Here is a 57671-nt window from a genome sequence, read left to right as displayed (position 1 = left end):
TCTGCTGTTCGTGTCTTTCATGATCTGGCAAGCCTGGCAAGTGGACAACAGTCCACAACCAGCCGCTCAGACCACGCAACAGACTGCGAATACTGCTACCGGTGATAAAGCAAGCCAGGCTGTGCCCGGCAGTGGTCAGGGTCAACTGATTACTGTAAAAACTGATGTGCTGTCTCTGACCATTAATACCCGTGGTGGTGACATCGAGCAGGCTAACCTGCTGGCTTACCCGGATGCTCTGGGTTCAGATAAAACTTTCGAATTACTGGAAACCACTCCAGCTTTCATCTATCAGGCGCAAAGCGGTCTGACAGGCAAAAGCGGCCCGGATAATCCAGCTAACGGTGAGCGCCCACTGTTTGAAGCGCCTCAAACCAGCTTTGTATTGGCTGACGGTCAGGATGAACTGCGTATTCCATTGACCTTTACCGGCAAAGATGGCTCCGTTTTCACCAAGACTTTTGTGCTAAAACGTAACGATTACGCCATTGGCGTGGATTATCACGTTAAAAACGCCTCTGCTGCCCCGCTGGAGCTGACGCTGTTTGGTCAGTTGAAGCAAAGCATCAATTTGCCTAAACACCGTGATACCGGCAGCAATAACTTTGCGCTGCACACCTATCGTGGCGCGGCTTACTCTTCTGATGACACTAAATATAAAAAATACAGCTTTAGTGATATCGAAGACAAAAATATGGACATCACCACCAAAGGTGGCTGGGTAGCCATGTTGCAACAGTATTTTGCAACCGCCTGGATCCCGGCAGCTAATGAAACCAACACCTTCTACTCTTCTGATTTGGGTAATGGTCTGGCGGCTATCGGCTTTAAAGGTGCGCCAGTTATTATTCAACCGGGTGAGCAGAAACAGCTGGGTGCTACCTTATGGGTTGGCCCAGAAATTCAGGACAAAATGGCGGCCATTGCGCCACATCTGGACCTGACTGTTGATTATGGTTGGTTATGGTTTATTTCTCAGCCACTGTTCAAACTGTTGAAATTCATTCACAGCTTTGTCGGTAACTGGGGCTTCTCCATCATCGTGATTACCTTTATCGTGCGCGGTATCATGTACCCGCTGACAAAAGCGCAATACACCTCGATGGCGAAAATGCGTTTGCTACAGCCTAAACTGGCTGCCATGCGTGAGCGTATCGGTGACGATAAGCAGCGTATGAGTCAGGAGATGATGGCGCTGTACAAAGCTGAGAAGGTTAACCCGCTGGGTGGCTGCTTACCGCTGGTCATTCAGATGCCAATCTTCCTAGCGTTGTACTACATGTTGATGAGTTCCGTTGAGTTGCGTCATGCGCCGTTCATCCTGTGGATTCATGACCTGTCAGCACAAGACCCGTACTACATTCTGCCGATTCTGATGGGTATCACCATGTACTTCATTCAGAAGATGTCACCAACTACCGTGACGGACCCAATGCAGCAGAAGATAATGACCTTTATGCCAGTTATCTTCACTGTGTTCTTCCTGTGGTTCCCGGCTGGTCTGGTACTGTACTATATCGTCAGTAACCTGGTGACCATCCTGCAACAGCAGTTGATTTATCGTGGTCTGGAAAAACGTGGTTTGCATAGCCGCGATAAGAAGAAACAGTCTTAACATGATAGATACCCCAGTCACTGGCATACGTCAGTAACTGGGGGAGAGCAGCTAACAAACGCTGCGACTGCAATTAAGAAGGGTATATGAGGCGGTCATAGCTATATGACCGCCTTATTCTTTTAAAGAGAGAAATAACCATGAGCACCACTGATACTATCGTGGCACAAGCAACCCCGCCAGGCCGTGGTGGTGTTGGTATTTTACGTGTTTCAGGTCGTGCTGCCGCAGACGTGGCGCAGGCGGTTTTGGGCAAATTGCCCAAGCCTCGCTATGCCGATTATCTGCCGTTTAAAGATACTGATGGCAGTACATTAGACCAAGGTATCGCTCTCTACTTCCCCGGCCCCAATTCCTTTACTGGCGAGGACGTGCTGGAACTGCAAGGTCACGGTGGTCCGGTTATACTGGATTTACTGTTAAAACGCATTCTGGCGCTGCCAGGGCTGCGCATTGCTCGTCCGGGTGAGTTTTCTGAACGCGCGTTTTTAAACGACAAGCTGGATTTGGCTCAAGCAGAAGCGATTGCCGACCTGATTGATGCCAGCTCGGAGCAAGCCGCCCGCTCAGCAGTAAATTCATTGCAGGGTGCATTTTCAGTTAAAATCCATCAATTGGTGGAAGCACTTACTCACTTGCGAATCTACGTCGAAGCTGCCATTGACTTCCCAGATGAGGAAATTGACTTCCTTTCTGATGGCAAGATTGAAGGCCAGTTGAACGGTGTGATGGCCGATCTTGAGCAGGTGCGCACTGAAGCACGGCAAGGCAGCTTGTTGCGTGAAGGGATGAAAGTGGTCATTGCCGGCCGCCCAAATGCCGGTAAATCAAGCCTGCTCAATGCGTTAGCGGGCCGTGAAGCTGCAATCGTAACCGATATCGCAGGCACAACTCGTGATGTTTTACGGGAACATATTCATATCGATGGGATGCCATTGCATATCATCGATACTGCTGGCTTACGTGAAGCCAGTGACGAAGTTGAGCGCATTGGCATCGAACGGGCGTGGAATGAGATAGAACAAGCAGATCGCGTACTGTTTATGGTTGATGGTACGACGACTGATGCCACCGAACCGGCCGCTATCTGGCCTGAGTTTATGGCCCGCCTACCATCGACTCTGCCCATCACCGTGGTGCGCAATAAAGCGGATGTCACAGGTGAATCGCTGGGGTTAACCGAAGTGAATGGTCACTCACTTATTCGCTTATCGGCCCGTACCGGCGAAGGTATTGACCTGCTGCGTAGCCATCTTAAGCAGAGTATGGGCTTTACCAGTAACACCGAAGGTGGCTTCCTGGCTCGCCGACGCCATTTGCAAGCATTGGAAACCGCTGCCCAGCATTTGGTGCAAGGCCACGAACAGTTAGTAAGCGCTTACGCCGGTGAGTTATTGGCGGAAGAGCTACGTTTAGCACAACAGTCATTGAGTGAAATTACCGGCGAATTCAGCTCAGATGACTTACTGGGGCGCATTTTCTCCAGTTTTTGTATCGGAAAATGAGTGTGATGTTATAGAGCTGGAGCAGATTATCGCTAATTTTGATAATCTGACTCTATGAGTCCGAACTGTTAGAGTCTCGACCGACGGTAGCTCGAACACTTAACTTTATTCATAAACTGAGGTATCCATGATTATAAAACCACGTGTACGCGGCTTTATCTGTGTGACTGCTCACCCGGCGGGCTGTGAAGCTAACGTCAAAAAGCAAATCGACTATGTCACAGCAGAAGGCCCAATTGCTAACGGCCCAAAACGAGTATTAGTGATTGGTGCGTCAACTGGATACGGGCTGGCAGCTCGAATCACAGCAGCATTTGGTTGTGGTGCCGATACGCTGGGTATTTTCTTTGAACGCCCAGGAGAAGAAGGTAAACCGGCGACCTCCGGCTGGTACAACAGCGCAGCTTTCCACAAGTTTGCTGAGCAGAAAGGCCTATATGCGAAAAGCATCAATGGCGATGCTTTCTCCGATGAGATCAAACGACTGACCATCGAGGCTATTAAGCAAGATCTGGGTCAGGTTGATCAGGTTATCTATAGCCTGGCCTCGCCGCGCCGCACTCATCCAAAAACCGGCGAAGTGTTTAACTCCACACTGAAGCCAATCGGCCATGAAGTTAAATTCCGTGGCCTAGATACCGATAAAGAAGTTATCAAAGAAGTTGTGCTACAACCCGCAACTCAAACCGAGATAGACAACACGGTAGCAGTGATGGGTGGCGAAGACTGGCAGATGTGGATTGATGCACTACTGGAAGCTGGCGTGCTGGCTGAAGGGGCACAAACTACCGCCTTTACTTATCTGGGTGAAAAAATCACTCATGATATCTATTGGAACGGTTCTATTGGCGCAGCCAAAAAGGATCTGGACCAAAAAGTTCTGACTATCCGCGATAGCTTAGCTGCCCATGGCGGCGGTGATGCCCGGGTATCCGTGTTGAAAGCGGTAGTGACTCAGGCAAGTTCCGCTATCCCAATGATGCCACTGTATTTGTCATTACTATTCAAGGTGATGAAAGAAAAAGGCACTCATGAAGGCTGCATCGAGCAAGTTTATTCGCTGTATAAAGACAGCTTGTGTGGTGAGGCACCGCATCTGGACGCCGATGGCCGTTTGCGTGCTGACTACAAAGAACTGGCACCAGAAATTCAAAACCAGGTACAAGCGTTGTGGGATCAAGTCACCAATGACAATATCTACCAATTGACCGACTTTACCGGTTATAAGACTGAGTTCTTAAACCTGTTTGGGTTTGCCGTCGACGGTGTGGATTATGACGCTGACGTAAATCCTGATGTAAAAATCCCTAATCTGATTCAGGGCTAAACCCCGGTTATAGCGATAGAACCCGCTGCGCAATTTGTACGCAGCGGGTTGATAATCCGCTGCGCAATTTGTACGCAGCGGGTTGATAATCCGCCTTTCGTCCCAATCGCCTAATAAAAAACACTAAATCCATTATCTCTATTATAGATAAGCTAAGATCATTTTCTTCGTTTACGCTTCATCCCCGCAATGTTTGAATGATTTCATTCTTAGTTATCCCGCTTTTAGCTAAAAGAATAACCGGCAACATAATAAATAAAGCCTCTGGTAGAGACTAAATTAACACTATTCCACAGGGAAATTATGATGAGAATACCTTCACTGACGATACCTTTATTTAGTTTAATTATTGTTACTTCACTAAATGCCCATAGTGAAGAAAATAAAGTTATCAAATTGGGATTTAATCCTGGCCCTTATAAAGAACAATTTGAAAAAGGTGTAGCCCCTTATCTGATCAACAAAGGCTATCGCATCGAATATAAAGATTTTAATGATGGCATCCAGGTTAATAATGCCGTTAGCACTGGCGAGATTGATGGCAATATCATGCAACACCCTATTTATCTGCAAGCGATAAATGAGCGTCTGCGGATTGATAATACCGGTATTGTTCAGGTCCCAACGCCACCGATGGGACTGTATTCTGATAAATATCAGCAAAGCCAAAAAGACCAAAAACCCAAAGAAGGTACTTTGATTTCAGTCCCTAACCAGCCCTCAAATGAGTACCGCGCAGCACTGTTGTTGCAATCTATCGGCTGGATAAAGCTAAAGGAAAAAATTGATCCAGCGACCTTCTCGCAAAAAGACATAGCAGAAAATCCGTACCATCTGGTGATCAAAGAAATGGATAATGCCCAGCAAGTCAGAGCATTACCCGATGTCGACTTTGGTGCTATTCAGGGTAATTTTGCTGTATCTAACGGTATAAAACTCAGCTCAGCACTGCAACTTGAAAAACCAACCACACAGTTTGTGAATGTGGTAACTGTCGCCGGTAAAAATAAAGATGCAGAATTTGCCAAGGATATTATTGCGGGATACCACTCGGCGGAGTTCAAAAAATACATTCTAGGAAATGAGAAATACACCGGTTATATGCTGCCTGATTATCTTAAGTAATGGAATAATCTGATGATTGAACTTCAGCATATTTCTAAAACCTTTGAACGTAAAGGTGTAAAGCTACAAGCGCTTAATAATGTTAGTTTAACCATCGAAGATGGCGATATATTTGGCATTATCGGTTATAGCGGTGCAGGGAAAAGCACCTTATTACGAATGGTAAACTCATTGGAAAGTCCAACATCCGGTGATGTGATTATTGATGGTAATAATCTACATGATTTTAGTCATGAGCAACTCAGGCTACTTAAAAAAAACATCGGAATGATATTCCAGAATTTTAACTTACTGGAGTCAAAAACTGTTTTTAAGAATGTAGCTATGCCGCTCATCTTATTAGGTAAAAATAAAAAATTCATTCAGGAGCGCGTCGCTGAATTGCTGGATTTTGTTGGGTTAGGTGATAAGAGCCATAGTTTTCCTAATGAATTATCGGGGGGGCAGAAGCAGCGGGTAGGTATTGCTCGTGCTCTGGCAACCAATCCATCAATTCTGCTGTGTGATGAGGCCACATCGTCACTGGATCCACAAACTACCGCCCAGATTTTATTATTACTGAAGAAAATTAATCAGCAATACAATATTACAGTGTTGCTGATTACCCATGAAATGTCCGTCATTCAAAAAATCTGTAATAAGGTCGCGGTTATGGAAAACGGCCAAATAATTGAGCAGGGTTCGGTATTAACGGTTTTTGGCCACCCCACTCACCCCACAACCCTTAATTTCGTCCGCACCGTGATCAAGGACAGCCTGCCCGATAGTGTGAGAAAACTGTTAGATAGCAGTCATGCTGGCCGCCAATTTCGTTTAGCATTTATGGGGGCGATTGCGACGCAACCGGTGATAAATCAACTTATCAGGCAATATGATGTGGGCGTGAATATTCTATTTGCCAACATGTCGGAGATACAAGACACCACATTGGGTCATATGGTGCTGCTGTTAAGCGGTGACAACAACCTCATTGATAGTGCCGTCACGCACCTGGCTGGAACAGGAATTGATATACAGGAAATACATTAATGATCGAAACCGCAATTACGTTGGACCAATTTGTCCAGGCGCTACACGACACACTGGTTATGGTCAGTATTTCATTGGTGATCGGTTCTCTTATTGGTATCCCACTGGGAATCTTATTGGTGGTAACCCGGCCCGGAGGGCTAATTAACAATCGCACTTTTTATAATATTCTTAACCCAGTGATTAATATCATCCGATCACTGCCCTTTATTATTTTGATGGTAGCGATTATCCCACTTACCCGCTTGATCGTGAATACCACTATCGGAACACCAGGAGCCATCGTGCCATTGATTATTTTTATCGCACCTTATATTGGCCGATTAGTAGAAAATTCATTATTGGATGTTAACCCCGGAATTCTCGAGGCAGCAAAATCGATGGGTGCCACGCCCCTTCAGGCGATTTGGTATTTTCTATTACCCGAAGCACTGTCATCTTTGATATTGGCACTGACCACAGCCACCATTGGCTTGATTGGTGCTACCGCCATGGCAGGTACTGTCGGCGGCGGTGGGATTGGTGATCTGGCTATAACCTATGGCTATCAGCGCTTTGATACGTTCGTAACTGTCACTACCGCGATTGTATTGATTATTACGGTACAGCTCATCCAATCGCTGGGTAATTTATTTGCCAGTAAAATTCGCCGAGAGTCATAAAAAACCCCTTTTCGGCGAGCAAAAGGGGTCAGATTTTTGGCATAACTGCAATATATACCCTAAATAATTCGAGTTGCAGGAAGGCGGCAAGTGAATAACAACTTGGTTGTAAACCATGTTGAACAGCGCTTGCGCTGGCCCGCAGAGTGAGCCTCATTAGAGGCCCATAATCCCGATGAGCTTACATAAGTAAGTGATTCGGATGATTAAACGTAGCCAACACACCTGCAGCTTGAAGTATGACAGGTATAAAATTAAACTTTAAAGCCGCTAATCACACTCTCCAACTGTAAAGTTTGATCCTGCATCGCCTGAGCCGCAGCAGCAACTTGTTGCACTAGCGCCGCATTTTGCTGTGTTGAATTATCCAACTGATTGATTGCCAGATTAACCTGTTCGATACCCAAACTTTGTTCCTGACTGGATGACATGATTTCATTCATTAATGCCGCCACATTGGACACCCCGCTCATTAAATCATCCATAGTGGTTCCCGCGTCAGCCACCAAGCCAGTACCAATGGCAATATCAGCCACCGAGTCCTCGATCAGTTTTTTAATCTCACGAGCAGATGTCGCTGAACGCTGCGCCAGATTACGCACTTCTGATGCCACCACCGCAAAACCACGGCCTTGTTCACCCGCTCTTGCTGCTTCTACCGCCGCATTAAGTGCCAATATATTGGTTTGGAAGGCGATACTGTCAATCACACTAATGATATCGACTATTTTCTTCGATGAATGATTGATTGAACCCATGGTATCCACCACCTGTTTCACCACCTTGCCACCTTTCACCGCAACAGTAGAAGCATCTCTCGCCAATTGGTTGGCGTGACTGGCGTTATCCGCATTTTGTTTCACCGTGCTGGTAAGTTCATCCATTGAGGCTGCGGTTTGTTCAATTGAACTGGCCTGATCTTCAGTACGGGCGGATAAGTCCAGATTACCGCTAGCTATCTGGCGCGATGCTGAGGCAATAGCCAGGCTACTTTCACCGACTTGCCGCATCATTTGCTGTAAATAGTCGATAAAATTGTTGAAACTTTGGTTAATTGCATTGAATTCTGGGCTATTGCTTTCCGGTAAGCGCTGAGTCAAATCAGCCCCTCCCGCCGATAATGCAGTGATATTCTCTTTCAAAGCCGCTAAGCGTTTCATAAAGACGCGGATAGAAAACACCAGGAACAAGAGCAATAACAGCATAATTGGAATCTGTACTAACCCCAGATGCAACAGGATGGCGTGGCTCTGTTTCACCAATAAACTGGTTGGTAAGTCAGTAACCAAATACCACGGGCTATTGGCGATCGGGCGAATAAACAGGGTGTGAGAGGTACCGTCGACATCAAATTCACTCTCCAGTGCTTTTTGATCTTTTAACTGCGGCAATAACCGCTGGGTTTCAGCCGCCATCGGCGAGTTGGCCGCAAAGTCAGACAGATTTTTTAATTCGGCTTTGCCATCCGCCAGAGCACTGCTGCCGACAATCTTGCCATCAGCTTCGACAATCAGAATAGTGCCATTCACTTTCTGTTCCATTTCTTTAACCAAACGGTTAAAGAAACCTAAGGTAACGTCAATGGTTGAAACACCGTAGGCCTCGTCACCTTTATAAATTGCCATCGCGCAGTTGGTTCTTGGCTGTGGGCTGGCATCATCCTGGTAGGCCTTAGCCCACGCGCAGAAGCCTTTAGGCGCATTTAAGCCATCTTTGTACCATGGTTGCTCAAAATAATTTTGTGATTCTGGTGAATTCCAATGGGTGTTGACCGTTAACTTATTTTCTCCATTACGGGCAAAGAAAGTGCTGAACTTAGTCACCCCTTGCTCACGTTTATTAGGTAATGGCCAAATGCCACCACCAAACACATTACTGTCGCCGTACTGATCCACCAGCCCCGGTAATAGTTGATCAATGGTATTGCTGTCCATAATGGCAACAGCCTGTGTAATGCTGCGGGCTTGCGCTTCCACTTTGTTCATTTGCGCCGTGATTGCCGTCGCAATTTGGTCAACGCTATTACCGACAATGGTACTTTCAGATTGTTTGAGTTGTGGTGTCACAAAAAGCTGAATAACCACCACGGTGATTATCAGTAATAAAATAAAAAACGCACTGACGAGTAAGGTAAAGCGGGCTTGAGTGGTTTTTAGCATTATCGTGTCGCTCAATTAAGAGAGCTGGATAGCTCCAGATCTATTAACGGCATTTTGCGCACAGACTTGATGACTGATAAAAACGATTTTTCCGTTCCTCTCCTGCGGTCACAGTTTCAGCGTAATAATTCCCCCCTAACACCAATTTAAGTAATGTTTAAATGTCGTCATACGCGAGATAGTCATTGTTTTGTCGCATAAGTTTGGCCTACTCTGGTAACAAATAACCAATAGATTTCAAAATGCAGGTGAGAGGCCAACACACCTGCAATGAGAAAGATGACGGGTATAAAGCCTCATCCATTTACTGAACGGGAGTATGTCATGCCACAGCAATCCCTTAAAATTGTTACCCTACTGGGTAGCCTGCGTAATGGTTCTTACAATGCGATGGTAGCCCGCGCACTGCCTAAATTAGCGCCTTCAGGCGTCACCATTGAAGCACTGCCTTCTATTCGTGATATTCCGCTTTATGATGCTGATGTTCAGCAGGAAGACGGCTTCCCGGCTACAGTTCAAGCTATTGCTGAGCAGATTCGTCAAGCTGATGGGGTTATCATCGTCACACCGGAATATAACTATTCGGTGCCAGGTGGATTGAAGAATGCGATCGACTGGTTGTCTCGCTTGCCAAACCAACCACTGGCAGGCAAGCCAGTTGCTATTCAAACCAGCTCAATGGGGCCGGTGGGTGGAGCACGTTGCCAGTATCACTTACGTCAGATCCTGGTTTTCCTTGATGCGATGGTGATGAATAAGCCTGAATTTATGGGTGGCGTGATTCAAAGCAAAGTGGATGAGCATGCCAAGGCGTTGATTGATCAAGGAACGCTGGATTTCCTTACCAGCCAACTAGCAGCCTTTGCGACCTATATTGATCGTGTCCGCGTGAAGTAACCCATGATTCAAAACCCCCACTGGCCGCTGGTGATTGGGGGTTACTCTCTTGACCCACACATGTTGGATGCTGCTAAATGGCCGTTAAAATCACTGTCTGGCTTATCCTGACCCTGATATCCACTCTCTGGCTGGGTTGGTATGGTTTAAATGAGCAGCAAGCTGAGCGTGAGGCCGAATTTCGTATTACCCACCGTGAATTGAGCCAGCAATTAGCCCAGCAACAGGCTATTTTGTTTCTGACTCTTGAACCAAACCAACTGTCGCAACTACAGCGCCATTTCCCGCAATTAGTCGCAATTAGCCAAACTAAAGCCGACAAATCAAAAGCAGGCCAGTTAACGCTGCAAGTTCACGGCGGTGATTATCAGCTATCGAACTCATACAATGGCAGTGGCTTGCAGATTAATGGGTTAAAACTGTTACAGGTAGTGGGTTTACCAGAAAATTTCGACAGCGTGACATTGCGCTATCAGCAACATCTGTTAGCTGTGCTGGGCAAGCCAAATCCAGACAGCTTTTGGCAATGGCAAAAACCATTGGGAGAGGGCGCTCAATCCTTTGCGTTAACTGGCTATGCAACTCCTCTTTGGCGTGACCTGCCTTGGTTAACTGCCCTCCTGCTTTCACTCATATGGGGAGCTACCCTCTATGGTTGGCACCGTTGGCAGCAGTTGGCGCAATACCGCAATCGCGCCGAACAACGGGCTAAATTTGCTGATCAAGCCAGACTCAATGCCATGGGGGAAATTGCCACAGGTATCGCCCATGAGTTGAACCAGCCGCTCACTGCCACTCTGACGTATAACCAAACCGCTCTGCGGTTATTACCCGCGCAGGACGACAAAATTACCCCACTGCTACGGGCGTCAGTTGAGCAAATCAAACGGATTTCGGCGCTACTGGAGCGGCTACGCACATTACTCAGCCGTGGGCAGGTGAATTTACAACCGGTGGTGGTAGCGGATATCTGGTTACGCGTGAATGCTTTATTAAGTAATGAGATAGCCGCCAGCAAAGTAACGGTTGTGAATAGTATTCCAGCGAATTTACCGCCACTCTCGGCCGATCCTTTATGGCTGGAGCAAATTCTGCATAATTTACTCAGTAATGCTATCCATGCCGTACAACATACTGCGACCCCGTTAATTTATTTCACTGCCCGCCTGCAACCACAGCAATGGCTAATTCAGATAGAAGATAATGGGCCGGGGCTAAGCCATCAGCAGTTAGACCACCTGTTCACACCTTTTTATACCACTCGCGAGAGTGGCCTGGGATTAGGGCTAACCCTGTGTGAGACATTGGTACAGCGAATGGGAGGTGACATAAAAGCCGCAAACAGTGAATATGGCGGGGCTTGTTTTACCCTAACCTTTCCCCTGATTGGCGAGAATACGCATGACAAAACACATTTATCTGATTGATGACGATGACGGTGTTCGCGCCGCGCTAACCGCATTACTCGCCACCCTGGGCTGGGAAGTAAAAGCATTCAGTGACGGCCAGCATTTCCTCGATACATTGGCAATAACCCAGCCAAGTTGCGTACTCCTGGATATCAGAATGCCGGGTAAGAGTGGGATGGCAGTATTAGAAGCCATTCAATGCCGTGATAGCACTCTTCCGGTCATCATAATGACTGGACACGGTAATATTGAATTGTGCCGCCGGGCATTTAAAGGTGGAGCGCTGGAGTTTTTGACCAAACCTATCGACGCCGATGTGCTGATCGAGGCGGTCGGCATGGCACTGGAGCAACATGAGCAAGCGCTGGCAGTGAAAAAGCAGCAAGTGAGCTATCAACAGTTACTTAGCCAGCTCTCACCCCGCGAGCGGGAAGTCGCCGCGCTGATTATCCAAGGGGAAACCAGCAAGCAAATCGCCCATATGTTGTCACTTTCACCGCGAACCGTTGAAGCGCACCGCGCGAATATATTCTCCAAGCTGGAGGTCAACTCGCTGGCATCACTTATTCATAATTACTCCTATATCCTACCAATAATATACTCAAAGTAATTGGTGTTGCAGGTAGGCAGCAAGTGAACAACAAATTGGTTGTAAACCATTTTGAACAGCGCCTGCGTGGCCCGTAGGGTGAGCCTCTGATGAGGCTCATAATCCCGATGAGCTTACGCAGTCAAGTGATGTGGATGCGTGAGCGCAGATAACAACCCTGCGGCGCCAAGTCCGAAGGGAATAGGTAGAAGTACGGAGTAAAACGGGTAGTTAGCCGAATGTTTTTTCACCACTTATCGCCGTAACATAGCGGCACAGTGATGAAATCACTTCGCTAACAATAAGGATTTTATATGATCAAGCCTATTGCCCTGACCTCCGCCTTATTCATTGGCCTGATAGCTCAAGCCTCTGCTGCGGGTCTGAACACTGAACGTAATATCTCTCAGGCGCTGGCCACCGATTTGGCCAGCCGTACCCTCGCTGTTTGCCAGGCGGATGGCTACAACGTGGCGGTAACTGTGGTTGACCGTGCTGGGATCATCAAAACTGTATTACGTGCTGATAATGCCGGTCCGCACACCGTTAAAGCCAGCGAGCAAAAAGCCTTTACGGCACTATCGACTAAAACCCCAAGCGGGCAAGTGATGGAAAACAGCCAAAAGACACCTGCGGCCAACAACCTGAAAGACATTCCAGGGTTCTTGCTGTTAGGGGGTGGAGTGCCAGTGAAAGCAGGGGATGAGGTGGTCGGTGCAGTGGGTGTTGCCGGTGCACCGGGCGGGCATTTGGACGCACAATGTGCGACAAAGGCACTGGAGCAAATCAGCGCTCAGTTAAAAGCATAAGATTATAACGACAACGCCCCCACCCTCGGTGTCGAAAGGGGGGCGTTTTTATGATCGGCTATCAGTGATCAACAAAGGCAATTTTCAGCACAAACAGTAGCGCAACAACCACTACGCATGGGCTGATTTCACGCCAACGGCCAGTGCCCAGCTTCATCAGGCAATAAGAGATAAAGCCCAGCGCGATCCCTTCAGTGATAGAGAAACTAAACGGCATCATCACCGCGGTAACAAACGCAGGAACGGCTTCAGTCAAATCATCCCACTTCACCCGTGACAGGCTAGATGTCATCAGCACGCCAACATAAATCAACGCACCGGCAGCGGCATAAGCAGGCACCATACCGGCCAGGGGTGACACAAACATCACCAGCAGGAACAAGATACCAACCACAACGGCCGTTAAACCAGTACGACCCCCGACAGACACCCCTGAGGAGCTTTCAATATACGCGGTCACCGATGAGGTACCGATAAAAGCACCGGCTACCGAGCTGATGCTATCTACGTACAGCGCTTGCTTCATGCGCGGGAACTTGCCTTTGTGGTCGGTTAAGCCCGCTTTATCCGTGACGCCGATTAATGTGCCGGATGAATCGAACAGGTTAACCAGCATGAAGGAGAAAATGATCCCCGCCATACTTATATTCAGCGCTCCGGCTAAATCCACCTGCCCGACCACCGAAGTCACACTTGGCGGCATGGAGAAAATGCCAGAGTAATGCACATCACCCAGCGCCCAGCCAATCAGCGTGGTGACCACAATCGACACCAGCACCGCAGCGTGGATATTGCGAGAGGCCAGAACCGCAATAATAAAGAAGCCCAGCGCACCTAACAGCACACTGTGAGAAGTCAAATTACCTACCGCGACTAAGGTATCCGGGTTTGCCACCACGATACCGGCATTTTTCAGCCCCATCATGGCAATAAACAGGCCAATACCACTGGTAATCCCCACCCGTAGGCTCAGTGGGATGTTAGCAATCATCCAATACCGGATGCGGAAAATGGTCAGTAAAAGGAAACCGATTGCGCCCCAGAAAATAGCACCCATGCCGACTTGCCATGAAATACCCATCGCGCCAACCACCACAAAAGCGAAGAAAGCGTTAAGCCCCATCGCCGGAGCCAGTGCTACCGGTAAGTTAGCCAATAAGCCCATAAAGATGCTACCAAAGGCGGCAATCAGGCAGGTTGTCACGAAAACAGCCCGCACATCCATACCCGCAACCCCTAAAATCTGGGGGTTTACGAACACGATATAGACCATAGTCAAAAAGGTAGTGATACCGGCAATCAACTCAGTACGTGCCGTGGTACCGTGCTGTTTCAGTTTAAATACACGTTCGAGCAGCCCCTGCTCAGTATCAAGGTTTGGTTTACTCATTCGAAGAGTTCCACAGAAGGGAGTGATAGTCGGGGGATATCCTATAACAAAAAACTATTGTTTAGAGCGGGATCACACTCTTTTTTGGCTATTTTTTATCTTCACTGTTGCGCAACAACGCCTTCATTATGACTGCATATTATTCAACCCGTTGTATTTTATTAACTTGTCATTAGTTTTTCTGCTAGTAGGGTCAATAAACATCGCATTCTTACTCAGGATGATTAAAGTGAAGTGAACGTAGATCTGCACAATTTAAGGATAAGTAGAGTGAATAACATTGAATGCGTCATGTTCGATTGCGATGGCACCTTGGTTGACAGTGAAGTTCTGTGTTGTCGTGCATACGTCGTGATGTTTGCCCATTACGGTATTCACCTGTCGCTGGAAGAGGTGATTAAGCGTTTTAAAGGGGTAAAACTGAATGAAATAGTCGCGCTGGTGAGTAAAGAAAACGGTCTGGATGAATCAATAGCAACGCTGGAAAAACTCTACCGCGCTGAGGTTGCACGCCTGTTTGATGCCGAATTACAGCCTATTGCTGGGGCAAAAGCGCTATTGGAGCAAATCACCCTGCCCGTCTGCGTGGTCTCCAACGGGCCAGTGAGCAAAATGCAGCACTCCCTTGGCCTGACTGGCCTGCTGTCTTTCTTTGATACGCGCCTCTATAGCGGTTACGACATTCAGCGTTGGAAGCCTGATCCCGCGCTGATTTATCACGCGGCAAAAGAGATGCAGGTGGCCGCCGAGCACTGCATTTTGGTGGAGGACTCCGCGGCCGGCACCCACGCTGGGATTGCCGCAGGTATACCGGTATTTTACTACTGCGCCGATCCACACAACCAGCCGATACACCACCCGCTAGTCACCATGTTTGATGATATGCAGCAACTGCCTGACTTGTGGCGCGAAAGAGGCTGGCAGATTACTCATCATTAGTGTGCCGACGGCGCTGGTTTATGACTCAACCAGCGCCATGAACGTTTAATGGCACTTTGTTTCTTAATAGCATGCTGTGGGCTAAAACGGCGGTTAAGGCCATTTGCCAATAAATCCAAAGCCAGGCATAAAACGAAGTAGACCAACGCGACAAACAGAAACACTTCCATTGGATAAACCATGCTGCGGTTATTAACCTGAGTTGCCAGAAAAGTCAGTTCATTCACCCCAACTATATAAGCCAGCGATGTGTCCTTAATCAATGAAATCCATTGATTGATAAATGATGGCACCATCATGCGCAATGCTTGCGGCAAGACCACAAACCATAAAACCTGCCAGCGGTTAAAACCTAGCGACAACCCAGCCTGCCACTGCCCTGCACCAATCGCCACAATCCCCGCTTTTACTGCGTGCGCCAGATAGGCGGAAGCAATCAATGCCAGTGCACACACCACCGTGGTGATTTCGGGGATATCCACACCAAATACAATTGGCAGCAGGAAGTAAGTCCAAAAAATCAGCATTATCACCGGGATGGCGCGGAAAAAGCCCAAAAAAGCCGCCAATACGCCCGCCCAAACACCACGAGACATTGCCAGCAATACCCCCAGCACGGTCCCTAAGATTGCGGAGGCCACTCCAGCCATGATACTGATCAGCAGGGTTAATGCCGCCCCACCCAGAGGGCCATCAGGGAAAGTACCCCACAGTAGATAAGTCCAGTTATCAGCAATAATTGTAAAATCCATCTCAATGCCCCCTGATTGTGGTTCGCTGTTGACGCCACATGCCCCAGGCTTCAATCAACGCGATAATGGCGATATACAATACTGTTGCCACCCCAAAGGCTTGAAATGTCCGCAATGTTTCGGTTTCAACCTGACGAGAAGCATAGGAAAGCTCAGCCACCCCGATAGCCATCGCTAAAGAGGAGTTTTTAATAATATTCATGTACTGGCCCAACAATGGCGGCATGGCAATTTTCAACGCCTGCGGCAACACCACATGGCGCATCGATTGCCAGCCCGTTAACCCCAGCGCATGTGCCGCGTATTTTTGTCCTTTAGCGACACCGCTGATCCCAGAACGTAATTCTTCAGCAATAAACGCCGTGGAATAGAGGGTTAGCCCGATAAACCCGGCTAAAAATTCAAAAGAAGGCCAACTTAACGTGAGTCCGATAAAGGTGATTTCATGGGGCGTATTGAGCCATGGAACCCAGGAAGCAGGCAGAAACTGACTGGCAGCAAAATACCAAAAGAACAGTTGTATCAGCAGCGGCGTATTGCGAAATAGCGTGCTATAGCCAACAGCAAACCACCGCAGCACTTTAAGTTCACTATCTCTGGCGGCAGCGAGCAAAAAGCCTAATAACGTGGCAGCAACCACCGTGCAGGCAGAAATCCACAACGTAAGCAGAAACCCCTGCCACAGCCAGTTAAGATATTGCGGGGCCAACAACCAATCAGTGAGATGATGTAGATTCATAGGTCTTGATACCCATATCGCGCTAAAAGCATCTCAATAGTTATTATTAGCTGTGTTGTAAAATCCATCTTACCTATCCCCCATGGTGTTAATCACTAACGGATTACAATGCAAGCAGCCCCACATCGTGACAATGCAGGGCTTTAATGTTCTCACTTCAAGGACGAAGGATATATTAGGCTTTAGGTTGCTGATCCAATGGCGCAAATTTAAACTCACCGCGCGGCTGGGCTGCATTGGTTGCTGGGCCAAACCAACGATCATAAATCTTCGCCGCTTCGCCATCTTTTTCCAATTTCACCAGTGTTTCGTTAATACTTGCCGTTAAGCGCTCTTCACCCTTAGGAATACCAACCCCTTGGTACTCTTTGGTAATACTGAACGGTGAGATCTCAAAATCAGCTTTTTGTGCCGCCGGTAAGTTACCGAGCAGGCCGACAAGTTTCGCATCATCCTGGGTGATAGCTTGAACGTTACCATTACGCAAAGCAGTAAATGCCAGCGGTGTATCATCGTAAGAAATCACTTTTGCGGTTGGATAATGCTCCCGCAGGGTAATTTCCTGAACCGTACCTTTATCCGCACCAATACGTAATTTGCCGATATCTTCAGGTGTCTTTAGCACACCTTTATGCGCGATAAATTTCTGACCCGTAGCGAAATATGGCAGGCTGAAGTTAACTTCCTTAGCGCGCTCATCAGTAATAGTGAAGTTTGCCGCAATCAGATCAACTTTCTTCGATGTCAGTAATGGAATACGGTTGGCCGGGTTAGTGGCGCGTAGTTCTACTTTTACACCGAGATCTTTCGCGATAGCATTCGCCACGTCCACGTCATATCCCACCAGCTTTTTAGTCTGTGGGTCGATATAACCAAATGGAGGATTACTATCAAAAACAGCAATCCGCACCACACCCGCTTGCTTGATATCATCCAGTTTATCAGCGTGGGCTGCACCAGACAGCGTCGCCAGACCCGCTAACAGCGTTAATGCCAGTGCGCTTTTTTTTGTGGACAGAGATTGCTTCATTGAAAGCTCCTAAGATGATTGAGATGTTGCGATGTGGATAAGCTATCAATTCGGCGTTAGGTCAGGAAATAATATAAAACGATATATTTATAACTAATTAATCTCAGTCAATTAGTCTGATTATATTGGCAAAGAAAGTGGGATCGGTGGCAAAGGAAAATGAGGAGAATAGGGAGCCTTAGAGTGCATCCCAAAGCCTGTTTCTGAAGTTGTAGGTTGAAAAATGCTGTATATTCAGCAAATAAAAAAATAATCGATGAAAAAACACCCAAAAAAGTGAGCAAGTAACACGATCGTAGCCCTAAAGTTTAGCCCAATCGTGTTATTAGCATGTATTAGAAAAAAGTGAACTGGCAGAATTATTTGCTACTGGAACTGGCATCAGATCGGGCTTCTTCTGTATTAGCCTTTTCCTGGGGCACTATTACAGCAGGTTTTACTTTACCCTTGCTTTGGCTGTCAGGTTCCTCTGTTATCTCAGACTGACCGATAAAGACGCCACCTTTCTTGATTGAGAAATTACTGCCTTTCACAATGCCGTTTAAACGTCCATTTTCCAGAATTTCCAGATGATCAGAAACACAGATCCCTTCAATACGTCCATCCACCGTAATGTGTGGTGCGGTTAAATTACCCTCAATCTTGCCACTGCGCATCAGCCTTATGGTGCCATCACTAACGATAATATCGCCGACCACTACACCATAAATTTGAATGTCGCCATCAAGCCTAACATCACCTGTTAATTGCGTACCTGCGGCGATAACGGTATTTGTTTTAGTTGTATCTGGTGACAAATCAGTTAATGGTGAATGGGCTTTATGGGGAATATTCGTCACAGGAAACACCTCATTATTACTGTTAGTTTTCTTTTTAAACATAATTTTTATCAAGATAAAGATAAGGAATAGAGTAGGAGCAAGCAGTAGATAAAAAAATAAATTGTAGACTATATAGCTCACTAAACATGCTATCCATAGCAACCAAAATAGGCTAAGCGTTACATTTTTGTGTGTATACAGACCCATGTTCACTTATCCCGCTCCCGCGTAAAAACATACCAAAATAATCATGTTAAGCTGAAATTTAAATATCACCAAAAAAAATTTAGATATAGGAAATACATCTTCCGTCAAAAGGAAAATATATTTCCCACCCATAACAAAATTATCAGGAATATATAAAAACAGAGAAGCATAATGCTATTTTATTATGTCAGCAAATTAGGATTTAGAATATAAACAAACATGAAACAATATAGAGTTATCTTATATTGCTCAAAAAGGGAGGGCAAATACAAAAAACAATCCCCAACCTGCCTAATTCGCCAGGATGATTGGGGAAATCGTTATTTTTCAGTCTTACTGGAAAGCAGTTTCTCTAAATCATCGCCACCAAGGTGGCGGAAATCCTGCCCTTTGACGAAATAGAAGATAAACTCACAAATATTCTGACAGCGGTCGCCAATACGCTCAATAGAGCGAGCGCAAAACAGGGCAGTCAGTACACTTGGGATAGTTCGCGGATCTTCCATCATATAAGTCATCAATTGCCGCACGATGCCCTCATATTCCTGATCAACCTTTTTATCTTCGCGATAGATCCGAATAGCCTCGTCCAAATCCATACGTGCGAAAGCATCCAGCACATCATGCAACATTTGCACCGTATGGCGGCCCAAAGACTCCAGACTAACCAACAAAGGCTGATGCTGATGAGAGAATTTTTCCAGCGCGGTACGGCAGATTTTATCTGCTACGTCACCGATGCGCTCCAGCTCAGAGATAGTTTTAATAATCGCCATCACCAAGCGTAAATCACTGGCCGTAGGTTGACGTTTGGCAATGATGCGCACACAGGCTTCATCAATCGCCACTTCCATCATATTGACCTTTCTATCGCCTGCAATTACTTGCTTCGCCAGTTCACCGTCCTGATTATGCATTGCGGTGATCGCGTCAGATAATTGTTGTTCCACCAGTCCACCCATGGTCAATACTTGGGTGCGGATATGTTCAAGTTCTGCATTGAACTGGCCGGAAATATGTTTATTCAGATTCAAGTTATCCATAATACTTCCCGTACGTGTAAGTAGGCGAAATTGATGTATACCCTAAATAATTCGAGTTGCAGGAAGGCGGCAATTGAGCGAATCCCCAGGAGCTTACTCAAGTAAGTGACTGGGGTGAACGAAAGCAGCCAACGCACATGCAGCTTGAAGTATTACGGGGATAGGCCGATCAGCCATAGCGACCAGTAATATAATCTTCCGTCTGTTTCTGCTGTGGCGCAGTAAACAGGGTATCGGTATCACTGAATTCGATTAGCTCGCCCAGATACATAAATGCAGTGTGGTCTGAGCAACGTGCAGCTTGCTGCATGTTATGCGTCACAATAACTACCGTGTAATCGGACTTCAATTCGCTGATCAACTCTTCAATTCTACCGGTGGATATAGGGTCCAACGCTGAGCAAGGCTCATCCAACAGCAATACATCAGGGCGGATAGCAATACCACGGGCAATACACAAACGCTGCTGCTGCCCGCCTGACAAGCTATAACCACTCTGGTGTAATTTATCTTTGGTTTCATTCCATAATGCCGCTTTGGTCAGCGCCCATTGCACCCGTTCATCCATATCAGCACGGGACAAGTTTTCGAACAGTTTCACACCAAAGGCGATGTTATCGTAAATCGACATCGGGAACGGGGTCGGTTTTTGGAAAACCATGCCAACTTTAGCCCGCAACAACGCAATATCTTGTTTGTCAGTCAGGATATTCTGACCGTCCAATAAAATATCGCCTTCAGCACGTTGATCAGGATACAACTGATACATTTTATTGAATGTACGCAGCAGAGTAGATTTACCGCAACCTGATGGCCCGATGAATGCTGTGACCTGGTTCTTAGCAATATCCAGCGAGATATTCTTTAGCGCATGGAATTTGCCATAGTAGAAGTTCAGATCGCGAACCTGGATTTTGCTGTTATTGATGTCAGTAGCCATACTCATCAAGACTTCTCTCTTTTAGCCAATGCCGCCGTAGCCGCATTTTGAAATTTATTGGCGATTCGGTATTTTCATTACTCAATGCTGATACTTACGCAGCCGATTAATACTTTTTCTTCGCGAAAATAACCCGAGCCAGAATATTCAGTAACAATACACACAGGGTAATTAGCAGCACCCCTGCCCAAGCCAGTTGTTGCCATTCGGCAAATGGGCTCATGGCAAATTTAAATATAGTAACCGGCAAGTTAGCGATAGGCTGGCTCAGATCAGTGCTCCAGAACTGGTTGGAGAGCGATGTGAACAGCAAGGGTGCTGTTTCACCGGCAATACGTGCTACCGCGAGCAAGATGCCTGTCAAAATACCGGAGATAGACGCTTTCAGCGTAATAGCCGATATCATGCGCCATTTCGGTGTTCCCAGGGCATAGGCAGCTTCACGCAGGCTATCTGGTACCAACTTGAGCATGTTCTCAGTAGTACGGATAACAATCGGCACTTGTAACAGCGCCAATGCAATCACCCCAGCCCAACCGGAGAAGTGCTCCATCTTGGCAACCACGATGGTGTAGACAAACAGACCGACCACGATGGAAGGTGCTGATAGCAAAATATCATTTATAAAGCGGGTAATTTCCGCCAACCAGGATTTACGGCCATATTCAGCCAGGTAAATCCCCGCCATGATACCCAGAGGGGTGCCAATGACTGTGGCCCATAAGATCAATAAACCACTGCCGGCAATGGCGTTAGCCAAACCACCACCCGCGGTATTGGGTGGCGGAGTCATCTCGGTAAACAGCGCCAAAGACATGCCGTCAATTCCTTTGGTCACGGTGGAGAACAAAATCCACACCAACCAAAACAAACCAAACGCCATGGTAGCCATTGAAAGCAGTAAGGCTATACGGTTCTTTTGGCGACGCCAGGCCTGCTTTTTACGGCGGGTTTCCAGTAGCGTCGCATCACTTTGCATATCCATTATCGCCATCTTAGCGCCCCTCTTTCTTAGCCAGACGCAAAATCATTAACTTAGATAACGCCAGCACGATAAAGGTAATCACGAACAATATCAGGCCCAATTCCATCAGCGCGGCAGTATGTAAACCGGACTCCGCTTCAGCAAACTCATTCGCTAACGCAGAGGTGATACTGTTCCCTGGCATGAAGAGTGAGAAACTGTCGAGTTGGTAGGTGTTACCGATAATAAAGGTCACTGCCATGGTTTCACCCAAAGCGCGCCCCAGGCCCAGCATCACACCGCCAATCACACCGTTTTTGGTGTAAGGCAGCACAATGCGCCAGATAACTTCCCAAGTGGTACAGCCAATACCATAGGCTGACTCTTTCATCATCACCGGGGTTTGCTCAAACACATCGCGCATAACCGCTGCAATGTAAGGAATAATCATGATGGCCAGGATGACACCTGCGGCCAGAATACCAATACCGAATGCCGGGCCTGAGAACAACACACCCACAATCGGGATGCCAGACATCACGTTGCCGACGGGTTCTTGGAAATAGCGGGCAAATAAGGGAGCGAAAACAAACAAACCCCACATCCCGTAAACAATACTAGGGATAGCCGCTAATAGTTCGATAGCCACACCCAGTGGGCGTTTTAGCCAGTTAGGGGCCAGCTCAGTCAGGAACAAGGCAATACCAAAACTGACCGGGACTGCAATAAGTAAGGCGATAACAGAGGTGACAACTGTGCCATAAATCGGCACTAATGCACCAAACTGCTCAGCCGGGGCATCCCATTCTTTGGTCCACAGGAAAGCCCAACCAAATTTTTGAATACTTGGCCAAGAAGCAACAATCAATGAAATGATAATGCCGCCCAGCAGAAATAGCGTAATCAGCGCAGCCAGTTTAACCAGCGCGCTGAAAATGATGTCACCGTATTTGCTCGGTGCTTTGGTAGTCGGCTTATAATCAGCCATAGACTCTCTTCTCATCCGGGTGTTAATTCCCTTCGTACTTGAAGCCGCAGGGTTGTTGGTTATGTTCGCTCACCCGAATCACTGACCTGAGTCAGCTCATCGGGGTTCGTTCACTTGCCGCCTACCTGCAACTTCAATTACTTTGGGTATATTAAATCAATATCTTATAAATAAATTATTACAGGCAAAACTAACTTCAATCAGAAGATTGGCTTACCGTTGCTGTCTTTAACATTGGTTTTCCAAGCTGCACGAACCTGTTCAACCACTTCTTTTGGTAATGTGGCGTAATCCAGCGCATTAGCTTGTTCAGCACCGTTTTTGTATGCCCAATCAAAGAACTTCAGTACTTCAGTGCCTTTAGCCGCATTTTTCTGCTCTTTGTGCACCAAAATGAAAGTAGTAGAGGTAATTGGCCAAACATCATCACCTTTCTGATTGGTTAAGTCTTGAGCAAACGTTTTGCTCCAGTCTACACCTTTGGCCGCAGCGCTAAAGCTTTGCTCTGTTGGGCTGACTGGTTTGCCATCGGCTGAAACCAGTTTGGTGTAAGCCAGGTTATTTTGTTTGGCATAAGCGTATTCCACATAACCAATGGCACCTGGCAAGCGCTGAACAAATGCCGCAATACCGTCGTTACCTTTACCACCTAAACCGGTCGGCCAGTTAACCGTTGAGCCTGCACCCACTTTCTCTTTCCACTGCGCATTCACTTTAGCTAGATAGCTGGTGAATACGAATGAAGTGCCAGAACCATCAGCACGGCGCACCACTGCAATATTTTGATCTGGCAATTTAACGCCCGGATTCAGCTTCACAATCGCCGGGTCATTCCACTTCTTCACATTACCCAGATAAATATCACCCAGTGTTTTACCGTCTAAAGTCAGTTCACCAGATTTGATGCCAGGGATATTAACGGCCAGCACCACACCACCAATCACAGTTGGGAATTGGAACAAACCTTCAGCCGCCAGCTTATCGTCTGCTAATGGCGCATCAGAAGCACCGAAATCAACAGTATTGGCAATGATTTGTTTTACGCCACCTGAAGAGCCGATCCCTTGATAGTTAACTTTGTTACCTGTTTCTTTCTGATAAGAATCTGCCCACTTGGCATACACCGGCGCGGGGAATGTCGCACCTGCACCTGTCAGGCTTGCAGCAGCGAACGCGGACACAGTGGTCATAGATAAAGTCGCTGCCACAATGCTGGCTACGGTGGTACGCATCAGTTTCATAATCCCTCCTAATGGGATATTAGAATTAACTCTATACCAAAGAACCTGGTATTGCAGGATGGGCTGAGTAATGAACCAAGCTAACAACGCTGCAACTCAAGTACCAAGTGTATAAATTGTTTTCATCAGATTAAGTATGGTGCAGGAGGGAAAATAGGACAGTTTAATGACAGAAAAATGTATGAAATATTACAGTTATATGACAAGCTGCTGGCGTTAAAATAAAATCATTATTTATCATTAGATTAGACTATTTTTTATCTTTTTATTTGTAATAACTTCAGTTGTGATCGTGGTTGGTCACCGCTTTCCCGTAGCGTTGCGCTGTGGGTTCGATACGACGAAATCGTTTCTGATAAAATAACGTCGTTTTTTATCACGTTTAATCCATTATATTAACGAATGAATTCAATTGAATAATGTTGTATTTATGCTCAGCGCTGAGCATATTCAACAAATTGGATGAGTAAACGTAAGATAAAAGAATAAGGAGAGGAAACTCAATAAAAATACGAATATAAATCCTATTATTTCATTCTCATCACCATCCTGCTGTGCACATTTTCCCAGACGGCTTCCCTCTATTCTCTATTTCCTCAGTGGTTTTTTTTTGCATTGCTGCTAACATTATTTTCTAGGGTTACGATACTGAGTAACACTGAATTAATTTACTCTATTGAACACCGTCACCATTTTAATAAATTTTCAATATTACACACAAAAAAATCATCGTCTCAGGAGAAAATATTTCTGTCTTAACAACATATTGGCTCTTTCCGAGCCAGACTCTCGGATAGAACAAGTAACCAACGCGGCTACCTACATAAAACTGGCAGCATACGAAAGATAGAAAATATAAATTTTCAGTCAATGCTTTTGAGTTACTAAGCCAACACCTTGTTTTATTACGCTGAATATTTGTCTCTATATTCTATCAAACGCCCTATGCTTTAGAGAATTTTCGTATAGATAATCACAGTAAACTCATTGGGAAATGATATTATGCAATCTGCAACTATGCCCTCAGGAAAAAATAGTTTTTCTGAAAATAATATTATTAGCAGTGTAATTAATAAATATGCAAACACCGGTGTATTTATAATTAATACCAACGATCCGCTGCTGGTGAAATTTTATGATATTCAACTGGGACTGGCAGGTATCAGCCTCGTTCGTTGTCCTAATTTCAGTCAGCTCTGGGCAAACCACAAACTGGCTAAATATGCCGTCAGCTCACTGGCGATGGGGGATAGCGATAGCGCACAACAGGTACACAGCATCGTCAGCCTGGATTCTACTGATGGGCAAACGTTCTCAGCAAATGCCATTGGTTCGTTGCCGGTGTCAGCCGTAAACATCACGCAAACCTTAGGTATTTTTGACGAATCAGGCAGCCCTGCGGGAACAGTACAATGTAAAAATAACTATATTTATACTGCTAATTGCCCCATCCAGGCTAATGGCACCTTCCCGGCCAGTTTAAAACAAACCCGCTATCCGGTTAATATCATCTATACCTTCGCCCAAACGGTGAATAACCAGACAGTTTACGGGGCCGAAATTGTTACCACACAAAGTTACCCAAAATTAATTCAAAATGATTCTCCTGCTGATTTAAATAAAAATAATCTGATAAAAATCTGTCTGGCCCGTCAAGAAAGCGACTGTGACTACTTTAATAATTTTGACGGCAATGTCACCGTACCGATAAAAGGCAGCGTAACCTACTTCGGCAATATTGATTTAAATAATGGCAAGCCTATAAACGCGTATAACTCAATTTATCTGGTCCGCGAACGTCAGGGCGGCGATCCGATCACCCCTGCCAATGACTTTAATTTCTTTGACGACGCTAAAACCCGAATTAATGGCAACGTTTTATCGTGGGATCTAGACTGGCTTAAATTCAAACGTCCCGATTTTGATTCCGGTGAGCGGGTTTATTATATCTTTAAAGTGACATTACAAATTGAAGGAGCGAGTGTAGCCAGTTTTATTACCAATGCTCCCGGTCCGTTCGATCCTGAACAGCGCTTTTTAAATACCAACACACTAAAACCCATGCAGATTACCTATGGTTGTTTAGGTAAAGGCACTCCCATTTTGATGCAGGATGGTAAAGAAAAAGCCATTGACGACATCTTTATTGGTGAATGGGTGCAATCGCAGGATGGGCGAGCGTTAAGAGTCGAAGATGTGATTACCGGCACGGAGCAAAACTATCTTGAGATTGAAGTCAGGGATAGTAGCGGCCAGCTCAAAACCCTTATCACCAGTCTGGGCCACCCCTTTTGCACTACCACCGGTGTGAAACTGGCGAGTGAATTGACTCTGACCAGTCGACTGCTAACCCCAGAGTGTGACTGTGCTATCAGCCGTATCAACAAACAACACGGCGAAATTGAGGTGTACAACCTGCACCTTTCCACTGACGACCCCATCAAAGATCTGACAGAAAGTAGCAGCACCATGTATGCCGCGGGCGTGCTAGTTGGCGATAGCACGATGCAGTATCACTACGAAGAGGCCTACCACCATCGCTCGGTGAATATCCTAAACCAGCTACCGGAAGAATGGCGTCAGGATTATCAAAACCATATTAAAACCATAAGGTAATTGATTGATATGTTTATTGGTTATCCTGATTTTCAGCAAATTATCACCGATGACAAGCTGCGCGTCGTTGCCGTCTGTCAGCAGTCTGATGTCTATTATTTATATCCAGAACCCTTCGTCCTGATTGCTGGTGATCCGTTGGCCTTTGCACTGGATGTGATCCTCAGCCTAAGCAGCAACATTATCTACGGCGACCTTGATTTTACCGCTGAGCTACAATTTGCCAGCGGCGGCGCACTTGAGGCATTCAATCGCCAACACCCAGGGAAGGCTATCCAAGGTTTGCCGGTTATCCCCTATAAGCTAAGTTTCCGCTCACCACCTGACCATGATTCAGCATTAACCCATCAGGATTACGATCCGACCTGGTATTCGGCGCAGTCGATTCAATTTTTGATCTCGCTTGATGCAGATACCACGCAACTGATGAAAAAAACGTTGCTGGATAATATTGTTGGCTTTAATGCTCGTATCGATGGCTTTGTCGAAGGTGTATCGCCACGGCTGAACTACACACTAGATTGCGATCCCGGCCAGTTAATTGCCGAACTGGCGGCCAATGTTAAAGACGCCCAACCGGTGTCCAACAACCGGATCGCGTTTCCCTACATGTTGCTTACTCAGTACATGTACGAAAATCTGTCCCGGCTACCGCTGCTAATCTCGCCAGCCTTCTCCTCAACCAACCCGGCAGAAGCGCTATTATTCGCGCAGGCTTTGCTCGATCGTCTGTTCAACACGTTGGGATCGCCCTATATCGGTAACGCCAACACCAATACTACTTATATTTGTCTGTTGCTCCCCCAGAAACAGCGTCGTCTGATAATTGATTTAAAACGCGTTGAGCTAACCCGGCGCCCCATCTGCTTTTTATTGGATCCCTTTGCCACGGCACAACAAATTGCCAAAGAGGCTCCCGAACAGGTTATCCACCAGATAACCGCACCTGCGTTGCCAGACGGTAACCTGCGGATTAACATCCTTTACGCTTTCCCACAGGGTCTTAAAGACGGGGCGTTTATTGATATACAAATCATTTTACCTCCGGGCGAGCTTTATCCTGCTGGACAACAGCAAACCCTGCTATTGATACCCAGTCAGAGTTATTTGGCCTTCACATTTATTAATAATACGTTCAGCTTGAATGGCGAATATCAGTACCACATTCGCGTTAGCTACCCAACCGCCAATGGATATCTCTCCCTCGTCAGCGAGCAACGAACCAGTAATAACAAAATACTGACGCTGGATTATTCCAGCCTTCCTTGTCAGTTCCTGACCCTCAATATCGATCCGACATTCGCACAACACAGTATGCTCACAGGCCACTACTCCTCCGCTAACCTGTCAGAACCCTTTGAACTCACACTGGCCTCGCCCTGTTTCAGTTATCCGATAACGGGACGTGATGCCTATGCCAAGCTGACCGCCTGGGATAACGATAGCGCCGCCTCAGTGGTGCTCGATATGCCAATCATCCAGTCAGCCACCATCGGTGTTTATAGTTTTCCTCAGTTTGGTGCGCAGCACGCCACCATTATCGCCCGGTTTGCTACTGGCATCCGTTATGTCACGTTACGATTTCAAGCTCAGGGTGAAACGCAAACGCGCGATCATACGTTTACGCAGCAGGATAATTGCTATGAATATCAATGGAATGTCACATCAATTTACGCGGCAGGGTTTCGTTATAAAACCAGTAACGGTAAATGGTCGGACTATGTGACGGGCAATCAAACCATTACACTTGAGGTTGAAAATGAAGACTGAATCATTAAATCCTGAAAAAAATCTGGCGTCCTTTTTTTTGCTTGATCGAGCTTTCGTCTTTCACGATCAGCGGTGCCCGCCCAATGACTATACCTACGGCTGCTTCACGCCTGAGATAGTTCATGACGATCGGGGAAATAAAACCAGTGGTTTTCACCTTACCACCAGTCCGGCAGGCGGCCTCGTCATCCTGATTACACCGTTAGTTCCCCTCAATACCCAAGCTATACAACAGTATATTCAGACACATATCTCCCACTCAGGCGGTAACATCACCCTTAAGCAGTGTACTGCGAAGACGGCGATTTTCTTGCGCTTTCATGAGCCGCTGGGTGACGCCACCTATCTGGTTGAGTTTGAAGGAAACTCTATGTCAACCACCCATTCGGAAGGGATAGAGTTGACTGAGGCCATACAGGGCAACGCGAAGCGGGTTTTTCTTGCCACCCACACACAATTCACGGTAAGCACTACGGTTAATGCCCGTCTCAACAGCGACTGGCGGCAGTTTCTAATACTGGCGTTTAACACCAAAACCCGCACACCAGAAGCTATTGCGCAGCTACTCGACAAGCAAATTACTGCTGGTATCGTCGTGCTGGACGAGGAGTTTAAAAATACCCCGTCGCCGCAGACCAAAGAGACCGTGAGAAAAAATCTGGTCGATCTCGCTGCCAGCATCCTCAGTAATACGCTCGCCAATATCTCGCATATTGATGAGATACCCACCAGAATTGACTATGATTTTTCTTACGAAAGCAGCCTGCCCCAATCTTATGAACTGATCGACGAACAGGATATCGCGACGCTATTTAGCGGCTTTATCGCCAATAAACTTATTTCCTATGACCCTTCGCCACTGCCTGAGCCTCAACGAAAACAACCTGACGATCCGGGAAAACAGCATACCTGCAAAGTCAGCCTGGATTTCAATGCCAGCAAATTTATGATTATGTCGATTGAACTGACGTGGGCGGATAAAAAAATACCCATGCAGTGGCCAAACTTTCCTCCTCTCACCGTCACCGCCGATAGTCGCGTGAATGAGATAAATATCAAGGTCACCTTTTCCGACTATTCATTCATTAATATCACGCGCCAGTGGCAAGCAGACATCAACCTGACCGTTCAGGATATCGGGTTTCATGAAGTGACCTTTGATGCCCGCCACTTACAATCTGATTTTAAGACGATTTCAGGCAGTGCCAATTACGTCCCAGAAGGTCAGGCCAAACGCGCTACCTTTAATTTTTCATTTTCCGATCAGCAGTGGCAAACCACTTGGTTACTCAATACCCAGTCAAATAGCTTGAATGGCCGTATTGAATACCACTGGCAGGGAAAAACGTCGTCATTTATAAGCAGAAATTACGATTCAGGTGTACAGCAATCGACCTCATTCCGTATTGAACTTCAATACAAAAAATAACCATGAGTTAAGAGGAATAAGCTATGTTAACCACAGCCATCCAGCATTCGATTAAAATAGATACCAAAGAACACTTAGGCGTCAAGGTATATACCTATACCTGCTATGGCGATAGCGAAGATAAAAATATTTTTTATGTTATTCCTGAAACTCCAGTATTTTCTGGTCAGGAAAATAAACCTGACTTCTTATTCTATAAATATCGTAAAGAAGAGCAACAAGGCGGATACGCACAGTTTACCGTCAAACTTCCTGTGCCATCAGAAAGCGAAGCCGACAAAATAAAAGCACAGCTTTATAGTGGGATATCACCGCAACTTGTGGCGAAATCAAAACTTATCGTCCAGTATATTAAAGCTGAAGAATTATTTAATTCCGATCCGACCAATAAAGCCAATCAAGATGCCAAAATTAAAGCTTTTCAAAATGCTGGATTAACCGAAGAGCAAGCAAAAAAATATATACTCGCTTATAACCCTGACGCGGGTGACGATCAATTTCTCGGTCAACTTATGCCCGATAACGCGCGTAAAATACAATTGCGCCAACCCCGCTATACCTCAGCGCAGGCCTCATTGATCATCAATGAGAACAAAGTATTTTACTGTCAGATACCCACACCACTGAGTCCCTCTGGTTTGGGGAATAACGATACTGTATTTAGCATGTCGCTAACGGGGCTGGGAGCAACCCTGTTTGAGAATGTATTAAAAGGAACACCGAGTAATGCCAGCGTCGGGATTCGTTATAACTTCACGCTGGATGCCTCTCTGCCGGCAGTAAAAGTTATTGTCACCTACAACAGTGAGAAAATGAAAGAAGTGACGCAGACCATTACTCGGCATACCTGGTCTGCGGATGAAAAAGAAATCACCCGTGAATTTTCCGAGAAAGGTGCCGCCAAGGTCACTGTCATTACCAGCCTCAGCGCGCAAGAAATGGGCATGAAAGATGACCAATATAGCGCTTGGATAAAAACCTTCGAGGACTGGGGACAAGCACAACTTCAACAAATATTGTCTAGCCAGACAGGGCTGGATATGAGTATGGATTTGCTGAACGATGCGGGTAGTTTTGATAAATTTAAAGAAAGTCTGAAAAACACGCAGGATTTCACCCGCGTATATGAAGAAAACCGTGTTGTTCCTTTTTCCATCGCGCCGCAGACTCAGTTGCCGTCTATCCTCTCTATTGTTGGTGCTGAGAAGGTCGATGACTATTTCAAAGAATACGATCTTGATGATCCCTTCTTTCAGTTTATTCAACCCGAATTTTATGTCAGTCAGGACCTGGATAAATATGATATTGAAAATATTATTGTTATCGCAAAATATGATGATAACCATGTCAGCACACTCCGCTTCGACAGAAAAAACACCGCGTCGCAAAAAACCGAGAAATGGTATATTGATAAAAAACTGGGGCGCACCTACAGCTATTCATATACGGTGAATTTCTCAGGGTTGCATTCAAAACCCTATCATTCAGGTAAAATAGATATAATTGATAGTCTGGTTCAATATATCAACATGGCACAATGCGGTATTGTCTACGCGCAAATTGATTCGTTACTTGATACACAGGCATGGGAAACATTCAACCAGGTGCTATTGAAAGCCCAATATTCCGATCCAGCGCATGGCGTAGAATTAAAAAGCGATACTCAGGTATTGAATGTTTCCACGCAGCCAAAACCTTTTATTTATCCAGTAGGCATGAAGCCAGAGAATCCCATTTATTTCACCACCAGTTATTATACCCGGGATGGTGGTAATTTTACTTACATCGAACCAGGTATTGAACCATCTCCGCAATTGCCCGGATATGGTGGCACCCGTGCGAACCAGATTCAAATAATGAATGCCTTACCGAGGAAAACGACCTACTCCATATTTTTCATCGCACCGAAGAAAGATGTACTAATTATCATCTTCGACATGATGGTGAACTATAAGACCTACAAGTTTAAACAGACTAAATCGATTAATCTGGAAGAAAAAGATCTCGTGGATACCACCACCCGCCGCGACCTTACCTTCGAATTTTTACCCGATGGCACAGATGACATTCCTGAAATCACCTATAGCGGCACCATTATTTACAATGATGAGCGCGATCCCAAGCCAATTGAGGGCAAGGTAACCGGTTCATCGGTCGCGGTGGTGGTGAAGTGTTAATGGCCCGTCATTCTTCTGGTGTAGCGGCGGCCAGATGTGCTGCCTCTGAACCGGCCCTCCCGTTGAGGCGGTGATGAACAGTGTTCATTACTATTGGATAGGCAGAGCATCGGTCATTGCATTGATGACTGATGCTCGGTTGATTGTTTTTTATTCAACATGGACACCCCCATGGATAACAGAATAACGGAACAAACTATCGGTTTTATTAATGCAATGCCAGGTAGCCAAGTTTATTATTATAGCGCGTTGGCACCCAGTATTTTGGTAAATGAGCAGGCTATTCCCGAAGTGCATTATCAAATATTCAGGAATAGCACCACCGCACAACCGACGACTTACTACGCAATACTCTCATTGCAGACGCAACTGAACAGCAGTATGGCTGCTGCACAGGCAGCGGCGCGGGATAATCCCGATATTCCGCCGGACGCGACCCTGCTCCCCTTACAAATTATTGCCAGCACTGCCACGCTCAGTATTCCACAAGCTATGCCTCAACTGCTGAATCACACCTCGCTGGGGAATAATCAGTTTTGCTACATCATGGCCGCACTGACTGATGCGAATGATATTGAGCGAATCGTCGCGCTGCTTCAGCAACCGGAATCAGCACCGATTGCCGTCAGTTATAAAATCGACTACCTGCAACAATTACCCCCCTCAACCTTTGAACTTGATGCCCAATGGGATCAGGTATATGAGTATCTGAAAATCTCATTCGGTTTTAATGCGCTGATTTTTTCTTTTAATATTGATGATATTTCCGAAACCTTAATCAGTAATAAGCTGGTTACTATCAAGGTAAGAAATACCAATCCCGACCATTATATGAAACAAGCCACGGCTGAATTGAGCACGATTCTGACTTGCGAATTTTTCACCCCAGTATTTGGTCAAATAAAAACAGCCCCTGCGCCTAAATTTGGTTTCCAATTACAAAACATCTCAGTTAAAGATATTGATAAACGTACGCTCAGTGCCCGAATCACCGAAACTACGGTAGTGCGGCGATCTCTCTATCCTCAAGCGCTTTTTGCCACATTGGTTAGCCAGAGCCATTATGATGCCATCGACGTCGTAAGCTATCACGAGCTTCAGGATGATTTTTTCTCTTACCACAGCATAAAAGCTCAACTGCTGACATCTGAGTTAGACGAAAATATTCAATTGGTGGCGCTCAATTTGACTTATGGTAACACGCGGTCCCCGTTAGTTTTTTCCAGAAATAATATGGCGGCCAAAACGTTCCATTTTTCCGCCATTATCGACCCTGTAACAAAAAAAATGTCCTGGCCGGTGGAGTATCAGTTCACATTATATTTTAACCATCCGGTCGGTGGTGTGATGTTTGTCAGTTCAGCCATCATGAGCACATCCTTAACCGAAATTTTTTTAGACATTGAATCGTTATATAGCCGTTATCATTTCGTTATTGCCACAGAAAAAAGATTCAACTGGGCATGGTATACATCAATATTGGTAAATATCACCTGTACCCATATTGAAAACAAAGAAAACAGCACATCAAAAAATTTCCACATCACCGAGAAAAAACCGTCAGAAGAATACAGCATCATGCTACCAGATCCTGAATGCTATACTTTTTCGGTAATCAAAGAATATAGCATTAGCGCTAACACTCCCCATATACCAGTAAGATTAGACCAACCCACCAGCCAGGATGTCAGCATATCTTCACGACTCTATAAACAAAGAACGCTGAAAATCACCCCAGCTTTTGACTGGGAAAGAATCACACAGGTTCTAGTCAATGTGACTTACTGCTATAACCAATTCGCCATGAACACGTTAAAGGAAGCATTTTATTTCTCTGAAGACCAGTCAGAACCTGCATTATTTAGCGCAGATCAACCCGACCCGACATTACTGTTTATTAATCTCGACATCATGATTATTGATAATGACGGTGGCATTGAAAATAAAGAATTCATTACCGATGAAGATCAGATCTATATTACCAACTGACCATGAGGATGTATCATGTTATTATTGAGAGAAAAAACCGCTACGATTAAAAACATCACATTTTTTTCTGATGATTCAGATGAAAACCAATTTTGGTATTTGCCCGGTGATATTCATATTGCCGTACGTGATGGGAAACCGGTATTTTCATTAATTAAATACACCGGTGATGACGCCAACCAACAGGGAGGATACATCAATTTTGAGGTCAATACTGCCGTCGATGAAGGCGAACTCAATACTGCGTTTACCGATTACCTGAATAAACTGAAGATCAAGCCGCAAAATGCCCGTAAAGCGCCAGTACCGTTTAACAACGGTACCGTGAACTTTTTTGTTCTGGATGCACAAAATGCCAATGGCCAGTTGATCAGCGCACAAAGCCCTAGCCTGTTTGGGAATAACACCGCCATTTTAAGTGCCAAACTGACGCCACAACAGGCAGTTATTCTGGAGGCCGCATTTAATCAAGCGCAGGCACCAGCGGCGGTGGCTTACAACCTCACTTATACCGGTATCACCCCAGCATTGAAAGTGGATGTTACAGCGGAATTTGACAGCGTTTATAAGGAATTCGGTGCTAAGTTTGGCATTAATATTCCTATTCCGGTCGAGACACCGGCAAGTTTTTGGCTCGGCTTTGACAGCGTGATTAAGAAACTGGAGCAAGATCAAAAACTCGTGATTAAAGTGACCGAAAGTATGCCCGGCGATCAGGCGACCAAAGAAAAAGAGTGGGCATTACAGTTTGTCAAAGAAGAACTACTAAAGATATTTTTCAACGCAACCATTAAACCAAACGCAGAAAGTAATGAGCAGGCAAAATCAGCCAGCGCTTCCATTCTGGAATCATTGATTGGCAGTAAAGATGAAAAAGGGAAAGGCGGTCTTTTCCCCTGCGCATCATTGGAATTAAAAGTGGTCAACATTACCGAGCATAAAACCTTATCCTTTAACTACACTTCATCAAAAGCGATTACTCAGGCCGCCGTACCACAAAACTTTATCGGCACCGACACGTTAAAAGCCCAAAAAGATAAACCTTATTTTATTGAAGTAAACGTCAATGATCCGTTCTTTCAGAAAATCGAACTGCAAATCTTCGGCCCTGATGGCTTTGAAGAGTTCGGTATCAAAGCGGCAGCATTTCAAGCCAGCTACAATAACAATGTCTATACCAGTGATGCCTTTACCGAGGACGGTAAAGAATGGCGGAAAAATATTGCCAGAAGCAAAGACAAAAATGAATTACTCGATATTCAAGGCGAGTTTATTTTTAAATCAGCGAGCAGCTCCGGCTGGGAAGGTAACAGCAGCTATCAGTCAAAATTCAAAACCGCTTCTACCACCATCGGTCTCGATCCGAGTAATTTACTCACTTTCAATGAAATTGATATTTTCCTCGATCGCCAGTTCTCCTGGGATAAATACAATCAGGTGCTGGTTGAACTCACTTATCTTGATGACAAAGAACAAAAGAAAACCAAGAAGTTCTCCTTTAATCCCGATAAAACCAAAGCGCAAACCTTCAAGTATCGCTGCCTGACAGAGAAACCCTGGACGGTTCATTATACGATTACCTATCTTGAGGTCGGCGGGCATACCCGGTTGGTCGACGGTACAGATAATCCGCCTGCCATCGTTATTCCGACATGAGCTACGGTAAATAATCATGGTTGAACGCGTTGCGGTGTTACCAGCGGCATTGGACGCCCTGGTAACCACTTTATGCCATCATGTGCCGGATTTAGCAGGCACGCTATTACCCGACATTCACCGTTTTAGCCAGAAACGGATGGCATCGGGGCTGCTGTCTGCGGCATTTAATACCAGTCTATTGGCTTATAACGGTTGCCCACTGGAGTTCACGACATCCAGCATAAAACCGCAGGCTGTGGCTTGCACGTTTGATACTTTTCTCCCGCTATTCACCCAGGCTCGTGATATTGGGGCCTTCAGTGCGGAAAATTACCCACACGCCTCGTCAAACTCGTCTGCATCCTGCTTCGCACACATTGCTCGAATACAACGGCCGGATACGCCTACCCAAGCGCTAAAATTTGGCTCATGGTTGGGGCGGAAATATACCGCTGACGGTATTAAAACCAAGGTTTACTCCGAAGTACCGCCAAATAATCAAGCATTAATCGCTCTGTATGCCTCCCCGCTAAATCACGCCAATAGCGATTATCCCCTGCATCAGTTAACCGCAGCCGGACTATCGCTGTTGATGATTGGCTATTACCCAGATAACCCTGACACACCAACTGAATATTATTATCAGTGGCACAGCGCAGAAATAACGCTGGCAGACATTGCCAACGTTATGCGGTTATTTGGTATTGAACGTGGGTTTCCTCCGCTGGCCGCGCTGCTCAGGCAGGTATTAGCTAACATGCCTAATCCAGATGAATTCCCCGCCACCACCTATGGTTTCAGCCTGGTCTATAACCATCGACGCCAGTTGGAAAGTTTTAGCCTGTTTACTATGGCGCCGCGCTTTTTAGGCGGCAACGCGCAGGCTGCCATCAAGATTGGTGAGCTATTGCAGCACGTGGCACAGCCCATGCAGCTGCTACAAGCGTTGCTCAAGGAGAATGTGCCTCTTCAGTTTAATGTCATCGGCTTTACGGTTGATGCACAGGCAAGGTGCGGCGTCAGTTGTACCTTCAGCCCGCAGAACGACCTTTGGCGCGAGGTTGCCCTACCAGATCGTAGCCCGCCGCCGCCGCGCGGCATGTCGCCAGATGCAATCCTCCGACAACAGCAATCAGAAAACGGGGCATTCCTGTCCAGCGTCAGAACACCCGACGGCCAGTGGCATCAGGATGCCAATGCTTTTGTCACTGCTCAGGTATTAAGGACGCTCGACTACACCGAGCAAACGGCTCCCTATATTGATCGCGCGCTGGATTTTCTCGCTAGTTGTGAAACCCGCCCCGGTCATTTCAGTTTCTGGCCTCGTCACGCTCATCCCCGTTGGATGAACGGCCAGATGATTGACGCCGATATTGATGACACGGCGATAATTACCGAAATGTTATACAAATTTGGCCGTATTTCGCCTGACGCCGTTCGCCTGACGCTGATTGAGATGAATGGCTATCAGCTACAGAAGGTTGATGCCCGACTTACCGAACTACAGCATCAATGGGCTGAATGTCAAACCTTCCACACTTGGATGAAACAAAATAATGAGATTAGCCAGCTCGACTGCTGTGTTAATACCAATGCGCTAATTTTACTGTATCGTTTTTATGGCGAACAATGCGCAACCCTACCGGCTTATTATCGTATTATCACCATGCTGAATAAAGCCGTCGTCTGGAGCCAAAACGAATATCAGAGAATAACCCAATTAACCCCCTACTACGCTCATCCCGCCGAATGGTTGTCCACACTTGAATATGCCCAAAATATCGGTATCGATACACTATCTGACATTATTACGCCGTTAAAAAAATGGCAGCTTGCCAATAGTGCTAGGGAAATACCACTCTATCGTCGTCACGATGGGCAGTATCTGTGGACCTCATCCTATTTATCAGCGCTAAGGCGTTGTTCTGTTCTCTATGATACGAAGGATACCTATGAACATCTTTCTCAATGATCTGGTCACGCTAAACAAAATTATTCTGGAAAACGCGCAGCAGCAGTTTACCGACAATGTTAATCTGACCAGAAAATTACGGACAACTCTAACGCCATTATCCGATGAATTGATAGCACAGGTCAGTACCGAGAATGTCTCTGGCGAAATACGCTATCAGATTGAAACCATAACAGATGGCATTAGTTGGACGATGGTACTGAGTTTTTTTCTCAACAAAAACATTCAGGAAATGCCTTATGTAGTGCTCAATTTCAATCAGTTTGGCAAATTCAATGAAATGATATTTCAGGACGTGGCACTCAAAGCTGAACGGCAATATCAGGCTCAACTAAAACTAACCCGACTTGAGCAGCGAGATGCGTTATTAAGAGCCTTATCCAACTACGATGCGCAAACCACGTTGGTGATCGCCATCAAATCTGATACCGGCCTGCTGAATACTATTACTGATCCTAAAATATTTTATTTTGCGGAAAATTATTATCCTTATATCTACCGCGGCATTGCGCCACCGAATCCACGTTTTGAATTAATTCTCACACCAATAGAATATCATCAATACTGGTATAACTATTATCAGGATAATATTCGTAAAGATTATCTTTATTATTTACCCGATACGTTTCAACTGGCCAGTAACAGCAATGACAATAATAAACCCATGTTGTCGATCTCCTTTTCTGCACCAGAAGGGGCAACAGAGGTGGCTCAGTTTAATGTGACCTTTGACTATTTCTTGCTACCCAAGGTGGACAGACAACGCATTAGCGACGCCGAAACTACCTTTATCCAATCCCAGCCACAGGGTAAGTTGATCCCTTTTTCCAGTGCGCATAGCCTTAAACTACGGTTGTCATTACCGGCGGGGAAAACCGAAGAAACCAACGCAATAGTAAACCTGCAAAGCGGTATTATTGATTCGTTCACGCTGCCATCGGCGCAGTTTGCAAAAATTTGGGATGCGCTGTTTGATACCACGGCACAGCATCTGTTGCTCAATGGCGAGCTGGAAGTTAAACAGGAAGGCTTTAGCCCTGACAATATCCCGGTACAGCTCAGGATGCCGGTTGCATATAAAAATAATCCCCAGCTGTTTATCGATAATTCCACCCCAGTTGAAATTGTCAAAACGCTGAAGTTTATCAGCAGCCAGGGTGCTTATGATCCCACCGGCCCGAAACCCATAGAACAGATACTAATCAGTATCAACCACCAGACGATAGCACTGAATAGCGAGCAGCCTACCAAAACCTTAGAAGTGAAAGTGTCGGCCTTGCAACTCATTCTTAATCCGCAAGAAAAGCTGATCTACCATTATGATGTGCAGATTCATTACCAGGATGGGGCAAGGAAAGAGCTTAGAGATTTAACCTCGACCTTCGAAATTATTTATGTCCCTTGACACTCTCCCAACGACGCTGTGGCATTAAAGTGTCGTTGGGTAATATATTGTGTTTTTATATATAAACTGATGATAGCGGCAGCTATCTAAAAAACCGGCAACGTAACTTTTGCCGATTCCTGACAATGACTGTTTTAATTTGGTCATAAAAAAATCCGGTATGCTTTTAAACAGCATAACCGGACTTTTCGAGTTAACGGCTATTTCATCCGCCCACAATATTTTGTGCTATATCTATCGCAGCTTATTCAACCGTGACTGATTTTGCCAAGTTACGTGGCTGGTCCACGTCGGTGCCTTTAATTAGCGCGACATGGTAAGAGAGTAACTGTAGTGGCACGGTATAGAAGATAGGCGCGATAATCTCTTCTACATGTGGTAACTGAATGATTTTCATCCCTTCACTGTCAGTGAAACCGGCATCTTGATCAGCAAACACATACAGCAAACCGCCACGGGCACGCACTTCTTCAATGTTGGATTTCAGTTTTTCCAACAATTCATTATTTGGCGCAACCACGATGACCGGCATATCAGCATCAATCAATGCCAATGGACCGTGCTTCAACTCACCTGCAGCATAAGCTTCAGCGTGAATATAAGAGATCTCTTTAAGTTTCAGCGCGCCTTCCATCGCAATCGGATATTGATCACCGCGACCAAGGAACAAGGCATTGTGTTTATCAGAGAAACCTTCAGCCAGCGCTTCAATGGTTTTATCCAGAGACAACATCTGTTCAATACGAGCAGGTAGAGCCTGTAACGCATGAACAATATTCTGCTCCAGACTGGCATCAGCGCCCTTCAGCTTGCCAATACGCCCCACCAGCATCAGTAATACTGTCAACTGAGTGGTAAAGGCTTTCGTTGATGCTACGCCAATCTCAGTACCGGCTTTGGTCATTAACGCTAAATCTGATTCACGCACCAGCGATGAGCCAGCGACGTTACAAATAGCCAGCGACCCCAAATACCCCAACTCTTTTGATAAGCGCAGAGCAGCTAAGGTATCGGCAGTTTCACCTGATTGTGACAAGGTGATCAACAGGCTGTTTGGGCGCACAGCGGATTTGCGGTAACGGAACTCAGACGCAATCTCTACGTCACAAGGCACACCGGCTAATGATTCAAACCAATAACGCGAAACCATGCCTGAGTTATAAGAGGTACCACAGGCAATAATTTGAATATGTTGAACATTTGCCAATAATGCATCCGCTTTAGGGCCAAGTTCAGACAAATCAATTACACCATGATTTAAACGGCCTTCCAGCGTATTTTTAATCGCCATTGGCTGTTCATAAATCTCTTTCTGCATGTAATGGCGGTAAACACCTTTATCACCGGCATCGTACTGCACCTGAGATTCAATTTCAGGGCGCTCAATAGCATTACCCTGTTTATCAAAAATTGCGATGCTACGGCGAGTTACTTCAACCACATCACCTTCTTCCAGGAAGATGAAGCGGCGAGTCACGGGTAATAACGCCAGTTGGTCAGAGGCAATAAAGTTTTCACCTACACCACAACCAATCACTAATGGGCTACCGGAACGCGCAGCCACCAAACGACTTGGGTCACGACTATCCATAACGACAGTGCCGTAAGCGCCACGTAATTGCGGGATAACACGCTTAACCACTTCCAGCAAAGATCCACCTTGCTGTAGCTCCCAGTGCACCAAGTGAGCAATAACTTCAGTATCTGTTTCAGAACTGAAACGGTAGCCACGACCAATCAGTAATTCACGTAAAGGTTCGTGATTCTCAATAATGCCGTTGTGTACCACAGAGATATAGTCAGAAACATGAGGGTGCGCATTGGCTTCCGATGGCTCACCATGGGTAGCCCAACGGGTATGTGCAATCCCGGTGCCACCATGTAAAGCCTGATTTTCGGCAGCATCAGACAGCGCCTGTACTTTACCCACCCGACGTAAACGCGTCATATTACCTTCAGCGTCAACCACTGCTAAACCAGCAGAGTCATAGCCACGGTATTCAAGACGACGTAAACCTTCGATCAGAATCTCAGCGATATCACGTTGCGCTACTGCGCCAACAATTCCACACATCTATTTTATTCCTATGTAAGGTTCTTTTAGAACCTTGTCGATGTCAGTGACCTGATTTTCCGGATTTTCCGGGTTCCCCGAGCCTGTAGAGTTGGGGATTATTATGTTTTGCTCTGTGTTTTCAGCATCAATAGATAAACCAAAAACACAGGGCAAAACATCCCTTCAAAGAATAAACGATATTGAAGGGGCTGTTTTAATATAACCTAAATAATTCGAGTTGCAGGAAGGCAGCAATTGAGCAGATCCCCAGAAGCTTACTTATTTTAAGGTCAACGACCAGTAAGTAACTGGGGTGATTGAACGCAGCCAACGCACATGCAGCTTGAAATATAACGGGTATAGCTTATTTTTTCTTCACCGGACGCTGCCAGCCCTGAACATGGACTTGTTTAACACGGCTAAGCACTAACTCATTTTCCGCAATATCGCGAGTTACGGTAGTTCCCGCAGCGATAGTGGCACCCTTTGCAACAGTGACCGGCGCGACCAATTGAGTATCGGACCCAACAAAGACATCATCGCCAATAATAGTTTTAAACTTATTAGCTCCATCATAGTTGCAAGTTATGGTTCCTGCGCCAATATTTACGCCCGAACCAATCTCGGCATCGCCCAAATAGGAAAGATGACCCGCTTTCGAGCCTTTACCCAAGCGGGTATTTTTGATTTCAACGAAGTTACCAACATGTGCGCCTTCAGCTAATTCAGCACCTGGGCGCAGGCGGGCAAATGGCCCAACAGAGCAGCCAGTATCCAGGCGTGAGTTTTCTAATACGCTATATGGGCTAATGTCAGAATCATCACCGATCACACAATTTTTCAGTACGCATCCGCTACCAATACGAACCCGATCACCTAAAGTCACATGACCTTCAATGATGACATTGGTATCGATAGTAATATCACGACCATGTGTTAATTCTCCGCGCAAATCAAAGCGCGCGGGATCCAGTAACATCACACCGGCCAATAACAGTTTCTCAGCCTGCTCAGACTGGTATACACGCTCTAGAGCAGCGAGTTGCAGGCGGTTATTTACCCCTTCAACCTCACTCAACCGAGCGGGGTGAACCGCAGCAACCTTCTTACCATCAGCATGTGCCAATGCAATAATATCGGTGATATAAAACTCACCTTGAGCATTATTGTTATCCAACAGTGATAGCCAGCGCTTTAGATCACGCCCATTAGCAACCAGTATTCCGGTGTTGATTTCATTAATTTCGCGCTGTGCATCACTGGCATCTTTATGCTCAACAATCCCCACCACGTCGCCATTCTCACGCACGATACGGCCATAACCACTTGGGTTATCCAGCTTCACGGTCAACAAGCCAATGCCGCCTTGTGGCTTCGCCGCCAGCAGTCGCTGTAAGGTATCCACAGAGATCAACGGCACATCGCCGTATAGCATCAGCACATCTTCATCGTCAGCAAAGTGCGGTGCGGCTTGTTGCATCGCGTGCCCGGTACCCAACTGTTCAGCTTGTAATACCCAGTTCAAAGAGGGATCGGATAGCGTCTTTTTCAGCAGATCGCCGCCGTGCCCATAAACCAGATGAACGTTTTTTGCACCCAGCTTCATGGCCGCATCAATAACATGCTGAACCATCGGCTTACCTGCCAATGGGTGTAACACCTTAGGAAGGTCGGAATACATGCGTGTTCCCTTACCTGCGGCAAGGATGACTACACTCATTGAGCTGTTAGACATAAGCAACCTGATAACTCCAATTTAATAGACGGAAGTAAACCTGTTTAGCGAAATAATTACTACATATTTCTCAACGAAAAATGTACTCAACCCGCATGGTTAAAGGGTTGTTGCTACTCGTCATGTAACGAAAAAATGGGGCGAAAAGTGTCTGCGATCAGCGACGCTTCCCGTGCTGTTTTTGTCAAAACACATGTACATATTTACGCTATTAACCACTTATTTTACGACAAGAAACAAGAGTTTTCAGAAAGAAACGCTTTGAGTTTAGCTGAGGCTTAACTAAATAGTAGGAAAGCGGATTAAGGGAGATAAACCAAAGGCGAGTATCTGTGTTATCTGATGTATAGGTAAAAAAAAATGCCAATCAGATTTACTGACTGGCATTCTATTTTTTATTTATACCTTCGTACTGGAAGTTGCAGTAGCGTTAGCTTGCTACCTACCTGCAACCCCAATGACCTGAGTATATATAGTAATTTTATAAATCAACGAGTTAACGCAACCCATTAGTATAAAATTACATCGCCTTCCTGGTCAGTTCGATTACGCGTAATTTCGCAATCGCCTTCGCCAATTCAGCGGATGCCTGAGCATAGTCGACGTCGCCGTGGGAGTTGTTGATATGATCTTCGGCTTTACGCTTAGATTCCAGCGCTTTAGCTTCGTCCAGATCAGTTCCGCGAATAGCTGTGTCAGCCAATACGATCACAACGCTCGGTTGCACCTCAAGGATGCCGCCAGAAAGATAAATAAACTCTTCCTCACCGAACTGCTTCACGATACGTATCATGCCAGGCTTAATGGCAGTGAGCAGTGGGGCGTGACCAGGGAAAATCCCAAGTTCGCCTTCACTACCCGTCACCTGAATTTTTTGTACCACGCCAGAGAACATCTTCTTCTCTGCGCTCACAACATCCAGATGGTAAGTCATTGCAGCCATGTCACCCTCCAGTCAACAGCGTTACAGTTTCTTGGCTTTTTCCACTGCTTCTTCAATGGTGCCAACCATGTAGAACGCCTGCTCCGGCAAGTGGTCATAGTCGCCGTTCATGATGCCTTTGAAACCACGAATGGTATCTTTCAGCGAAACGAACTTGCCCGGTGAACCGGTAAAGACTTCTGCCACGAAGAACGGTTGAGACAGGAAGCGCTGAATTTTACGCGCACGGGATACAACCAGTTTGTCATCTTCTGACAACTCGTCCATACCCAAGATTGCGATGATGTCTTTCAGCTCCTGGTAACGTTGCAGAATAGACTGCACGCCACGCGCTACATCGTAGTGCTCCTGGCCAACAACCAGCGGATCAAGCTGACGGCTGGTGGAGTCAAGTGGGTCAACCGCAGGGTAAATACCCAAAGAGGCGATTTGACGACTCAAAACGACGGTTGCATCCAAGTGAGCAAAGGTGGTTGCTGGTGATGGGTCAGTCAAGTCATCCGCAGGCACGTAAACGGCCTGAACAGAAGTGATTGAACCCGTCTTGGTGGACGTAATACGTTCCTGCAACACACCCATCTCTTCTGCCAGCGTTGGCTGGTAGCCTACCGCTGATGGCATACGACCCAGCAGTGCGGATACTTCCGTACCGGCCAAGGTATAGCGATAGATGTTATCGATGAACAACAGTACGTCACGACCTTCATCACGGAATTTCTCCGCCATGGTCAGGCCGGTCAGAGCAACGCGCAGACGGTTACCTGGTGGCTCATTCATCTGGCCATACACCAAAGATACTTTGTCCAGAACGTTGGAGTCCGTCATCTCGTGGTAGAAGTCGTTACCCTCACGAGTACGCTCACCCACACCGGCAAATACAGAATAACCTGAGTGCTCGATCGCGATGTTACGAATAAGCTCCATCATGTTTACTGTTTTACCAACACCCGCACCACCAAACAGACCCACTTTACCGCCCTTAGCGAACGGGCAAATCAAGTCCATTACTTTGATACCGGTTTCTAACAAATCTTGTGAGCTGGCAAGCTCTTCGTAAGAAGGCGCTTCACGGTGGATTGCCCAACGCTCTTCTTCACCGATCGGACCTTTCATGTCGATTGGGTCACCCAATACGTTCATGATACGGCCCAGAGTTGATTTACCAACCGGCACTTCAATTGGGTGTTCCAGGTTGATGACTTTCAACCCGCGGCTCAGACCATCGGAAGAGCCCATTGCGATACAACGAACAACACCACCGCCTAGCTGTTGCTGAACTTCCAGCACCAGCTTCTCAGCAGTGCCTTCAACCTCAAGGGCGTTGTACACTTTTGGTACAGCGTCTTGGGGGAATTCGACGTCCACTACGGCGCCGATTACCTGGATAATCTTTCCAGTAGCCATCTTGAATCCTCTACGTAATACGTTTACCCGTCATACTTCAAATTGCTGGGGCGTTGGCTGCTTTTTCTCACCCCAGTTGCTTACTTTATTAGCAAGCGCCAGGGGATTTGCTCAGTTGCCGCCGTTTCGCAATCTGAACTATTTAGGGTAATAACCTGGTTAAACCGCGGAGGCTCCCCCGACGATCTCGGTGAGTTCCTGAGTGATGCTGGCCTGACGAGCCTTGTTGTAAACCAACTGCAGCTCTTTGATCAGACTACCGCCGTTATCGGTGGCGGCTTTCATCGCTACCATTCGCGCGGCCTGCTCGCTGGCCAGGTTTTCAACGACGCCCTGATAAACTTGCGATTCCACATAGCGACGCAGGAGGGTATCCAGCAATGCTTTAGGATCGGGTTCATACAGGTAATCCCAGGATTTCTTCTTCAGCTCGCCATCTTCCGCAGGCGGAAGCGGTAGTAGCTGCATGATCCGTGGTTCCTGAGACATCGTATTGATAAACTTGTTATTAACGATATACAGCTTATCCAGACGACCTTCATCATAGGCTTGCAGCATCACTTTGACTGGCCCGATAAGCTCTGACAAGGAAGGGTTATCCCCCATGCCAGTAACCTGAGCGACAATCTTGCCACCCACGGAACCAAAGAAAGAAGCTGCTTTTGATCCAATCAGCGCTAAATCACATTCAACGCCTTTTTCAGACCAACCTTTCATCTCAGCCAACAGTCTTTTGAACAGGTTAATGTTCAAACCACCGCACAAGCCACGGTCTGTAGAAACCACCAGATACCCAACGCGCTTAACGTCACGCTCTTCCAGGTACGGATGTTTATATTCCAGATTACCTAACGCAAGGTGACCAATCACACTACGCATAGTTTCTGCATAAGGACGGCTGGCCGCCATGCGTTCCTGCGATTTACGCATTTTGGAGGCGGCGACCATCTCCATGGCTTTGGTGATCTTTTGCGTGTTTTGCACGCTGGCGATCTTGGAACGTATCTCTTTTGCGCCGGCCATTTCTGCTTCTCCTCATTACCAGACGGCCTGCTTTTCTAATGAAAAGCAAGGCCGCATAGCGTTACCAGGACTGGGTTGCCTTAAATGTATCAAGGATGCCTTTCAGCTTGCCCTCGATCTCATCGTTGTACGCGCCAGTTTGGTTGATTTGTTGCAGAAGCTCGGCATGCTCACGGTCAGCAAACGCTAACAGCGCAGCTTCAAAGCTACCTACCTTCGCCAACTCAACATCACCCAGATAACCACGTTCAGCTGCGAACAGAACCAGAGATTGCTGCGCAACAGACATCGGTGCGTATTGTTTCTGTTTCAGAAGCTCGGTCACTTTCTGACCGTGGCTCAGCTGTTTACGTGTTGCATCATCCAAATCGGATGCGAACTGGGAGAACGCAGCAAGTTCACGATACTGTGCCAGAGCAGTACGAATACCACCGGACAGTTTTTTCATGATCTTGGTTTGCGCTGCACCACCCACACGAGATACGGAGATACCTGGGTTAACCGCAGGACGAATACCGGCGTTAAACAGGCTGGATTCCAGGAAGATCTGACCATCGGTAATCGAAATTACGTTAGTCGGAACGAACGCGGAAACGTCCCCTGCTTGAGTTTCAATGATTGGCAATGCGGTCAAAGAACCGGTTTTACCTTTCACTTCACCCTTGGTAAAGGCTTCAACGTAGTCGGCGTTAACACGCGCAGCACGCTCCAGCAAACGGGAGTGGAGGTAGAATACGTCGCCAGGGTAAGCTTCACGACCTGGTGGACGACGGAGCAGCAAGGAGATTTGACGATATGCAACAGCCTGTTTAGACAGGTCATCATAAATAATCAGCGCATCTTCACCGCGGTCGCGGAAATATTCACCCATAGCACAACCGGAGTAAGGTGCCAGGTACTGCAATGCTGCAGATTCTGAGGCGGTAGCTACAACCACAATGGTATTAGCCAAAGCGCCATGCTCTTCCAGTTTACGCACTACGTTAGCAACAGTAGAGGCTTTCTGGCCGATAGCAACATACACACATTTGATGCCGGAATCGCGTTGGTTGATGATCGCATCAATCGCCAAAGCAGTTTTACCTGTCTGACGGTCACCGATGATCAATTCACGCTGGCCACGACCAATTGGGATCATGGCATCCACTGACTTATAGCCCGTCTGAACAGGCTCATCAACGGATTGACGTTCGATAACGCCAGGTGCGATAGCTTCAACAGCTGAGAAGCCGTCGTTTTCTACCGGACCTTTACCATCAATAGGTTCACCCAGAGTATTGACGACGCGACCCAACAGGCCACGACCGACGGGAACTTCCAGGATACGGCCAGTACATTTAACCTTCATGCCTTCGGCAAGATCGGCGTACGGACCCATAACTACAGCACCTACGGAGTCGCGCTCCAGGTTCAGTGCGATTGCGTAACGGTTGCCTGGCAGTGCGATCATCTCGCCCTGCATAACATCGGCTAAGCCGTGTACGCGAATGATCCCGTCACTAACGGAAACAATAGTACCTTCATTGTGAGCTTCGCTCACCACATTGAACTGAGCAATGCGCTGCTTGATCAGTTCGCTGATTTCGGTGGAATTCAGTTGCATATGCTCCAGTCCCCTTAAGACTGCAAGACGTCCGCCAGGCGTTCTAGACGACCGCGAACGCTGCCATCTATCACCATATCGCCTGCACGTATTACTACGCCGGCCATTACGGACTTATCGATTTTGCAATTCAGCTTAACTTTGCGTGATAGACGTTTTTCCATCGCAGCAGCAATTTTAGCTAGCTGTTCGTCTTTCAGTGGGCTCGCAGAGCTCACTTCGACGTCGACGGTCGACTCCAGCGAGGCACGCAGTTGAATAAACTGCTGTAGCACCTCAGGAAGAACCAGTAAACGGCCATTCTCCGCCATAACTCGAATGAAGTTCTGTGCGGGTTCATCGAGCTGATCACCACAGACTGCAATAAACGTCTTAGACATTGTTTCAGGTGCTACAGCACCGGAAAGCAATTCAGCGATCTGTTCATTGCGCGTCACTTGGGCAGTAAACGCTAGCATATCCTGCCAACGATCAACCGCCTGGTGCTCAACAGCAAAGTCAAAAGCTGCTTTGGCGTAGGGGCGAGCTACAGTTACAAATTCAGACATCAGCCCCTCCCTCCTTACAGTTCAGCGACCAGTTTATCAACGATGTCGCTGTTAGCAGCTTCATCCACGGAACGTTCGATGATCTTCTCGGCGCCAGCTATAGCCAACATCGCGACTTGCTTACGCAACTCTTCACGAGCACGCTTACGTTCGGCGTCGATCTCTGCCTGCGCTTGCGCCACGATTTTGTTACGTTCCTGTTCGGCTTCAGTTTTAGCTTCATCAAGGATCTGAGCTTTGCGTTTACTTGCCTGCTCGATGATCACCTGTGCTTCTGCTTTAGCCTTCTTCAGTTGGTCGGTCGCATTGGCTTGCGCTAAGTCCAAATCTTTTTTGGCACGCTCTGCAGAAGAGAGACCGTCAGCAATTTCTTTTTGACGCTTCTCGATGGCAGCCATAATTGGCGGCCATATATACTTCATACAAAACAGGACAAACAGGACAAACGCGATGGCCTGGCCGAGGATTGTTGCGTTAAGATTCACAGCACAATGCCTCTTTAAAAGTTAATAGTTTGGTGTAGTTCACGGTAGAGAAAACTCTACTTACGCGACAGCAAACATCACGTACAGACCCAGACCAACAGCGATCATAGGGATGGCGTCAACCAGACCCATGACGATAAAGAACTGTGTACGCAGCAGAGGAATCAGGTCAGGCTGACGTGCAGCGCCTTCCAAAAATTTACCACCCAGGATGCCGATACCGATCGCAGCACCGATTGCCGCTAAACCCATCATTATAGCGGCAGCCATGTACAGCAGATCCATATTCAGGTTTTCCATGACAGTCTCCAATTATTTCAGTTAAACGCAGTAGTGTTATACACTTCATACTTCAAGCTACATGTGCGTTGGCTTCCTTCGTTCACCCCAGTCACTTAACTTATGTAAGCTCCTCGGGATTCGCTCAGTTGCCGCCTTTCTGCAACTCGAATTATTTAGGGTATATTAAGAAAATCAGTGCTCTTCGGACGCCATCGACAGATAGACAATCGTTAGAACCATGAAGATAAAGGCTTGTAACGTAATAATCAGTATGTGGAAGATAGCCCAAGGTAAACTGAGCATCCACTGTGACCACCACGGCAACAGACCCGCAATAAGGATGAAGATCAACTCACCCGCATACATGTTGCCGAACAGTCGCAAACCGAGTGAAACGGGTTTGGACAGCAGGCTGACACCTTCCAGAATTAAGTTAACTGGAATAAATATCGGGTGATTGAACGGCTGCATCGTGAGTTCTTTTACGAAGCCGCCTACACCTTTCATTTTGATGCTATAGAACAGAATCAGGATGAAGACACCCAATGCCATGGACAAGGTAATACTCACGTCCGCAGTAGGTACCACGCGCAATGCAGGTAACCCAAAGACATGTTCACCGATGTAAGGCAGTAAATCGATTGGCAGTAAGTCCATCATGTTCATCAATAAAACCCAAACAAACACGGTCAGGGCTAATGGTGCTATGACTTTACTTTTGCCGTGGTACATATCCCGCACGCTGTTATCGACAAAACCGATAATTAACTCAACAGCAGTCTGCAATTTGCCAGGCACGCCACTGGTGGCACCTGCCGCGACTTTGCGGAACACAAACAGAAAAGCTAACCCCAGCACGACAGAGAAGAACAAAGAGTCAATGTTCAACGTCCAGAACGTTGCAGGGCCAGGTGAGTGGGGATTGACCAACTCAAAGGTACGCAGGTCCAACTGAAGGTTATTCAGGTGGTGACCTATGTAGTCCCTTGGAGTAGAGATTTCTCCTGATGCAGACATGATGCCTCTTACCCTTTTTGTAGTTAAATACGATAACGGTTAAGTACGGTAGCCGCTAATCACAGCCGGTGCCAATATCTGCACAATCAGCACCGCCAAATAGGTTAAACCGAGTGGCGCAAACGCTGCTTTAAACAGCCCCAAAGCCACAATCAGCAAAATTATCGTCATGATAACTTTTAACCCTTCGCCAATGGCAAACGACCACGCAACACGACCTGGAGCTGCTGTTTTTGCCTGATGGCGGCAAGCAAACAACATAAACATGGCGCTGGGCAACCAAGCCGCCAATCCTCCTGCCAGAGCAGAAGCACTCCATTCCAGGCTTTTAAAGCCAAAAGCAGCACTGAGAACAACAAAAGTCATTAACTGCAAAAACAGCAGCTTTCGTGCGATTTTCCCACTGTAAAGGGATACAGGCATGACGTTTGTTCTCTCCGAACCACACTAAGGGTATGCTGAGTGAGGTATAAAACTGCCTTTTACCCCATTGAGTCAAGCAGCAAAAAACGAGCAAATTATACGGGCCACTCAAACGAATTCAATCGATAAGTAGCGAAAAGGTGAACAATTATTTAAATTTTCTTCTTTCGGACTATTTTCACAAGAAAAGCCTCGGAATAAAGCCCCCATTTAATTGTCTGACGATTCCAACCATTACCAATAAAGCGTGCAACTGATCACAAAACTTAAAACAAACTGATTTATATCCCATAAAGCTTCTGATTGTCTTTAACGAAAAGAGCCATTAAAAAGTTTTATAAATCATAATGTTAAAATTAAACTATTATCGAACAACTTATCTACTTAGTAAAAACTTCCCGTTGACATTTCAGATAATAATCAAGCAACACTTCGTCTACATAAAAAGAGTGATGGCACAGCTAAAGTAATGACTAAAGTGACTATTTGCCAGCTTTCAATATAGTTATGCCATCTGTTATCGCTGTTTTTGTAAACAACACGTAAAATATAATCTGCCGGTACGATAGTAAGCGAAGAAATACTTATCGATATTAAAAATAATAAATACGATAATTTTCCTACCATCCGCCAAGGATTTATTACATTTTTTTGATAAATAACAAAGTTAGTTTGACTTAAGAATGACCAGATGGCGTTCACCTTCCAACTCTGGCACCTGCAATCGCACGACCGATTCAAGGCTAATACCCTCCGGCAGTACGGCTAACTCATCGTCCGGCCTCACCCCTTTAAGCGCATAAAAGCGCCCTTCAGGCTTGGCTGGCAAATGGTGACACCAAGACAGCATATCTTGTAGAGATGCAAATGCACGGCTTATTACACCATCAAATGGCGGTTTTGCGGCAAAGTCCTCAACTCGGCTTTGCACTGGCTCAATATTATTTAAGCCCAGTTCGTGCTGTACCTGACGCAAGAAGCGTACACGTTTACCCAAGCTATCTAGCAACGTAAAGTGCGCAGTAGGCCGTATAATTGCCAGCGGTATCCCAGGAAGCCCAGGGCCGGTGCCCACATCAATAAACCGGTCACCCTGCAAATGTGGGTTAACCACAATACTATCCAGAATATGTCGCACTAGCATTTGCTGTGGGTCACGAACAGAAGTCAGATTGTAAGCTTTGTTCCACTTATGCAGCAGTTCTACATAGCCTATCAACTGTAATTTTTGCTGTTCAGGTAACACAATAGCTGCGGCATTTAGCAGGGAATCTAATTTTTTTAACACAACAATATCCTCTGACTAAGCTCGTTCAGTCAGCATGAAAAGGGCCGGGATGAGGAATAATAATCTAGCTTGGCAGTGGTTTGAACCGTTAGTTGTGGCCTGAAGCAAAGAAGAACTTACCTGCACTGCTTATCCCTTAGCAATGCAGGCAAACGTCGGTTGTTAGGCACTACGGCGTAACAACCCCTGTTTTTTCAGCCAAACCAATAAAATAGAGATTGCTGCTGGGGTAATGCCAGAAATACGCGAGGCTTGTCCGATTGAGTTAGGTTTGTGATCGTTCAGTTTAGCGATGACTTCGTTCGATAAACCAGACACCTGACGATAATCCAGATCAGCCGGCAGTAGAGTATTCTCATTGCGCAGTTGTTTTTCAATTTCTTCCTGCTGACGCGCAATATACCCTTCATATTTAACCTGAATTTCAACCTGATCCGCAGCTTGTGGATCTGTTAATGCTGGGCCAAAAGAGGTTAGGGTTGTCAGCAAACGATAATCAATTTCAGGCCGACGCAGTAATTCTTCACCATTGGCTTCTTTAGACAACGGCGCTTTTAGTAATGCATTGATCTCAGAAACGTTTTCTGAGTGTGGATGTACCCAGATATCACGCAGACGTTGACGTTCTTTTTCAATTTGCTCAATTTTCTTGCTGAAATGTGCCCAACGAGCATCGTCAACCAACCCCAATTTACGGCCCATCTCAGTCAAGCGCAGATCCGCGTTATCTTCACGCAGCATCAAGCGATACTCTGCGCGAGAGGTAAACATGCGATACGGTTCTTTGGTGCCAAGGGTGCTTAAATCGTCCACCAGCACGCCAAGGTAAGCTTCATCACGGCGAGGTGACCATCCATCGTCATCGTTAGCGAAGCGGCCCGCATTAAGCCCTGCAAGCAGCCCTTGAGCCGCTGCTTCTTCATAGCCGGTAGTGCCATTGATTTGCCCAGCAAAGAACAGACCGTGGATATATTTGCTTTCCAAGGTCGGTTTCAAATCACGTGGATCAAAGAAATCATATTCGATGGCATAACCTGGTCGAATGATACGGGCATTTTCTAGCCCTTTCATTGAACGGACGATTTGCATCTGTACATCGAAAGGCAGGCTGGTTGAAATACCGTTCGGATAGATCTCATTACTGGTCAAACCTTCCGGCTCGAGGAAGATCTGGTGTGAATTACGATCGGCGAAACGCATGACTTTGTCTTCGATCGAAGGACAGTAGCGTGGCCCGATCCCTTCAATGATCCCGGCATACATTGGGCTACGATCCAAGTTATTGCGGATCACTTCATGGGTTTTTTCATTGGTGTAGGTGATATGACAAGCCATTTGTTCTGGATGCTGGCTAGCATTACCCAAGAATGAAAATACTGGAATTGGCGTATCACCCAGTTGAGGTACCAGTTGGCTAAAATCAATGGTTCGCGCATCAATACGTGGTGGAGTACCGGTCTTAAGGCGATTAACTCGCAGTGGTAATTCACGCAAACGCTGTGACAATGAGATGGATGGCGGATCACCAGCACGACCACCACTGTAGTTCTGAAGACCGATATGAATTTTTCCGTCGAGGAAAGTACCAACGGTTAATACCACCGCTTTCGCCCGGAATTTAAGACCCATTTGAGTGACTGCACCCACAACGCGATCATTTTCAACAATCAGATCTTCAACTGGCTGTTGAAAGATCATCAGGTTTGGCTGGTTTTCCAATGCGGTACGTATTGCCTGCCGATACAGAACACGGTCAGCCTGAGCTCGGGTCGCTCTTACCGCTGGCCCTTTGCTGGCGTTTAGTATCCTAAACTGAATACCCGCTTGGTCAGTCGCCATGGCCATCAGACCACCCAGAGCATCGATCTCTTTTACCAAATGTCCCTTACCGATACCGCCAATCGCTGGGTTACAAGACATTTGTCCCAGTGTGTCGATGTTGTGCGTCAGCAATAAGGTCTGACGTCCCATGCGTGCCGCTGCCATTGCAGCTTCCGTGCCGGCATGGCCACCACCAATGATGATGACGTCAAATTGATCTGGATAAAACATGGTACTGCACCTCGCCGTTATGCGAATTTCTGTGTTTGCCCTGGGGTGGGGGATTCTACTCAAGTTTAGACTTTTGACCAAGCGGCTTAGGATCCCCCTTAATTAAAAGAAGATCTTTTTATTTAAAGATCTCTTTATTAGATCTCTTATTAGGATCATGATCCTCTGTGGATAAGTGATTATTCACATGGAAGATCATAGTATTAAGGAAGATCGTTTGCTGTGAATGATCGGTGATCCTATTGCGTATAAGCTGGGATCTAAATGGCATGTTATGCACAGGCACTTTGAGGTGCCAAGGTTGTTATGTGGATATGTACCGGTTTTACCCTGCTTTTAAGCATACTTATCCACATTCGTTCGCGTGATCTTTAATCAAATTAGAGCAAATTAATCCAATTTTTGACCCAAACCTCTGCCGGATCCTCGGGAATTTCATGTTGTATGACGTCAATTTCTAAAATATCACCCAAACGTTTGGCGCCTTGTGCGATCAATTGTTGATCCAATGCTCTCACTGCACCGCAGAAAGTGTCATATTCTGAACTGCCCAAACCAACAGCACCAAAGTGCACTTGAGAAAGATCAGGCTTCTGTTGTTCGATTTGTTCTAATAATGGTTGAAGGTTATCTGGGAGATCACCCGCACCGTGGGTTGATGTGACTATTAGCCACGTACCCTCAAGCGTAAGCTCGTCTAATTCAGGGCCATGCAGCGTCTCTGTAGAAAAACCTGCTTCTTCTAATTTCTCAGCTAAATGTTCAGCAACATATTCAGCGCTGCCGAGTGTACTGCCACTGATCAAGGTAATGTCAGCCATAAAGAACCCAACCGAAGTAAAGAGCCGGTATTGTACGCTGTGAATCAGCTGGGATCTACCTGTGGATAATGTGGGTATAGTTATTTAGTGCTCAAGGCACAATGGTACGCATGATGGGGTTTTGCAGGGAGATAAGTGTCTCCGTTGACTGGATCTCATCGATAGTCTGGATCTTGTTGATAAGTACCTGCTGGAGCGCATCTATTGACTTACACATCACTTTAATAAAAATGCTGTAGTGGCCGGTGGTGTAATAGGCTTCTACAACTTCTTCTAAACCTTCCAGTTTTTTTAGTGCCGACGGGTAGTCTTTGGCACTTTTCAAAATAATACCGATAAAGCAACACACGTCATACCCGAGTTTTTTTGGATTAACGTGAACACAAGCCGCGGTAATGATCCCCGCCTGGCGCATTTTCTCCACTCGCACATGGATAGTTCCTGGACTCACGCCAAAATTTTTTGCCAATTCAGCATAAGGTGTGCGTGCATTTTCCATTAATGCGTTCAGGATGCCGCGATCGAGATTATCGATTTGATAAATTTCACCCATATTTGCCTCCTTTTTTTAACGATTACTTAATTTAAGACCCATAAAAATGAATTATTAAAAGTTAAAAGGCAATATTGTTTGTTGGATATTGAATTTAACCCTCATTCTGTTGCTTAATCGATGTCAAGCCAGGTGGCATAACCTAATTAGCATAATCAGTAATAACGAATCGAGAAAACGGCAATGAAAAAACAATTTATCCAAAAACAACAACAAATCAGCTTCGTAAAATCATTCTTTTCCCGTCAATTAGAACAACAACTGGGTCTGATTGAAGTACAGGCACCAATCCTGAGTCGTGTGGGTGATGGTACTCAAGATAACCTTTCAGGTTCAGAGAAAGCCGTTCAGGTAAAAGTGAAGACATTGCCGGATGCAACTTTTGAAGTCGTTCATTCATTAGCTAAATGGAAACGCAAAACCTTGGGTCGCTTTGATTTTGGTGCTGACCAAGGGATATATACTCATATGAAAGCATTGCGCCCTGATGAAGATTGCCTGAGTGCTATTCATTCTGTGTATGTCGATCAGTGGGATTGGGAACGCGTGATGGGAGATGGTGAACGCAACCTGGCTTATCTGAAATCCACTGTTAACAAGATTTATACCGCTATTAAAGAAACTGAAGTAGCGATCAGTGCTGAATTTGGTGTGAAGCCATTCCTGCCAGAGAATATTCAGTTTATCCACAGCGAAAGCCTGCGTGCGCGTTTCCCTGACCTGGATGCTAAAGGCCGCGAACGTGCGATAGCTAAAGAGCTGGGAGCTGTATTCCTGATTGGCATCGGTGGTAAATTGGCTGACGGTAAATCTCATGATGTCCGAGCGCCAGATTATGATGACTGGACGTCGCCGAGTGCTGAAGGTTTTGCGGGCTTGAACGGTGACATTATTGTCTGGAACCCTGTTCTTGAAGACGCGTTTGAAATCTCATCCATGGGGATACGTGTTGATGCTGAGGCACTTAAACGCCAATTGGCACTGACTTCTGATGAAGATCGTCTGAAACTGGAATGGCACCAATCACTGCTGAGTGGTGAAATGCCGCAAACTATCGGTGGCGGTATCGGCCAGTCTCGTTTAGTGATGTTATTGCTGCAACAGCAACATATCGGTCAGGTTCAATGTGGCGTATGGGGGCCAGAAATTAGCGAGAAGGTTGACGGCCTGCTGTAAATACCCTTTATACTTGATGTTGCAGGTGTTTACCTGCAACACCCATTAGTTTGGTTATATATTAATCCCCCTCACTCGCGAAGGTTGCAACCGCCAGCGCGAGTTTTTAATCTATGCTGTAGTGATATATAAATATTTTAAATATCACTATATGCAAGGTTGTTGATATTATGGCCCTTTTTCATCCTATAAAGCACTATTTACACGCTCGGCCACGATTGTTGTTTTCGGTTGGCGCGGGTGTTGTCACTTATTTCCTGCTGCCAACACATTACTCGGTATTGCTGCGTCTGATGGTGAGTTGGAATGTTTCCGCCTGGCTTTATTTACTGTTTTTATGGTTGCAATTATTACGCACTGATTCGACGAAAATCAGCAAAATAGCCCGGGTGCAGGATGAAAGTGCCAGTATGGTGCTGAGTATTGTCAGCATGGCGTGTCTGGCCAGTATTCTGGTTATTTTATTTGAATTGAGCACGGCGAATCAGCTCTCAGGCTCTGCCAAGGCGTTCCATTTGGTCCTGACAGGGCTGACGTTATTGGTTTCATGGTTATTATTATCCACCGCTTTTACTATGCACTACGCACATTTGTTTTATATGCGCCGCGATAAATCAGAAACGGTTCTACCGTTACTTTTCCCCAAAGAGATAACCACGCCTTCCTATTGGGATTTCCTTTATTTCTCATTTACCATTGGTGTGGCTTGCCAAACTGCCGATGTCTCTACCGGCACGTCAGATATCCGCCGCGTAGTACTCTTGCAGTCAGTGTTATCATTTATCTTTAATATGACGATATTGGGGTTGTCGATAAACGTTGGAGCCGGCCTGCTTAACTAGCGCTTCCAGCGGCGCATCAAGCGGCTTTTTAGCCCAGTATCAAAACGCCAGATATGATCGAAAATTCGCATGATACCGGGCTTACCATACGCAGACATGGCAACAGCATGAAAACGGTGCTGGTGGGCTTGTTGCTGGATTTTAATCTTTCTGACTAATTCGTCTGGTAAACGTTGGGCGATAAAATCTGAAATGATCACTGCATCTGCGTCATACCATTCTCTATCTTCCATTTTATTTAATG

The 57671-nt window shown here is 46.2% G+C and carries 48 protein-coding genes (2 of these 48 only partly in view); 21 read left to right on the top strand and 27 right to left on the bottom strand.

Going from position 1 to position 57671, the window contains the following annotated elements:
• From yidC to V1955_RS22335, 6 genes are all read left to right on the top strand, one after another.
• On the top strand, positions 1-1615 hold the 3' portion of the coding sequence (yidC, locus tag V1955_RS22360) for a membrane protein insertase YidC (RefSeq protein ID WP_372569834.1). The gene continues 32 nt to the left of window position 1, outside the view; only the last 1615 of its 1647 coding nucleotides appear in the window; its start codon lies beyond the left edge, outside the window; the stop codon is at positions 1613-1615.
• Between the two features lie 140 nt (positions 1616-1755).
• Complete coding sequence (mnmE, locus tag V1955_RS22355; protein ID WP_372569833.1) at positions 1756-3120, top strand: tRNA uridine-5-carboxymethylaminomethyl(34) synthesis GTPase MnmE; 1365 nt, start codon at positions 1756-1758, stop codon at positions 3118-3120.
• 127 nt (positions 3121-3247) lie between these two features.
• Positions 3248-4447 carry an enoyl-ACP reductase FabV gene (gene fabV, locus V1955_RS22350; RefSeq protein WP_083161542.1) on the top strand — a complete coding sequence of 400 codons (1200 nt, stop codon included), beginning with the start codon at positions 3248-3250 and terminating at the stop codon, positions 4445-4447.
• 306 nt (positions 4448-4753) lie between these two features.
• Positions 4754-5572 (top strand): MetQ/NlpA family ABC transporter substrate-binding protein, encoded by an 819-nt coding sequence (locus V1955_RS22345; RefSeq protein ID WP_193784852.1) that lies wholly within the window; start codon positions 4754-4756, stop codon positions 5570-5572.
• Between the two features lie 12 nt (positions 5573-5584).
• Entirely contained in the window at positions 5585-6601 is a 1017-nt protein-coding gene (locus tag V1955_RS22340) for a methionine ABC transporter ATP-binding protein (protein WP_372560195.1), read from the top strand.
• A complete protein-coding gene (locus V1955_RS22335; RefSeq protein WP_372569832.1) occupies positions 6601-7263 on the top strand; it encodes a methionine ABC transporter permease in 663 nt (220 codons plus the stop codon). The genes V1955_RS22340 and V1955_RS22335 overlap by 1 nt, the downstream gene beginning before the upstream one ends.
• Positions 7264-7517: 254 nt before the next feature.
• Here V1955_RS22335 and V1955_RS22330 read toward each other — a convergent pair whose 3' ends face one another.
• Positions 7518-9422: a methyl-accepting chemotaxis protein gene (locus V1955_RS22330; protein WP_083161550.1), complete on the bottom strand. Its 1905-nt coding sequence runs from the start codon at positions 9420-9422 to the stop codon at positions 7518-7520.
• Positions 9423-9746: 324 nt separating this feature from the next.
• Between V1955_RS22330 and V1955_RS22325 the strand changes: the two genes are divergently transcribed.
• The 4 genes from V1955_RS22325 to V1955_RS22310 all read left to right on the top strand — a co-directional run bounded on the left by V1955_RS22325 (position 9747) and on the right by V1955_RS22310 (position 13126).
• A complete protein-coding gene (locus V1955_RS22325; RefSeq protein WP_083161552.1) occupies positions 9747-10319 on the top strand; it encodes an NADPH-dependent FMN reductase in 573 nt (190 codons plus the stop codon).
• Positions 10320-10396: 77 nt separating this feature from the next.
• Positions 10397-11746 carry a sensor histidine kinase gene (locus V1955_RS22320; RefSeq protein ID WP_083161554.1) on the top strand — a complete coding sequence of 450 codons (1350 nt, stop codon included), beginning with the start codon at positions 10397-10399 and terminating at the stop codon, positions 11744-11746.
• Positions 11721-12338 (top strand): response regulator transcription factor, encoded by a 618-nt coding sequence (locus V1955_RS22315; protein WP_083161556.1) that lies wholly within the window; start codon positions 11721-11723, stop codon positions 12336-12338. The genes V1955_RS22320 and V1955_RS22315 overlap by 26 nt, the downstream gene beginning before the upstream one ends.
• Before the next feature lie 293 nt (positions 12339-12631).
• Positions 12632-13126: a GlcG/HbpS family heme-binding protein gene (locus V1955_RS22310; RefSeq protein WP_005186737.1), complete on the top strand. Its 495-nt coding sequence runs from the start codon at positions 12632-12634 to the stop codon at positions 13124-13126.
• A 61-nt stretch (positions 13127-13187) separates the two neighbouring features.
• Here V1955_RS22310 and V1955_RS22305 read toward each other — a convergent pair whose 3' ends face one another.
• Complete coding sequence (locus V1955_RS22305) at positions 13188-14516, bottom strand: NCS2 family permease (RefSeq protein WP_005186735.1); 1329 nt, start codon at positions 14514-14516, stop codon at positions 13188-13190.
• A gap of 270 nt (positions 14517-14786) precedes the next feature.
• On the opposite strand from V1955_RS22305, the gene yieH reads away from it, so the two are divergent.
• Complete coding sequence (yieH, locus tag V1955_RS22300) at positions 14787-15455, top strand: 6-phosphogluconate phosphatase (RefSeq protein ID WP_083161558.1); 669 nt, start codon at positions 14787-14789, stop codon at positions 15453-15455.
• Here yieH and V1955_RS22295 read toward each other — a convergent pair.
• The 9 genes from V1955_RS22295 to pstS form a co-directional block, all read right to left on the bottom strand.
• A complete protein-coding gene (locus tag V1955_RS22295; protein ID WP_372560188.1) occupies positions 15452-16207 on the bottom strand; it encodes an amino acid ABC transporter permease in 756 nt (251 codons plus the stop codon). The genes yieH and V1955_RS22295 overlap by 4 nt on opposite strands.
• 1 nt (position 16208) lies before the next feature.
• The gene (locus tag V1955_RS22290) at positions 16209-16946 is read right to left on the bottom strand and encodes an amino acid ABC transporter permease (RefSeq protein WP_083161562.1); all 738 of its coding nucleotides are present in this window, start codon (positions 16944-16946) and stop codon (positions 16209-16211) included.
• A 175-nt stretch (positions 16947-17121) separates the two neighbouring features.
• On the bottom strand, positions 17122-17976 hold the full coding sequence (locus V1955_RS22285) for an ABC transporter substrate-binding protein (RefSeq protein WP_083161564.1): 855 nt from the start codon (positions 17974-17976) through the stop codon (positions 17122-17124).
• A gap of 359 nt (positions 17977-18335) precedes the next feature.
• A complete protein-coding gene (locus tag V1955_RS22280; protein WP_420072752.1) occupies positions 18336-19004 on the bottom strand; it encodes a bactofilin family protein in 669 nt (222 codons plus the stop codon).
• A gap of 320 nt (positions 19005-19324) precedes the next feature.
• Positions 19325-20047, bottom strand: a complete 723-nt coding sequence (phoU, locus tag V1955_RS22275) for a phosphate signaling complex protein PhoU (protein WP_049612252.1) — start codon at positions 20045-20047, stop codon at positions 19325-19327.
• Positions 20048-20216: 169 nt separating this feature from the next.
• Positions 20217-20993, bottom strand: a complete 777-nt coding sequence (pstB, locus tag V1955_RS22270; RefSeq protein WP_004713904.1) for a phosphate ABC transporter ATP-binding protein PstB — start codon at positions 20991-20993, stop codon at positions 20217-20219.
• A gap of 100 nt (positions 20994-21093) precedes the next feature.
• Complete coding sequence (pstA, locus tag V1955_RS22265; RefSeq protein ID WP_442821407.1) at positions 21094-21981, bottom strand: phosphate ABC transporter permease PstA; 888 nt, start codon at positions 21979-21981, stop codon at positions 21094-21096.
• Position 21982: 1 nt separating this feature from the next.
• Positions 21983-22939: a phosphate ABC transporter permease PstC gene (gene pstC, locus V1955_RS22260; protein ID WP_005186724.1), complete on the bottom strand. Its 957-nt coding sequence runs from the start codon at positions 22937-22939 to the stop codon at positions 21983-21985.
• 200 nt (positions 22940-23139) lie between these two features.
• Positions 23140-24180 carry a phosphate ABC transporter substrate-binding protein PstS gene (gene pstS / locus V1955_RS22255; protein ID WP_083161568.1) on the bottom strand — a complete coding sequence of 347 codons (1041 nt, stop codon included), beginning with the start codon at positions 24178-24180 and terminating at the stop codon, positions 23140-23142.
• A gap of 1002 nt (positions 24181-25182) precedes the next feature.
• Here pstS and V1955_RS22250 point away from each other — a divergent pair.
• The 8 genes from V1955_RS22250 to V1955_RS22215 all read left to right on the top strand — a co-directional run bounded on the left by V1955_RS22250 (position 25183) and on the right by V1955_RS22215 (position 39176).
• Positions 25183-26796 carry a Hint domain-containing protein gene (locus V1955_RS22250; RefSeq protein WP_442821406.1) on the top strand — a complete coding sequence of 538 codons (1614 nt, stop codon included), beginning with the start codon at positions 25183-25185 and terminating at the stop codon, positions 26794-26796.
• A 9-nt stretch (positions 26797-26805) separates the two neighbouring features.
• A complete protein-coding gene (locus tag V1955_RS22245) occupies positions 26806-28566 on the top strand; it encodes a hypothetical protein (RefSeq protein ID WP_442821405.1) in 1761 nt (586 codons plus the stop codon).
• Positions 28556-29995, top strand: a complete 1440-nt coding sequence (locus V1955_RS22240; RefSeq protein WP_372569826.1) for a hypothetical protein — start codon at positions 28556-28558, stop codon at positions 29993-29995. Before V1955_RS22245 ends, V1955_RS22240 begins: the two co-directional genes overlap by 11 nt.
• A 23-nt stretch (positions 29996-30018) precedes the next feature.
• Positions 30019-32172 carry a hypothetical protein gene (locus tag V1955_RS22235; protein ID WP_442821404.1) on the top strand — a complete coding sequence of 718 codons (2154 nt, stop codon included), beginning with the start codon at positions 30019-30021 and terminating at the stop codon, positions 32170-32172.
• 171 nt (positions 32173-32343) lie between these two features.
• Entirely contained in the window at positions 32344-34161 is a 1818-nt protein-coding gene (locus tag V1955_RS22230) for a hypothetical protein (RefSeq protein ID WP_442821403.1), read from the top strand.
• Positions 34162-34176: 15 nt separating this feature from the next.
• On the top strand, positions 34177-35817 hold the full coding sequence (locus tag V1955_RS22225; protein WP_442821402.1) for a hypothetical protein: 1641 nt from the start codon (positions 34177-34179) through the stop codon (positions 35815-35817).
• Between the two features lie 16 nt (positions 35818-35833).
• On the top strand, positions 35834-37771 hold the full coding sequence (locus V1955_RS22220) for a hypothetical protein (protein WP_442821401.1): 1938 nt from the start codon (positions 35834-35836) through the stop codon (positions 37769-37771).
• Positions 37752-39176, top strand: a complete 1425-nt coding sequence (locus V1955_RS22215) for a hypothetical protein (protein WP_420073199.1) — start codon at positions 37752-37754, stop codon at positions 39174-39176. Before V1955_RS22220 ends, V1955_RS22215 begins: the two co-directional genes overlap by 20 nt.
• A gap of 244 nt (positions 39177-39420) precedes the next feature.
• On the opposite strand, the gene glmS is transcribed toward V1955_RS22215, so the two are convergent.
• From glmS to asnC, 15 genes are all read right to left on the bottom strand, one after another.
• Complete coding sequence (glmS, locus tag V1955_RS22210; protein WP_083161582.1) at positions 39421-41250, bottom strand: glutamine--fructose-6-phosphate transaminase (isomerizing); 1830 nt, start codon at positions 41248-41250, stop codon at positions 39421-39423.
• Between the two features lie 346 nt (positions 41251-41596).
• Positions 41597-42967, bottom strand: coding sequence for a bifunctional UDP-N-acetylglucosamine diphosphorylase/glucosamine-1-phosphate N-acetyltransferase GlmU (gene glmU, locus V1955_RS22205; protein WP_083161583.1), 1371 nt, complete (start codon positions 42965-42967; stop codon positions 41597-41599).
• Positions 42968-43487: 520 nt separating this feature from the next.
• On the bottom strand, positions 43488-43910 hold the full coding sequence (locus V1955_RS22200) for a F0F1 ATP synthase subunit epsilon (RefSeq protein ID WP_004393020.1): 423 nt from the start codon (positions 43908-43910) through the stop codon (positions 43488-43490).
• A 21-nt stretch (positions 43911-43931) separates the two neighbouring features.
• Positions 43932-45314 carry a F0F1 ATP synthase subunit beta gene (gene atpD / locus V1955_RS22195; protein ID WP_083161584.1) on the bottom strand — a complete coding sequence of 461 codons (1383 nt, stop codon included), beginning with the start codon at positions 45312-45314 and terminating at the stop codon, positions 43932-43934.
• A gap of 159 nt (positions 45315-45473) precedes the next feature.
• Positions 45474-46337: a F0F1 ATP synthase subunit gamma gene (gene atpG, locus V1955_RS22190; protein WP_002220756.1), complete on the bottom strand. Its 864-nt coding sequence runs from the start codon at positions 46335-46337 to the stop codon at positions 45474-45476.
• Positions 46338-46398: 61 nt separating this feature from the next.
• Entirely contained in the window at positions 46399-47940 is a 1542-nt protein-coding gene (gene atpA / locus V1955_RS22185; protein ID WP_004703877.1) for a F0F1 ATP synthase subunit alpha, read from the bottom strand.
• Positions 47941-47954: 14 nt separating this feature from the next.
• The gene (gene atpH, locus V1955_RS22180) at positions 47955-48488 is read right to left on the bottom strand and encodes a F0F1 ATP synthase subunit delta (protein ID WP_372560177.1); all 534 of its coding nucleotides are present in this window, start codon (positions 48486-48488) and stop codon (positions 47955-47957) included.
• Between the two features lie 14 nt (positions 48489-48502).
• A complete protein-coding gene (gene atpF / locus V1955_RS22175; protein WP_005186686.1) occupies positions 48503-48973 on the bottom strand; it encodes a F0F1 ATP synthase subunit B in 471 nt (156 codons plus the stop codon).
• Between the two features lie 60 nt (positions 48974-49033).
• Positions 49034-49273 (bottom strand): F0F1 ATP synthase subunit C, encoded by a 240-nt coding sequence (atpE, locus tag V1955_RS22170; protein WP_004393045.1) that lies wholly within the window; start codon positions 49271-49273, stop codon positions 49034-49036.
• Positions 49274-49447: 174 nt separating this feature from the next.
• Entirely contained in the window at positions 49448-50272 is an 825-nt protein-coding gene (gene atpB, locus V1955_RS22165; RefSeq protein WP_005161179.1) for a F0F1 ATP synthase subunit A, read from the bottom strand.
• Positions 50273-50311: 39 nt separating this feature from the next.
• Positions 50312-50695 (bottom strand): F0F1 ATP synthase subunit I, encoded by a 384-nt coding sequence (gene atpI, locus V1955_RS22160; protein ID WP_083161585.1) that lies wholly within the window; start codon positions 50693-50695, stop codon positions 50312-50314.
• A 667-nt stretch (positions 50696-51362) separates the two neighbouring features.
• Positions 51363-51983 carry a 16S rRNA (guanine(527)-N(7))-methyltransferase RsmG gene (rsmG, locus tag V1955_RS22155; RefSeq protein ID WP_442821400.1) on the bottom strand — a complete coding sequence of 207 codons (621 nt, stop codon included), beginning with the start codon at positions 51981-51983 and terminating at the stop codon, positions 51363-51365.
• 162 nt (positions 51984-52145) lie between these two features.
• On the bottom strand, positions 52146-54035 hold the full coding sequence (mnmG, locus tag V1955_RS22150) for a tRNA uridine-5-carboxymethylaminomethyl(34) synthesis enzyme MnmG (RefSeq protein WP_420073953.1): 1890 nt from the start codon (positions 54033-54035) through the stop codon (positions 52146-52148).
• A 380-nt stretch (positions 54036-54415) separates the two neighbouring features.
• Entirely contained in the window at positions 54416-54856 is a 441-nt protein-coding gene (mioC, locus tag V1955_RS22145) for an FMN-binding protein MioC (RefSeq protein ID WP_005192870.1), read from the bottom strand.
• Between the two features lie 91 nt (positions 54857-54947).
• Positions 54948-55409, bottom strand: coding sequence for a transcriptional regulator AsnC (gene asnC / locus V1955_RS22140; RefSeq protein WP_083161588.1), 462 nt, complete (start codon positions 55407-55409; stop codon positions 54948-54950).
• A gap of 183 nt (positions 55410-55592) precedes the next feature.
• Between asnC and asnA the strand changes: the two genes are divergently transcribed.
• Together asnA and V1955_RS22130 are read left to right on the top strand one after the other, a co-directional pair.
• Positions 55593-56585, top strand: a complete 993-nt coding sequence (gene asnA / locus V1955_RS22135) for an aspartate--ammonia ligase (protein WP_442821399.1) — start codon at positions 55593-55595, stop codon at positions 56583-56585.
• Positions 56586-56755: 170 nt separating this feature from the next.
• The gene (locus tag V1955_RS22130) at positions 56756-57427 is read left to right on the top strand and encodes a DUF1345 domain-containing protein (protein ID WP_083161589.1); all 672 of its coding nucleotides are present in this window, start codon (positions 56756-56758) and stop codon (positions 57425-57427) included.
• On the opposite strand, the gene viaA is transcribed toward V1955_RS22130, so the two are convergent.
• Positions 57424-57671, bottom strand: the final stretch of a protein-coding gene (viaA, locus tag V1955_RS22125; RefSeq protein WP_083161591.1) for an ATPase RavA stimulator ViaA. Its footprint extends 1219 nt past the window's final position; only the last 248 of its 1467 coding nucleotides appear in the window; its start codon lies beyond the right edge, outside the window — the gene reads right to left on this strand; its stop codon occupies positions 57424-57426. The two genes, V1955_RS22130 and viaA, sit on opposite strands and share 4 nt — an antisense overlap.

This window comes from Yersinia sp. 2545 StPb PI (genome assembly GCF_052217125.1).
Lineage (GTDB): Bacteria > Pseudomonadota > Gammaproteobacteria > Enterobacterales > Enterobacteriaceae > Yersinia > Yersinia enterocolitica_E.
Note: the sequence above shows the minus strand (reverse complement) of the source record. Positions and strands in the feature narration are given on the sequence as shown.

Coding starts and splice junctions, on each gene's coding strand:
- V1955_RS22220 (WP_442821401.1), top strand. CDS start 35,834: ATGGTTGAACGCGTTGCGGTGTTACCAGCGGCATTGGACGCCCTGGTA.
- V1955_RS22340 (WP_372560195.1), top strand. CDS start 5,585: ATGATTGAACTTCAGCATATTTCTAAAACCTTTGAACGTAAAGGTGTA.
- fabV (WP_083161542.1), top strand. CDS start 3,248: ATGATTATAAAACCACGTGTACGCGGCTTTATCTGTGTGACTGCTCAC.
- pstS (WP_083161568.1), bottom strand. CDS start 24,180: ATGAAACTGATGCGTACCACCGTAGCCAGCATTGTGGCAGCGACTTTA.
- atpI (WP_083161585.1), bottom strand. CDS start 50,695: ATGCCTGTATCCCTTTACAGTGGGAAAATCGCACGAAAGCTGCTGTTT.
- V1955_RS22295 (WP_372560188.1), bottom strand. CDS start 16,207: ATGGATTTTACAATTATTGCTGATAACTGGACTTATCTACTGTGGGGT.
- glmU (WP_083161583.1), bottom strand. CDS start 42,967: ATGTCTAACAGCTCAATGAGTGTAGTCATCCTTGCCGCAGGTAAGGGA.
- atpB (WP_005161179.1), bottom strand. CDS start 50,272: ATGTCTGCATCAGGAGAAATCTCTACTCCAAGGGACTACATAGGTCAC.
- mnmE (WP_372569833.1), top strand. CDS start 1,756: ATGAGCACCACTGATACTATCGTGGCACAAGCAACCCCGCCAGGCCGT.
- V1955_RS22305 (WP_005186735.1), bottom strand. CDS start 14,516: ATGAGTAAACCAAACCTTGATACTGAGCAGGGGCTGCTCGAACGTGTA.
- V1955_RS22240 (WP_372569826.1), top strand. CDS start 28,556: ATGAAGACTGAATCATTAAATCCTGAAAAAAATCTGGCGTCCTTTTTT.
- mioC (WP_005192870.1), bottom strand. CDS start 54,856: ATGGCTGACATTACCTTGATCAGTGGCAGTACACTCGGCAGCGCTGAA.
- pstA (WP_442821407.1), bottom strand. CDS start 21,981: ATGGCGATAATGGATATGCAAAGTGATGCGACGCTACTGGAAACCCGC.
- phoU (WP_049612252.1), bottom strand. CDS start 20,047: ATGGATAACTTGAATCTGAATAAACATATTTCCGGCCAGTTCAATGCA.
- glmS (WP_083161582.1), bottom strand. CDS start 41,250: ATGTGTGGAATTGTTGGCGCAGTAGCGCAACGTGATATCGCTGAGATT.
- V1955_RS22325 (WP_083161552.1), top strand. CDS start 9,747: ATGCCACAGCAATCCCTTAAAATTGTTACCCTACTGGGTAGCCTGCGT.
- asnA (WP_442821399.1), top strand. CDS start 55,593: ATGAAAAAACAATTTATCCAAAAACAACAACAAATCAGCTTCGTAAAA.
- V1955_RS22225 (WP_442821402.1), top strand. CDS start 34,177: ATGTTATTATTGAGAGAAAAAACCGCTACGATTAAAAACATCACATTT.
- pstC (WP_005186724.1), bottom strand. CDS start 22,939: ATGGCTGATTATAAGCCGACTACCAAAGCACCGAGCAAATACGGTGAC.
- V1955_RS22235 (WP_442821404.1), top strand. CDS start 30,019: ATGTTAACCACAGCCATCCAGCATTCGATTAAAATAGATACCAAAGAA.
- V1955_RS22330 (WP_083161550.1), bottom strand. CDS start 9,422: ATGCTAAAAACCACTCAAGCCCGCTTTACCTTACTCGTCAGTGCGTTT.
- V1955_RS22250 (WP_442821406.1), top strand. CDS start 25,183: ATGCAATCTGCAACTATGCCCTCAGGAAAAAATAGTTTTTCTGAAAAT.
- V1955_RS22335 (WP_372569832.1), top strand. CDS start 6,601: ATGATCGAAACCGCAATTACGTTGGACCAATTTGTCCAGGCGCTACAC.
- pstB (WP_004713904.1), bottom strand. CDS start 20,993: ATGAGTATGGCTACTGACATCAATAACAGCAAAATCCAGGTTCGCGAT.
- V1955_RS22245 (WP_442821405.1), top strand. CDS start 26,806: ATGTTTATTGGTTATCCTGATTTTCAGCAAATTATCACCGATGACAAG.
- V1955_RS22200 (WP_004393020.1), bottom strand. CDS start 43,910: ATGGCTGCAATGACTTACCATCTGGATGTTGTGAGCGCAGAGAAGAAG.
- V1955_RS22290 (WP_083161562.1), bottom strand. CDS start 16,946: ATGAATCTACATCATCTCACTGATTGGTTGTTGGCCCCGCAATATCTT.
- atpE (WP_004393045.1), bottom strand. CDS start 49,273: ATGGAAAACCTGAATATGGATCTGCTGTACATGGCTGCCGCTATAATG.
- V1955_RS22230 (WP_442821403.1), top strand. CDS start 32,344: ATGGATAACAGAATAACGGAACAAACTATCGGTTTTATTAATGCAATG.
- atpD (WP_083161584.1), bottom strand. CDS start 45,314: ATGGCTACTGGAAAGATTATCCAGGTAATCGGCGCCGTAGTGGACGTC.
- V1955_RS22285 (WP_083161564.1), bottom strand. CDS start 17,976: ATGAAGCAATCTCTGTCCACAAAAAAAAGCGCACTGGCATTAACGCTG.
- atpA (WP_004703877.1), bottom strand. CDS start 47,940: ATGCAACTGAATTCCACCGAAATCAGCGAACTGATCAAGCAGCGCATT.
- V1955_RS22320 (WP_083161554.1), top strand. CDS start 10,397: ATGGCCGTTAAAATCACTGTCTGGCTTATCCTGACCCTGATATCCACT.
- V1955_RS22310 (WP_005186737.1), top strand. CDS start 12,632: ATGATCAAGCCTATTGCCCTGACCTCCGCCTTATTCATTGGCCTGATA.
- atpG (WP_002220756.1), bottom strand. CDS start 46,337: ATGGCCGGCGCAAAAGAGATACGTTCCAAGATCGCCAGCGTGCAAAAC.
- asnC (WP_083161588.1), bottom strand. CDS start 55,409: ATGGGTGAAATTTATCAAATCGATAATCTCGATCGCGGCATCCTGAAC.
- V1955_RS22280 (WP_420072752.1), bottom strand. CDS start 19,004: ATGGGTCTGTATACACACAAAAATGTAACGCTTAGCCTATTTTGGTTG.
- atpH (WP_372560177.1), bottom strand. CDS start 48,488: ATGTCTGAATTTGTAACTGTAGCTCGCCCCTACGCCAAAGCAGCTTTT.
- V1955_RS22315 (WP_083161556.1), top strand. CDS start 11,721: ATGACAAAACACATTTATCTGATTGATGACGATGACGGTGTTCGCGCC.
- V1955_RS22215 (WP_420073199.1), top strand. CDS start 37,752: ATGAACATCTTTCTCAATGATCTGGTCACGCTAAACAAAATTATTCTG.
- V1955_RS22345 (WP_193784852.1), top strand. CDS start 4,754: ATGAGAATACCTTCACTGACGATACCTTTATTTAGTTTAATTATTGTT.
- mnmG (WP_420073953.1), bottom strand. CDS start 54,035: ATGTTTTATCCAGATCAATTTGACGTCATCATCATTGGTGGTGGCCAT.
- V1955_RS22130 (WP_083161589.1), top strand. CDS start 56,756: ATGGCCCTTTTTCATCCTATAAAGCACTATTTACACGCTCGGCCACGA.